A 55,115-nucleotide genomic window follows, 5' to 3' on the forward strand; every position below is an offset into this window, starting at 1 on the left:
TATCACGCGACTCAACGGAGAGGGACGATGTCGGTGCATCGCGAGGTCGAGAAATTCCTGCGCCGGACGGCGATGCCGCCGACGCGCTTCGGACGGCTGGCGGCGGGCGATCCGCGACTGGTCGCCGACCTGCGCAACGGACGCGAGCTGCGCGCGCGGACCGCGGCGCGGCTGCGCGCCTTCATGGCCGAGCAGGAGGCGGCGCGATGAGCCGCGGCCCCGATGCGGCGACGCAGCTCGCGCGGGCGCTGTGCGCGGGTGCCGCGGCGGCAGGCGCCGCGGTGCGCGTGACGGCGACGACGAGCCGCGCCTGGGCGAGCGCGACGTTCGAGGGCGCGCGGCACCGATTCGTGCTGGAGGGCACGGCGGCGGCGGCGCTCGACGACTGGCTGGCGGGGCTGCCCGAGGCCGAGTTCAGGCTGTGGCGGACGCTGGTCGCCGACGTGGCGGTGACGGCGCGGGCACAGGCGGGCGACGTCGCGACCGCGACGGTGGAGGTGCTGACCGTCGACGAGGCGTAAGGCTCAGGCGCTGCGCGCGAGGTGGCGGAGGACCGAGAGCGTCTGTTCGAGCCCCTGGGCGGCGGGCGTCGCCGCGGCGGCAGGGGCCGCCGGGGCCGGACGCGCGGCGCGGCGGCGGGCGCCCTGTTCGAGCCGGTCGAGCAGCGCGTGGATCGGAACCGGCGCGGTGGGTGCCGGCGCGGGTTGCGGCGCCTCGACCACCGGCGCGGCGATGGGTGCGGGCGCGGCGGGCGGGAGCGGATCGGCGCGGGCGTCGCGCGGGGGATGGCCCGGACCGGGGATCGGGCGGACCGGCCGCACGGGACGGACCGGCCGCACCGGCCGCACCGGCGGCAGCACCGGGCCGATCGGCGGCAGCGGCTCGATTGCGCGGAGGGGTTCGGGCGCCGGTTCGGCAGCGGCCGGACGATCGGGTTCAGGCGCGGGCGCCGGATCGGGCGCGCGATGATGGAGCGCCGGCAGCGGCGCGGGCGCGGCACGCGGGTGTTCGGGAATCGCGGCAGGATCGAACGCCGAAAGCGGCTGATCGAGATCGTCGGGAAGCGCCAGCTCGACCGGCGGCGCAAGCGGGAGCGGATCGGCGGCACGCGCCGACAGGCCGCGCGGCGCGAGCGGCAACGGCGCATCCTCCCCCGCCGCATCGTCGTCGAGCATGGGCATGCGCAGCGAGATCGGCATCGGCGCGGGATCGGCGGGCGCGGCGAAAGGCCGTGCTGCGGCGAAGGATTCGGGAATCGGCGATGGGGCGATCGGCGACGCGGGGACGAGCGGTTCGGGGACGAGCGGTTCGGGCGCAGGCCGGTCGAGGGCGGCGGGCGCCGCGTCGAGCGCGTCGAACAACGGTTCGGGCAGCACTTCCGCCAGCGCTTCGGGGCGCGTTTCGGCGGCGGCAAGCGGCGCGGGCTGCGGTTCGGCATGGCCGATTTCGAGCACGGGCGCAGGATGCCAGTCGAACGCGTCGGCGCCGGGCGCGACGACCGGATCGGGATCGACGCGGAACCGGTCGAGCGGCAACGGATCGGCATCGGCCGCGCGTTCGGAGTCGGGGTCGGATTGCGGATCGGGCGTGATCGCGGCGTCGATGATCGGCGGAATCGGCCAGCGGCGGCGCAGCGGGGCGCGCGTTTCGCCATCCCCTTCGCCAAAGGGCATGCCGAGATCGCGCGTCGCGAGCAGCGGCGGGCGCGGCGGCGCGTCGGGATGCGCATCGGCGCGGCGCACCGAAGGCGGCGCCACGCCGTCGGGAAGGATGATCGCCGCCGAAACGCGGCGGATCGCGGGACGCGACGGGCCGAGCACGACGCGCACGAGCGCCCAGACGAGCACGAAGGCGAACGCCCCCCCTGCCCCCGCGACCAGGGCGCGCGCGGTGAGCCCGAGCGGCGGTTCGGCCTGGGGCAGCACGGCGGGAAGCCCGCTGGCCATCACCAGCGATTCGAAAAGGCCGCCCGGCAGGGCAAAGGCGGCAAGTGCCGCCACCAGCCCGGCCGTTCCGGCCGCCATGGGTGCGATCGGCAGTTTCATACGCTCACCGTCGGCGTCGCGACTCCAGATTCCATCGACGCGGGCGATTGTGCGAGATTTTGGTAAACAGATTGATAGCGCGCGACGTTGACCGCCCAGTTGCGTTCGCGCTCGACAAAGGCGCGCGCCGCCTCGCGCCGGGCGGGCCAGTCGGCACGGGCGGCGAACAGCGCCGCGACCGCATCGGCGAGCGCGGCGGGATCGTCGGGCGCGAACAGCGTGCCGGTGACGCCGTCTTCGACCAGCTCGCGATGACCGCCGACGTCGGAGGCGGCGACGAGCCGCTGTTGCGCCATCGCCTCGAGCGGCTTGAGCGGCGTGACGAGATCGGTGAGCCGCATCCGCTTGCGCGGGTAAACGAGCACGTCGACGAGGCTGTAATAATGCTCGACCGCGTCGTGCGGCACGCGGCCGGCGAAATGGATGCGCGCGGCCGCGGGCGATGCCGCCGCCAGCGCGCGCAACGCCGGCTCGGCCGGGCCGCCGCCGACGAGGAGCAGGTGCATCGCCGGGCGCGCGGCGAGCAGCCGCGGCATCGCCGCGATCAGCACGTCGAGCCCCTCATAATCATAGAAGCTGCCGATGAAGCCGATCACCTCGGCCGCGTCGAGGCCCAGCCGCGCGGCGAGCGCGGCGTCGCGCGGCGCGGGCGTGCCGAACAGGTTGAGATCGACGCCGTTGGGCGAGACGAACAGCTTGCCGGGCGCGATGCCGCGCGCGACCAGATCGCCGCGCAGCCCCTCGCAGATCACCGCGACGGCATCGGCACGGCGCACCGCACGCGTTTCGAGCGCGCGCGTCAGCCGGTATTTGAAGCTGCCCTCGCGCCCCGTGCCGTTGCCGACCGCCGCATCCTCCCAGAAGGCGCGGATTTCGTAAACGAGCGGCAACCCCATGCGGCGCGCGACGCGCCCGGCGGCGATCGCGTCGAGCACGGGCGAATGGGCGTGGAGAATGTCGGGCCGGAACGCCTCGACCACCTGCGCGATGCGACCTTCGAAGCGGCGCACCTCGCGCCATTCGCGCAGCAGCGGCAGCCCGCCGGGCGCAAGCGGCGGCGTGCGGAAGAAGTCGAGCCCGTCGACCTGTTCGAACGGCGCCGGCGCAGTCCCGTGGCGCGGCCCGGTAACGGCGGCGACCGTCCAGCCGCGCGCGATCTGCGCCTTGAGGATCGCGCGGGTGCGGAAGGTATAGCCGCTGTGGAGCGGCAGGCCATGATCCAGGACGTGCAGGATGCGCATGACGCGCTGCCCTGCCACGCCAGCCCTTAACGCGCCGTCAACTGCGCCGCGCCTAGAGCCCCGGACGGCAGCAAGGAGGCGCCGCGCGGGCCATGATCGACAATCTATCGCTGGGGCTGACGCACCTTTTGATGCTGCTCGCCGCGCTGATCCTGCTGCGCCGCCCCGAACTGGATGTCGAGCCGCGCGCGGGCAGCACGCCCGACCCGCGCGACGGCGACGGCGACGGCGCGACCACCGCCGACCGTGCCGGGGACGGCGCCGCGCCGCGACCCGCGCGCTGGGGCCGCAGCCGCCGCCGGTGAGCAGCCCCGAGCCCCCCGCCGCGCCGTCCCGCCCCGCCGCGCCGCCGCCCGAGACGCGCCGCGCGGTGCCTGAGTTGCGCGCGCTCACCGGCGCGCGGGGGATCGCGGCCTGGCTGGTGGTGCTGTTCCACCTGCGCCTGTCGATCGCCGGGCTGCCCGGCTGGGCGGGCGCAGTGCTGGCCAAGGGGTATCTGGCGGTCGACTTCTTTTTCCTGCTTTCGGGCTTCGTGCTGTGGCTCAACTATGCGCCGCGGCTGCGCGCGGGCGGGGTCGCGGCGGTGCCGGACTTCCTGCGCCGCCGGATCGCGCGGATCTGGCCGCTGCACCTGTTCATCCTGGCGGGCGCGCTGGCGCTGGCGCTGATGCTGCGCGCGACCGGACGCGCGACCCCGCAATTCCCGCTGGCCGAGCTGCCGCTGCACATCCTGCTGGTGCAGAACTGGGGCTTCACGCGCGCGCTGGCGTGGAACGACCCGGCCTGGTCGATCTCGTGCGAGTTCGCGGCCTATCTGCTGTTCCCGGCGATCGCGATGGCGGTCGACTGGCGACGCCTGCCGATCGCGGCGCGGCTGGCGGTGCTGGCGGCGATGTTCGCCGCGCTCGACGCGATCCTGACCCGCGCGGGGGCGGCGACGCTGGGCGACGACATTCCGCGGTTGGGGCTGGTACGATGCCTGATCGAGTTCGCGGCGGGCGGCGTGGTCGCGACGATATGGGCCGAGCGGCGCGGACGGCGCGGCACCGCGATCGCGGCGGCGGCGCTGGCGCTGGCGCTGGCCGGCGCGTGGATCGGCGGCGCAGTGCGCGAGACGCTGGCGGTGCCCGCCGCGTTCGCCGCGCTGCTGCTCGCGCTGGCGATCGACGCCGAACGGCCGGGCAACGCGCTGGGAAGCCGGGTGCCGCACGCGCTGGGCGAGGCGAGCTATGCCACCTATCTGGCGCATTACCTGTTGTGGTTCGCGTTCAAGCTGGTGCTGGTCGACGCCAGCCATCAGGTCGGCCCGGCGAAGCTGGCGCTGTATCTGGCGCTGGTGCTGGCGAGTTCGTTCCTGCTCTATCGGCTGGTCGAGCGGCCCGCCCAGGCGTGGATCAACGCGCGCGGGAGGCACGGGCGGCGATAGCCGGGACGCGGGCGGCCGCCCCCGCCCCGGCGGCCGCGCCGGTCAGGCCGTGGCGGTCAGGCCGTGGCGGGGACGAGCGCGTCGATCACCGCGCGGTTGAAATCGGGAATGTCGTCGGGCTTGCGGCTGGTGATGAGGTTGCCGTCGACCACGACAGGTTCGTCGACGACGCTGGCGCCGGCATTGGCGAGATCGGTGCGGACCGACGGCCAGCCGGTGACGCGGCGGCCGTCGACGACATCGGCCTCGACCAGCAGCCAGGGCGCGTGACAGATCGCGGCGACGAGCTTGTCGTCCTCCATGAACTCGGCGACGATTTCGACCGCGCGGTCGTTCATGCGCAGCTTGTCGGGATTGGCGACGCCGCCGGGAAGCACGAGTGCGTCGAAATCGGCGGTGTCGACGGTGTCGACGGTGGTATCCGGGGTGATGCTGTCGCCCTTTTCGCCCTGGCGCTCTCCGGTGATCGGATCGGTGCCCAGCGACGCGAGCGTCACCTGGGCGCCCGCGTCGAGCAGCGCGCGGCGGGGTTCGAACAGTTCGGACTGTTCGAAGCCGTCGGTCGCCAGCATCAGTACGCGAACGGATTGAAGCTCGGCCATCATCGTCTCCTGTGAAACCGGGAAATGCGGGGCATCAAGGGCCGGCGCGGGCGCGGGTTCCGGAACGAAGCGACGGCCCGCGCATTCCCCACGCCACGACGAAGGAGCCCCATGCCCGCCCCCGTGCCCGCCGCCGCCGCGGCCCATCCCGATTGTCCGCAGCTCGTCTATGCCGACGACCATGAACCCGGCATCACGCGCCGGCGCGTGCGGCACGGCTGGGGCTATTGGGATGCCGAGGGGCGGCGGATCACCGACCGCGACGCGATCGAGCGGCTGAACCGCATCGGCCTGCCCCCCGCCTATCACGATGCCTGGTTCTGTCCCGATCCCAACGGCCATATCCAGGCGACGGGTTTCGACGAGAAAGGGCGCAAGCAATATCGTTACCACCCCGATTTCCGCGCGGCGCAGGAAGCGGCCAAATATGACCGTTGCGGCGCGTTCGGCGCGGCGCTGCCCGGCTTGCGGCGGCAGGTCGAGGCCGATCTGGCGCGGCGCGGGCTGACGCGCGAACGCGCGGTGGCGGCGGTGGTGCGGCTGCTCGACCTGGGGCGCATCCGCGTCGGCAACGAGGCCTATGCCCAGGCCAATCGCAGTTTCGGCGCGACGACGCTGCGCACGCGCCATGCCGAGGTGAAGGGGCAGAAGCTGCGGCTCGCCTTTCGCGCCAAGTCGGGCAAGACGCGCATGATGACGATCACCGACGCGACGCTGAGCCGGTTCGTGCGACGGTGCCAGGACCTGCCCGGGCAGCACCTGTTCCAGTGGCTCGATGCCGAGGGCGTCGCGCATCCGGTGAGCTCGACCGACGTCAACGCCTATATCCGCGCGGCGATGGGCGACGATTTCACCGCCAAGCATTTCCGCACCTGGGGCGCGAGCGTGATCGCGTTCGAGACGATCGCGTGCGCCGCGGCGCCGGTGGGGCTGAAGGCGGTGCTGGCGCCGGTGACCGACGCGCTGGGCAACACGCCCGCGATCGCGCGCAAATCCTATGTCCACCCGCGGCTGATCGAACTGGCGCGCGACCCGGCCGCGCAGACGGCGTTCCGCGAACGGTTGCGCCTGCCGCGCACGACCCGCTACCTCAACCGTTACGAGCGCGGGCTGATCGCCTTTCTGGCCGAAGGCGACGGCACCGCGATGATGCAGGCAGCCTGAACGCGAGACGCATGAGCAACAATACCGCCACCCCCATCCTGCCCCCGCCCCAGGTGCTGAAGGCCCAGACGACGACGCTGGCCGAGGACGCCATGACGTGGATCGGCACCAACTGGCTGAACATCCTGATCGCCGCCGGAGTCGCCGCGGCGATCATCGTCGCGCTGCACGCGCTGCGCGCCTGGGCGCTGAAGCTGTGCCGGCGCGGCGACGGCATCGCGAGCTGGTACACGATCCTGGGCCGGACGGCGGCGCGGACGGGCAATTTCTTCATCGTCATGGTCGCGCTGCAACTGGTGTCGGGCTATGCCGGGCCGCCGCTGGTAGTGGCGACGACGATCCGGTTCCTGTTCACGATCGCGGCGGTGTTCCAGGCCGCGATCTGGATCCGCGAGGTCATTTTCGGGCTGATCGAGAACCGCGCCAGCTCGCAATCGGCCGCCTATGAGGGGCTGGCGAGCGCGCTGGGGATCGTCCGCCTGCTGATCAGCATCGCGCTGTTCTCGATCGCGGTGGTCGTGGTGCTGAGCAACCTGGGCGTCAACGTGACCGGGCTGGTCGCCGGTCTGGGCGTCGGCGGCATCGCGATCGGTCTGGCCGCGCAGGGCATTTTCGGCGACCTGCTGGCGGCGCTGGCGATCATCTTCGACCGGCCGTTCCGCGTGGGGCAGAACATCGCCTATGACCAGACGACGGGCACGGTCGAGGCGATCGGACTGAAATCGACGCGCGTGCGATCGTTCAACGGCGAGCTGCGCGTGATCTCGAACCGCCAGCTGCTCGACAAGGAACTCCAGAACATCACCGACCGGACGCACATCCGGTTCAGCTTCATGCTGGGCGTCGCGTATGAGACGCCGCCCGACACGCTCGACCGGATCCCGGCGATGCTGCGCGAGATCGTCGAGGCGAACGGCGCGACGGCGCCGCGCGCGGGGTTCAGCGCGTTCGGCGCGAGCACGCTCGATTACGAGCTGATCGTCGAGGTGCCGGGCAGCGACTGGGGCGTCGCGCATCCGACGCGCGACCGCATCGCGACGGCGATCCTGCGCCGCTTTGCCGAGGCGGGCATCAGCTTCGCCTATCCCACCCAGACGAGCTATACCGCCGCGCCCGACGGCAAGCTGGTGCTGCCCTATCCCGAGGTGCAGCCGGTGATGCGCGTCGACCGCGAGCCGGGCGAACGGTGACAGGGCGCTGATTCGAGCCGGGGGCGGATGCGGCGCCGCCGCCCCCGGCCCCGGCGCACGGCCCGTTTCGAACATCGGGTTCGCGGCGGAGCGCGCGAAACGCACATTTTTTCGGGCGCGGACGCTACGTCGCGCAACATCTTCCAATCCACGGTCTCTCGGGGGGCTTGCAGCGCACCCCCGCCCGCCCCTACACAGGGGCAAAGGCCCGGAACGGGCCGTGGGGATGAGGGCCGGCGTGGAAGCGATCAGCGTGCAGCAATGGGCCGATCAGGTCGGTTCGGAGCGCGTATCCGACTGGGTGGAAGTGACCCAGACGATGATCGACCGCTTTGCCGAGGCGACCGGCGACCACCAGTTCATCCATGTCGACCCCGCGCGCGCCGCGGCGACGCCGTTCGGCGGGACGATCGCGCACGGTTTCCTGTCGCTGTCGCTGATGCCGATGCTGGGCGCACGCAGCGGGATGCCGCCGATCGCGGGCGCGCGGATGGGCGTCAATTATGGCGGCAACCGCGTCCGTTTCGTCACGCCGGTGCGTTCGGGCAGCCGCGTGCGCGGCCGCTTTCGCCTGTTGTCGTTCACCGAGCGCCAGCCCGGCGTGTGGGAACAGGTGCAGGAATATGTGCTCGAGATCGAGGGCGAGGCGAAGCCCGCCGTGATCGCCGAGTGGATTTCGCTGATCTACGTCTGAGGAATGTCGGCGCGCGGCGGTGCCGCGGCCAAGCAAGGAAGAGGAACCAACATGCGATCCGCAGTCATCGTTTCCACCGCCCGCACCCCGATCGGCCGCGCCTATCGCGGCGCGTTCAACGCGGTGCCGGGGCCGACGCTGGGCGCGCACGCGATCAAGGCGGCGGTCGAGCGCGCCGGGCTGGACCCCGCCGAGATCGACGACGTCGTGTTCGGATCGGCGCTCCAGCAGGGCACGCAGGCGCCCAACATCGCACGGCTGGCGCTGCTGCGCGCCGGGCTGCCCGTCGGCGTGGCCGGCATGTCGATCGACCGCCAGTGCGCGTCGGGCCTGATGGCGATCGCGACCGCCGCCAAGCAGATCATCACCGACAACATGGACATCACGATCGGCGGCGGGCTTGAATCGATCAGCACCGTCCAGACCCCGGCGATGCGCGTCGAGCCCGACCGCGAGCTGATCGCGATGCACAACGACACCTATATGCCGATGCTGCAGACCGCCGAGGTCGTCGCCGCACGCTATGGCATCGGCCGCGACCGCACCGATGCCTATGCGCTCCAGTCGCAGCAGCGCACCGCCGCCGCGCAGGCCGCGGGCGCATTCGACGACGAGATCGTGCCGGTGACGGCGGTGATGAACGTCGTCAACAAGGAAACCAAGGAAGTTTCCCAGAAGGAAGTCACGCTGACCAAGGACGAGGGCAACCGGCCCGAGACCACGCTGGAAGGCCTGCAGTCGCTGCAGCCGGTGGTGCCGAACGGCACGATCACCGCGGGCAACGCCAGCCAGCTTTCGGACGGGTCGGCGGCGTGCGTGCTGATGGAGGAAAGCGTCGCGGCGAAGCGCGGGCTGACCCCGCTCGGCCGTTATGTCGGCATGGCGGTGGCGGGCACCAAGCCCGACGAGATGGGCATCGGCCCCGTCTATGCCATCCCCAAGCTGCTCGAGCGCTTCAACCTGAAGATGGACGATATCGGCCTGTGGGAGCTGAATGAGGCGTTCGCGGTGCAGGTGCTGTACTGCCAGGACAAGCTGGGCATCCCCAACGAGCTGCTCAACGTGAGCGGCGGCGCGATCTCGATCGGCCACCCCTATGGCATGTCGGGCGCGCGCATGACCGGCCACGCGCTGATCGAAGGCAAGCGTCGCGGCGCCAAATATGTCGTCGTGACGATGTGCATCGGCGGCGGCATGGGCGCGGCGGGGCTGTTCGAAGTCCTGTAAGCCGACACCCGACACCGGCCCGTCCCGCCCCCCCTTCCGGCGGGGCGGGCGGGCCGGATGTCCCGATTGCCATACCCGCGGGCGTCACCCGCCCCGGATATTGTTCGGCCACGCTTCGTTGTTTGCGGCGATACCGCGAAACGAGAGGAGCAACCGATGGCCGATATCGCCGAACTCAAGCAGCATCTGTGGAAGAAGCTGGCCGACAGCCCGTTCGTGATGGCGGGGCTGAACGACGGCAAGCACAGCATCCCGCTGACCGCGCAGCTCGACGACGACCAGGTCGACACGCTGTTTTTCTTTATCGGCAAGGACAATCGCATGGCCCGCGGCGGCGATGCGATGATCCAGTTCGTGTCGAAGGGGCACGACTATTTCGCCTGCCTGGCGGGCCGGGCGCAGGTCGACAACGACTTCGCGATGATCGACAAGCTGTGGAACAAGCAGGTTGAGGCCTGGTTTCCGGGCGGCAAGGACGATCCCAACCTGGCGCTGCTGCGCTTCGACATCGACAGCGCCGAGCTGTGGGAGACCGACATGTCGGTTTCGGGCGCGATCAAGATGCTGTTCGGCGGCCGCATCCGCGCCGACGAGGAGGGCAGCCACGCACGCGTCGACACCACCGCCGAGGCGCGCTCGCACTGACGCCCCGCCCCCGTTCCGACGACCGTCCCCGGCCGCGCGCCGGGGCGGACGCGGATTGACTTTGCGAGGCGCGGCGGGCGATGCCGGGCCATGGGTCCATCGCTCGCACACCGTATCCGCATCGAGGCGCACGCCGTCTGGCTGGCAGTGCGCGACCCGCGCACGCCGCTGGCCGCACGGCTGCTGGGACTTGCCGTCGCCGCCTATGCGCTGTCGCCGATCGACCTGATCCCCGATTTCATCCCCGTGCTGGGGCTGCTCGACGACGCGCTGATCGTGCCGCTGGGCGTATGGCTGTTCCGGCGAATGGTGCCGGCGGCGCTGTATGACCAGTATCGCGCCGAGGCCGAGACCGCCGCCGAGCGCCCGACGAGCTGGGCGGGCGCGGTGATCGTGCTGGCGCTATGGGCGCTCGCCGCCTGGGCGATCTGGGACGTGGCGCGATGGGCCTATGACTGAGCGCCGATGACTGGGCGCCGATGACTGGGCGCCGGTGACTGGGCGCCGATGACTGGGCGCCGATGACTGATTGCCCATGACGGGCCGATCGCGGCGCGGGACGGCGACGAGGCGCCGCCCCTGCCCCGGGTCCGGGATCGCCGGTCAGCCGTGCGTGGCGATCCACTGTTCGAGCACCGGCGCGATGCGCGTGCGCCATTTCGAACCGTTGAAGATGCCGTAATGGCCGACGCCCGCGGCCATGTGATATTGCTTGTGCGTTTCCGGCAGCCGCGTGGCGAGCGTCAGCGCGGCGCGCGTCTGGCCCAGCCCCGAAATGTCGTCGCGTTCGCCCTCGACCGCGAGCAGCGCCACGTCGGTGATCGCCGACGGATCGACGCGGCGGCCGCGATGGAACATCTCGCCGCGCGGCAGCGAATGGTTCTGGAACACGGTGTCGATCGTCTGGAGGTAGAATTCGGCGGTCATGTCGCACACCGCGCGATATTCGTCGTAGAAGCGCATCGTCGCCTCGGCGCTTTCATCATCGCCCTGGACGAGATGCTTGAACATCTCCCAGTGGCTGATCATGTGGTTGCCGAGGTTCATCGTCATGAAGCCCGCGAGCTGGAGGAAGCCCGGATAGACGCGGCGCCCGGCACCCGGATAGAGCGCGGGGACGCTGGTGATGACATTCTGTTCGAACCAGGCGTGCGGGCGTTCGGTCGCCAGCGTGTTGACCGCGGTGGGCGCCTCGCGCGTGTCGATCGGGCCGCCCATCATCGTCAGCGTGTGCGGCCGGTTGGGGTGCGCATCGGCGCTCATCAACGCGACCGCGGCATAGCAGGGCACCGACGGCTGGCAGACGGCGAGCACATGCGCGCGCGGATCGCCCTCGGCCCCGATCGCGGCGAGGAAGTCGACGAGATAGTCGACATAATCGTCCAGGTCGAAGCGCCCGTCGGCGAGCGGCACGCATTTCGCGTCGCGCCAGTCGGTGATGTAGACATCGGCGACCGGCAGCATGCGTTCGACGGTGCCGCGCAGCAGCGTGGCATAGTGGCCCGACATCGGCGCCACGACGAGCAGCTTCGGCCCGCCCTCGACGCCGTCGCGGACGAAACGCTTGAGCTGGCCGAACGGCTTGCGCAGCACGATCTCCTCGCGCACCGCCACGGTGCGGCCGTCGATCACGGTCTGATCGAGCCCGAAGGCCGGCTTGCCGCGCGGCGCGGCGGCATGGGCGAACACCTCGAGCGCCGACGCCAGCACCGGCCCGCCGCCGAAATAGGCGAAGGGATTGGCCGGGTTGTTGAGCAGCCCCGCGCCGAAATTGGCGAGCGCGCTTGCCCCCGCCAGCATCGAACGCTGAATCTCATAGGCGTTGTAAAGCATGTGATTCCTTCCACCACCGCGCCCGCGCGGGGCGGCGTCGACCATAGATCTTTATAGACCGGGGCACCGGCCCCCGGCGGGGGCAGAACCGATCCTTTACACGCGCGCATCCTCATGACGCAACGTTAACACCCTGTTGGCGTTCCCATCCGGGCCGACCGCAGCCGGAGGGTGCCGCAACGGAAAACCCCCGCGATGCCAGCTTTGCCAGCACGCCCAAGGGCCTGCGCGCCGTCCTTGTGACAACGCCCGCCAACGCGGCCGCCCGATCGGCGACGCGCGATGGACGGGCGGGACGCGCCGCGACTCGCCGCACACATGCACTCGGCAGTTTCCCCGGCGTCGCATTCGCGCTAGGCCGCAGCCATGGCCGAACCCGACACGACCACGCCGCAGCCCAAGCGCAAGCTCAGCAACCTGCTCGTCGTGTGGAGCTTCACACGCCGCTATCCGGTGCAGATCGCGGTCGCGCTCGTCGCGCTGACCGCATCGTCGCTTGCGACGCTGTGGATCCCGCGCACGTTCAAGCAGATCGTCGACAACGGCTTTCGCGCCGGCGCCGACACGAGCGAGATCAGCGTCTATTTCGAAGGGCTGCTGGGCGTCGTGCTGGCGCTGGCGATCGCGACCGCGGTGCGGTTCTTCTTCGTGTCGTGGCTGGGCGAGCGGACCGTCGCCGACATCCGCATCGCCGTCCACCGCAACCTGTTGCGGCTGCCGCCCAAATGGTTCGAGGAGAACCGCCCGTCCGAGATCGCGTCGCGGCTGACGTCGGACACGGCGATCGTCGAGCAGGTGGTCGGGTCGACCGTGTCGATGGCGCTGCGCAACCTGCTGACCGGCGTGGGCGGGATCATCTATCTGTTCACGCTGGCGCCGGCGATCGCGGCCTATCTGATCGTCGGCATCCCGGTGGTGGTGCTGCCGATCGTGTGGCTGGGCGGGCGCGTGCGCGCATTGTCGCGATCGAGCCAGGACCGCATCGCCGACATCGGCGCGATCGCGTCGGAAACGCTGGGGGCGATGCGGATCGTCCAGGCGTTCGGCCAGGAAAAGCGCGAGGCGGCGCGGTTCGAGGGCGCGGTCGGGCGCAGCTTTCAGGCGGCGCAGCGCCGGTTCGGGCTGCGCGCGGTGATGACCGCACTGGTGATCGGGCTGTTGTTCACGGCGATCACGCTGATCATGTGGGACGCGGTTTCGGGCGTCGCGGCGGGGCGGATCAGCGGCGGCGCGATCACCGCCTTCGTCATCACCGCGGGCCTTGTCACGGGGTCGTTCGGCGCGCTGACCGAGGTTTATGGCGACCTGTTGCGCGCGTCGGGCGCGGCGAGCCGGCTGGCCGAGCTGTTGCAGCAGGAGCCCGACATCGCGCCGCCCGCGAACCCGGTGCCGTTGCCGGTCCCGGCCGAAGGCGCGATCGCGTTCGACCAGGTGACGTTCCGTTACCCGACGCGCCCCGAGGTTTCGGCGCTCAAGGACTTCTCGCTCTATGTCGCGCCGGGCGAGACGGTGGCCGTGGTCGGCCCGTCGGGCGCGGGCAAGTCGACGCTGTTCCAGCTTCTCCAGCGCTTTTACGATCCCGAGGCGGGCGAACTGCGCATCGACGGCGTGCCGATCCGCGACGCCGACCCCGCCGATGTGCGCGCCCGCATGGCGATGGTGCCGCAGGAAACGGTGATCTTCGGCGCATCGGCGCGCGACAACCTGCGTTACGGCGCGTGGGACGCGAGCGACGACGCGATCTGGCAGGCCGCCGAGGCGGCCAATGCCGCCGATTTCCTGCGCGAGCTGCCGCAGGGGCTCGATACCTTTCTGGGCGAAGGCGGCGCGCGGCTTTCGGGCGGGCAGCGCCAGCGGATCGCGATCGCGCGCGCGCTGCTGCGCGATGCGCCGATCCTGTTGCTCGACGAGGCGACGAGCGCGCTCGACGCCGAGAGCGAGCGGCTGGTGCAGGACGCGCTCGAGCGGCTGATGCAGGGGCGCACCACGCTGGTGATCGCACACCGGCTGGCGACGGTGCGCGCGGCGGGGCGGATCATCGTGATGGACGAGGGCCGCATCGTCGAGACGGGCACGCACGCCGAGCTGGTCGCGAGCGGCGGCCTCTATGCCCGGCTGGCGGCGTTGCAGTTCAACGACATCGGCTGAACGCGCCCGCCCCTTCGCCCGTGCTGGCGGCGGCGCGAAACGCCCGCTAGGCTGCACCGCGACGGCCAGGAGGCCGCATGCGATGGAGGGGATGAACGATGGCCGATTTCGATGTGATCGTTTACGGCGCGACCGGATTCACCGGCAAGCTGGTCGCCGAATATCTGGTGGCGCACGCCAGGGAGACGCCGATCCGCTGGGCGATGGCGGGACGGTCGCGCACCAAGCTGGAGGCGGTGCGCGACGAGATCGGCGCGCCGGCCGACACGCCGCTGTTCACCGCCAATGCCGACGACCCCGCCGCGCTGCGCGAGCTGGCGGCGCGGACCGCGGTGGTGCTGACGACGGTGGGGCCGTACCAGCTTTACGGCGAGCCGCTGCTGGCGGCATGCGTCGAGACGGGCACCGGCTATGTCGACCTGTGCGGCGAACCCGCCTGGATGCGCCAGATGATCGACCGATACGAGGCGCGCGCGAAGGAGACGGGCGCGCGGATCGTGTTTTCGTGCGGGTTCGATTCGATCCCGTTCGACCTGGGCGTGTGGAGCGTCGAGCAGGAGGCGATCCGCCGGTTCGGCCGCCCCGCGCCGCGCGTCAAGGGCCGCATCCGTTCGATGAAGGGTACCTTTTCGGGCGGCACCTTTGCCAGCGCGCGGGCGACGATGGCGGCGGCGGCACGCGAGCCGGGCATCGCCAAGCTGATGATCGACCCGTTCGCGCTGACCCCCGGCTTTCACGGTCCCGCCCAGCCCAACGGCATGATCCCGCACCATGACGCGGCGATCGACGCCTGGGTCGCGCCGTTCGTGATGGCGGTCATCAACACCAAGAATGTCCACCGCACCAACTTCCTGTCGGGGCACGGCTGGGGCACCGACTTCACCTATGACGAGATGATGGTCGCCCCGGGGATCGGCGAGCTGGGCAAGGCGGCGGCCGAGGCGCTTGCCAAGCTCAACCCGATGGGCGGCGACAAGGGCCCGGCGCCGGGCGAAGGACCGAGCAAGGAAGAGCGCGAGAACGGCCATTACGAAGTGGCGTTCATCGCCGAGATGCCCGACGGCGCGCACGTCACCGCATCGGTGCACGGCGACAAGGATCCGGGCTATGGCTCGACCAGCCGGATGATCGCGCAGGCGGCGCTGTGCCTGGCCCATGACGTCGGGCCGGGCGGCGGCATCTGGACGCCCGGCGCGCTGATGGCCGAGCCGCTGCGCCGCCGGCTGGAAGCGCATGCCGGGCTGCGCTTCACGATCGAGGACTGATCGCGCCCGACGCGGACGAACCGGCGGGGGCGGTGCGCGTCAGCGCCGCCCCTGATGCCGGATATTGCCGGGCCGGCCGCGCCGCTTGAGCACGCGCGGCGGCCCGCCCTTGCGCCGCCCCGCCCCGCTGTTGCTGCCGGGGCCGCCCGCCGAGCCCTTGCCGTCGGGCAGTTCGAAGCGCAGCGCGCCCGAGACCGGATTGGCCTCGGCCAGCCGCAGCGCGAGCCGCTGGCCGAGCGTGAACGCCTCGCCGCTATGTTCGCCGACGAGCCGCTGGCCCGCCTCGTCATAATGGAAATATTCGGCGCCGAGATCGCGCGCGGGCACCAGCCCGTCGCCGCCGATCCCCTCGATCGTGGCGAAGAAGCCGAAGCTCTGGACCCCGGTGATCCGCGCCTCCATCACCTCGCCGACATGCTGGGCGAGATAGGCGGCAACATAACGGTCGACCGTCTCGCGTTCGGCCTCCATCGCGCGGCGTTCGAGGTCGCTGATGTGCTGGCCGACGCGATCCATGTTCGCCGCATCCTCGTCCGACAGGCCGCCCGGGCCGAGCCGGTAGGCGCTGACGAGCGCGCGATGGACGATCAGATCGGCATAGCGGCGGATCGGCGAGGTGAAATGGGCATAGGAGCCGAGCGCCAGCCCGAAATGGCCGGCATTCTGCGGCCCATAATAGGCCTGGGTCTGGGTGCGCAGCGTCTGTTCCATCACCTGCGGCCGGAAATCGGCCTCCCCCACCCGCTCGAGGATGCGGTTGAAGGTGGCGGGACGGATCACCTGGCCGAGCGCGAAGTCGATGCCGAAGGTCTTGAGATAGTCCTTGAGCGCGACGAGCTTCTCGCGCGCGGGCGGCTCGTGAATGCGGTACATGACGGGCGCCTTCTTCGCCTCGAGCGCCTTGGCGGCGGCGACGTTGGCGGCGATCATGTAATCCTCGATCAGCTTGTGCGCGTCGAGCCGTTCGCGCGGGGCGACCGAAAGGATGCGGCCCATCTCGTCGAGGACGATGCGGCGCTCGGGCAGGTCGAGATCGAGCGGTTCGCGCCGCTCGCGATCGGCATAGAGCGCCCGCCAGCAGTCCCAGAGCGGTACCAGCGCCGATTCGACCAGCGCCGGATCCCAGCCGCTTTCCGGCAGCGCGGCGCGCGCGGCATGCGCGTCGATCGCGGCCTGTGCCTCCTCATAGGCGATGTTGGCGGCAAGCCGGACGACCGCGCGCGTGAAGCGCCAGCCCTTGAGCGCCCCGTTCTTGCCCACCTGAAGATGGCAGACGAGCGCGGCGCGATCGACGCCGTGCTTGAGCGAGCACATTTCGGCCGACAGCACCTCGGGCAGCATCGGCACGACGCGATCGGGGAAATAGACCGAATTGCCGCGCCGCCGCGCCTCGCGGTCGAGCAGCGAGCCCGGACGGACATAGAAGCTGACATCGGCGATCGCGACGATCGCCTTCCACCCGCCGGCGTTGGCGGGATCGTCGTCGGGCGCGGCCCAGACGGCGTCGTCATGGTCGCGCGCGTCGGCGGGGTCGATCGCGACGATCGGCAGGTGGCGCAGATCCTCGCGATCGCCGAGCGGCTGATCGGCGATGCGCGTCGCCTCTTCGAGCAATTCCTCGGAAAAGACGTTGGGGATACCGTGGCGGTGGATCGCGATCAGCGAGAAGCTGCGCGGGGCGAAGGGATCGCCGAGCCGTTCGACGACCTTTGCCGTGACGCGCGGCGGGCGGCCGGTCTTTTCGGCAAGGACGAGGTCGCCCGGTTCGGCGCCGCCGGCATCGGAGACCGGGAAGTCGCGCCGTTCCTTCTTTTCGACGCCCTGGAGCCACAGCCGCCCGGCCTCTTCGCGCAGTACGCCGAGCATCAGCGCCTCGCCGCGCTGAAGCTTCTTCATCGGATGCGCGATCCAGCCATTGCCCGCCTCTTCGGTGCGGGCAAGGATGCGGTCGCCGGGGCCGAGCGCACTGCGCTTGCCGCGTTCGCGCACGCGGATGCGCGGCACGGGCACGCCCTCTGCCTCCCAGCGTTCGGGAACCGCCCAGACGGTGTCGCCGTCGGCATCGGTGACGCGCAGCACCGTCACCTTGGGCAGCCCGCCCATGCGGTGGAACGCGCGGCCGGGGGCGATGTCGATCAGCCCCTCGTCGGTCATGTCCTTGAGCAGCGCCTTGAGCGCGATCTTTTCCTGCCCGCCGAGGCCGAAGGCACGCGCGATCTCGCGCTTGCCCGCCGGGGTATCCGAGGACGTGATGAAATCGAGGATCTGTTGCCGCGTGGGCATCCCCGGCTGGTGCTTTGGTCTTGCCATCTGGGTTCTTCACATAGGGATTGCGAGCGCCGGGGCCAAATGCTTCCGCATCGCCGCGCCGGCGCACGCCCTGCCGCCGCCTTTCCGCCCGGCGCACCGTCTTGCCGGTTGTGTTGCCCGACGCGCTCTGCAAGGTTCGCCGCCTCAGACACAAAAGGGGTTGTTTCGCAATGCGACACACGATCGCCCTGTGCCTGCTCCTCGCCGTTGCCGCCCCGGCGGCTGCGCAGGACAAGGGCAAGGACGCCGCCGCGGCCCGGGGGGGCCAGGATCACAAGGAGCAGATGAAGGCCGAGGCCGAAGCCGCGTGGGTGCGCCCGCCGGTGGAGGAAGCGCAGGCGGTGAGCCACGGCGCGGTGACGGTGAACGGCGAGCGCATCGCCTATACCGCGACCGCGGGCACGCTGACGATCCGCGACGACGACGCCAAGCCGACCGCATCCTATTTCTACACCGCCTATACGCGCGACGGCACGGCGCCCGGCGCGCGGCCGGTGACGTTCTTCTACAATGGCGGGCCGGGGTCGCCGACGATCTGGCTGCACATGGGCAGCTTTGCCCCGGTGCGCGTCACGACCGCCAATCCCGAATATATCCGCCCGGCCCCCTATGGCTTCGGTCCCAACCCCCATTCGCTGATCGACAAGAGCGACCTGGTGTTCATCGACGCGGTGGGCGCGGGCTGGTCGCGGCCGCTGGGCGAAAAGACGGGCAAGGATTTCTGGGGCGTCGACCAGGATGCCGACGGCTTTGCCCGCGCGATCATGCGCTATACGAGCAAGTTCGGGCGCTGGTCGTCGCCCAAGTTCCTGTTCGGCGAAAGCTATGGCACGCTGCGCAACCCGGTGGTGGCGGCCAAGCTGGAACAGGCGGGTTTCAGCCTGAACGGGATGGTGCAGTTTTCGACCATCCTCAACTATGGCGTGCGCCAGTCGGGCTATGACCAGAACTATCTGACGCTGTTCCCGACGATGGCGGCGACCGCATGGTATCACAACCGGCTGGCGAACCGCCCGGCCGACCTGCGCAGCTTCATCAACGAGGTCCGTGCCTTCACCACCGGCCCCTATGCCGCGGCGCTGGCCAAGGGATCGACCATCTCTGCAGAGGAAAAGCAGGCGATCGCGCGCAAGATGGCCGAATATACCGGCATCAGCGAAGCCTTCATCCTGCGCGCCGACCTGCGCCTGACGCTGTCGCATTTCCAGACCGAGCTGTTGCGCGACCGGCGGCTGGCGGTGGGACGGCTCGATTCGCGCTACCTGCTCAACATGACCGACGCCAATGCCGACAGCCCCAGCGACGACCCGGCATCGACCGCGGTTTCGGGCGCGTTCGTCGCGACGTTCCAGGACTATGCGACCAAGACGCTGGGGTTCAAGACCGACATGCCGTATCGCATGACCGCGCGCGGGCCGGGCTGGAGCTGGGACTGGAAGCACAATCCTCCCGGTGACGAGGGATCGCAGCTCGCGCCGAACAGCGCGGCCGACCTGGCCTATACGATGCGCACCAACCCGTACATGAAGGTGCTGTTCATCAACGGCTATTATGATTTCGCGACGCCGTTCTTCGGCACCGAATTCGACGTCAGCCACATGCTGCTCGACCCGCAGCTCCAGAAGAATGTCCGCTTCACCTATTACGAGGCGGGCCACATGGTCTACATGAACCCCGACGCGCTGGCGCAGATACACCGCGACCTCGACGGCTGGTATGACGAGGCGCTTGCCGCCGCGGCATCGAGCCGCCCACCCGCACGGCCGGGGACGCGCGGCACCGCCAACTGAGCCGATACGGCGTGACGAAAGGGGGCGGACCGGCGACCGGCCGGGCCGCCCCTTTTTCATGCCGTTGCGATCACCAGCGATAGTTGAAGCTGACGCTGATCCGCTTTTCCCTGCCCGCGCCGGGGGGCACCTCGTGCCGCAGCCAGCTTTCCCAGAGCAGGATCGTGCCGGGTTCGGGCAGCACCTCGATAAAGGGCTGAAGCGATTCGGGCGCGTCGGGGCGGCGCGTGGGCGCGGCCATCATCATCGCGAGCCGCGGATCCTCGAGCTTGAGCCCGCGCGACCCCGGCGGCAGCGCGACATAGACGGTGCCCGAGACGACGCTATGCGGATGGATGTGCGAGCCGTGCCCGCCCTTGCCGTCGAGCACGTTGACCCACAGGCTGTCGAGCTTGAGCTTGCGCCCGCCGAGATCGAAGCCGCACGCCTCGGCGAACCTGGCGACATGGCGGTCGAGCAGCCGCTTGAGGTCGGCAAAGGCCGGATCGCGGATCGGCAGATCGTCGAGCGAGGCATAGCTGGTATAGCCGCGATAATGGTTTTCGCGGCACCAGCGCCGGCCGGCGGTGTCGTCCTCGGCCAGTTGCAGGCACGACGCCTCGAGATCGGCGATCAGGGCGTCGTCGCCCAGCGGCTGCTGATAGAGCAGAGTCGAGAATAAGGTGCGCACGGCGGCGCTATCGCGATATTGCGGCGTCGGGGCAAGCCGGGGGCATCCCGCCTTTACAAGCCGAGCACGTCGAGAGCGCGCGCGACCCCGTCTTCGGCACGAATCGCTGCCCGCCCGCCGCGCCCCTTCCACGATCGCGGAATCGTGCAACAGCGCGCCGATCACCCCCGCAGCCCGTTCTGCCGTGTAGCGGCGCTGGCCTGACAGGATCCGCCCTCGGCATAGACCGCCACGCTTCCCAGCGTGAACACCAGCGGCGGCGGTCCGGCCTTCAGAAAGGCCTCCCGTTCGTCGGAAAGCCCCTGCCCCGCAACGCCGCCATCGTAGAAGAGGAAGCCGTCTGGACGAAGCCGGCAGGCACGATGCTGGACATCCGCCGCGTTCCGCGACGGCCCCTCCACCATGTGCTGGCGCACATGGTCCCCCTCCCCTGCTGTGCAGGGGAGGAAGTGGTTAGTAGGCGCGCGCGACCAGAATACGTTCGACCGCCGGCTTGCCGGTGAACAGGCAGGTGCCCTCGGCCGGCGCGGCGCCGGCGGGGACGTTGCGGAAGGTGAGCTTGAGCGCCTTGAGCCGTTCGACCACCGCGTCGAGCTCGGCACCGGTCGGCTTGGCCCAGTTCACCTCGGCCCAGCCGGGGAACTTCACCGAATCGGCGAACATCGCGGCGAGCGTGTCGAAATCGGTGACGTCGCGGCGAATATTGGCCTCGAGCCGGTCGCGCGCCTGGAGGTAGAGCGACTGCTGGACGCTTTCGAGCATCGCCGCCGCTTCGAGCACGAAATCGGCGCGCGGCATGACCTGGCTGTCGAGCTTGCCGTCCGCGCGGTAGAGCGAGTCGCGGCGGATCACCGAGACGTTGCCGCCAGCGACGTCGCGCCCGCCGACCTCGATCACGAGCGGCGCGCCCTTCTTGACCCAGCCCCAGCGCTTGGTCGCGGCCTTGGCGGGCTTGAGGTCGAGCAGCGCGCGCACCGGCTCGCCGAGCGCCGACAGCCGCGCCAGCTCGGCCTGGAGCGACTTGCAGTAATCGACGATCGCCGCGTCCTCGGGCTGGTCGCGCAGCATCGGCACGATCACGATCTGCCACGGCGCCACCATCGGCGGCACGCGCAGGCCGTCATCGTCGCCGTGGACCATGATGAGGCCGCCGATCATGCGGGTGGAGACGCCCCAGCTCGTCGTCTGCGCCAGCTCGAACTGGCCTTCGCTGTTCTGGAACTTGATGTCCTGCGCCGAGGAGAAAGTGGTGCCGAGGATGTGCGAGGTGCCGGCCTGCAGCGCCTTGCCGTCCTGCATCATCGCCTCGATCGAGAAGGTCGAGACGGCGCCCGGAAAGCGCTCATTCTCCGGCTTCTCGCCCGCGACCACCGGCATCGCCAGGCAATCCTCGGCGAAGCTGCGATAGACTTCGAGCATCTTGAGGGTTTCTTCGTGCGCCTCCTCGACCGTGGCGTGGGCGGTATGCCCTTCCTGCCACAGGAACTCGGCGGTGCGCAGGAACATGCGGGTGCGCATTTCCCAGCGGACGACGTTCGCCCACTGGTTGATCAGCACCGGCAGGTCGCGCCAGCTCTGCACCCAGCGCGACATCGCCGCGCCGATCACCGTCTCCGAGGTCGGGCGGACGACGAGCGGCTCTTCGAGCTTCGCCTCGGGATCGGGCACCAGCCGGCCGTCCTTCTGGACGAGGCGGTGATGCGTGACGACCGCCATTTCCTTGGCGAAGCCGTCGACATGCTCGGCTTCCTTCTCGAAATAGGAAAGCGGGATGAACAGCGGGAAATAGCAATTCTCGTGCCCCGTCGCCTTGATACGATCGTCGAGCAGGCGCTGGATGCGCTCCCAGATGCCATAGCCCCAGGGCCGGATGACCATGCAGCCGCGCACGCCCGAATCCTCGGCCATGTCGGCTTCGCTGATGACGGTCTGGTACCATTGCGCGAAATCGCCGTCGCGCGTGACGGAAAGGGCGTGCTTGATCATGCCGTCGCGATAGCGGCTGGCGCGACGTTCGCAAAGAGGTGGCGCAAAGAGGTGGCGCAAAGAGGCGGCGCAAAGGGAGCGAGGCAAAGAGGGCGCGCGGCGCGCACGGGGTTGTCGCACGGGCATGGCGCGCCTAACCGGGGAGCGTGTCCCCTTCCCGTTCCGATCCGGTGATGTTCGGCATCGCGCTGCGCCTGTTCGCGATGCTGTGCATGTCGACGATGTCGGCGCTGATCAAGCTGGCCGAGGCGCGCGGCGCGACGCTGATCGAGACGATGTTCCACCGCCAGCTATGGGCGGTGCCGCTGGTGCTGACCTTCGTGGTGCTGGGACCGGGACTCGATTCGCTGCGCACGCGGCGGTTCGGCGCGCATGTGTGGCGGACCGCGGTGGGGCTGATGGGGATGGTGTTCACCTTCGGATCGGTGCTGTTGCTGCCGCTGGCCGAAGCGACGACGTTCCAGTTCACGGTGCCGATCTTTGCGACGCTGCTGGGTGCGCTGGTGCTGCGCGAGCCGACGGGGTGGCACCGCTGGGGCGCGGTGATCGTCGGGTTCCTCGGCGTGCTGATCGTCGCGCAGCCGGGAAGCGGGCATTTCCCGCTGTACGGCGCGGCCGTGGGGCTGCTCGCAGCGCTGTTCGTCGCGATCGTCGCGATCCTGCTGCGCCAGATCGGGCGGACCGAAAGCACGGGGACGACGGTGTTCTGGTTCACGACGCTGAGTCTGGTGGTGCTCGGCCCGCTCTATGTCTTTCAGGCGCAGACGCACGACGCCGGCACCTGGGCGATCCTGATCGCGATCGGGCTGGCGGGCGGGCTGGGCCAGCTGGCGCTGACCGGGGCGGTGCGGTTCGCGCCGGTATCGGCGGTGGTGCCGATGGACTATTCGAGCCTGATCTGGGGCACGCTGTACGGCTGGCTGTTCTTCGGCGCGTGGCCGACGCCCTATACGTGGCTCGGCGCGCCGGTCATCATCGCGAGCGGGCTGTATATCGTCTGGCGCGAACGCGTCCGCCAGCAACGGCACACGATGGGCGCGCTCGACACGCCCGCCTAGCGGCGGAAGACGAGGACGAGGTTGTTGGCGGGCATCGGCACGATGCGGTCGAGCCGCAGCCCCTCTGCCTCCGCAGCGACGGTCACCGCCTCGACCGAGCGAAGCCCCCATTCGGGATTGCGACCGCGCAGCGACCGGTCGAACGCCTCGTTCGATTCGGCGGTGGGCACGCCCGCTTGCCGATAGGGGCCGTAGAGGATCAGCGGCGCACCGGGATCGAGCAGCCGCCCCGCCCCCGCCATCAGCCCCAGCGTCGCCGCCCATGGGCTGATGTGCACCATATTGATGCACAGGATGGCGTCGGCGGTGACGACCGGCCAGTCGCGCGCCGCCGCGTCGAGCGCGATCGGCGGGAGCACGTTGCGCAACCCGTCGCACCAGGCGGCGATCGACCGCCGCGCATCGGCATCGGGATCGCTCGGCTGCCAGGTGGTCGCGGGATAGCGTTCGGCGAACCAGGCGCAGTGCTCGCCGGTGCCGCTGGCGATTTCGAGCACCCAGCCGGCATCGGGAAGCTCGTCGTCGAGCACGGCCGCGATCGGCTCGCGGTTGCGCGCGGTGGCGGGAGCGTGAAGGCCGGTCATCATGCCGCGCGCGCCGTCTCGAGCAGACGCCGCGCGCGCAGGTACATTTCGAGCCGCTGGACCGAGAGCAGGCCCAGCCCGAAGGCGAGCAGCAGGTCGGTGAGCGTCATCACGTCGAGATGCGCGGCCCCGCCCTCGGCCCGCGCCGCCCAGCGGACGGCGATCAGCACGACGATGAACAGCAGCGCGGCCGGCGACGTCGCCTGCGAAATCGCATGGGTGGCGGGATCGACGATGATGCGCATCATCCGCCCGCGCTGCCAGCCGAGCGCCGCACCGGCCGCGAGCGCCGCCGCACAGCCGAGCCATGCCAGCCCGTGCGGCGGCATCCGCCCGAACGCCAGCGCGACGATCACCAGGTAAAGGGCGGGAACGATCCACAGCCGCTCGATTCGCAGCGGCCGGTGCCGGCCGAGCCGACGCAGGCGGATGGCGAGCACCAGCAGGATGATCGCGCCGGCGATCGCGGAACCGATCCAGTCAGGCGAAGGGGCAGCGTGCATGGCGCGAGTTTTTCCCGCCGCGCAACGCTTTGGCAAGACCGTACCGCGTCCTGCCTTTGTCAACGCGTCCAAGCGTACAGGGCCGGACGCCCGCCGGGCGCACCGCCGCGTCCGCCATGACGGGCGGCGCGGCGATGCGGACGGGTTTTATTCGGCGGCCTGCGCGGCAGGCGCCTCACGATAGACGAGCACCGGCTTGCGTGCGGCCTGCGTCTCGTCGAGCCGGCGCCGCGGCGCGAAGTGCGGCGCGGTCTTGACCGACGGGTCGCCCGCCTTGGCGCGCGCCGCCACGGCGCGGAAGGCACCGATGAACTGATCGAGCGCGGCCTTGCTCTCGGTCTCGGTCGGTTCGACGAGCATCGCGCCATGCACCACCAGCGGGAAGTACATGGTCATCGGGTGATAGCCCTCGTCGATCAGCGCCTTGGCGATGTCGATCGTCGAGACGCCATCGGGCAGCCCCGCGTCGGAGAAGATCGCCTCGTGCATGCACGGCCCCGAAGCGGCGAAGGGCGCTTCGAGCACATCCTCCATCGAGCGCAGCACATAATTGGCGTTGAGCACCGCATCCTCGGCGACCTGACGCAGCCCGTCGGCGCCATGGCTGAGGATGTAGGTCAGCGCCCGGCTGAACATGCCCATCTGGCCATGGAACGCCGTCATGCGGCCGAAGCTGGCGGCATGATGCTCACCCGCATTCTCTTCCTCGACGAGGACATAGCGATCGCCACGCTTGTCGACGAAGGGGAGCGGCGCATAGGGCGTCAGCGCCGCCGAAAAGACCACCGGGCCCGAACCGGGACCGCCGCCGCCATGCGGCGTCGAGAAGGTCTTGTGGAGGTTGATGTGCATCGCGTCGACGCCGAGATCGCCCGGGCGGACGCGCCCGACGATCGCGTTGAAATTGGCGCCGTCGCAATAGACATAGCCGCCCGCCGCATGGACCGCGTCCGAAATCGCCTTGAGATCGGGTTCGAACAGGCCGCAGGTATTGGGATTGGTGATCATCACCCCCGCCACGTCCGGCCCCAGCCGCGCCTTGAGCGCCGCCAGATCGACGCGGCCGGCGGCGGTCGCCGGGATATTTTCGACGCTGAACCCGGCAAAGGCGGCGGTCGCCGGGTTGGTGCCGTGCGCGCTTTCGGGGACGAGCATGACGCGGCGCCCGCTCTCGCCCTTGGCATCGAGCGCGGCGCGGATCGCGAGGACGCCGCACAGCTCGCCATGCGCGCCCGCCTTCGGGCTCATCGCAACCGAGTGCATGCCGGTGAGCGTCACCAGCCAGTGCGCCAGTTCGTGGATCAGCTGGAACGCGCCCTGCACGGTATCGACCGGCTGAAGCGGATGGATGTCGGCAAAGCCGGGGAGCCGCGCCATCCGCTCGTTGAGGCGCGGATTGTGCTTCATCGTGCACGAACCGAGCGGGAAGACGCCGAGGTCGATGCCGTAGTTCTGACGGCTGAGCCGCGTGTAGTGGCGCACCGCCTCGGGCTCGGACAGGCCGGGCAGGCCGATCGGCGCGGTGCGGACGAGGCCGTCGAGCCGCGACTTGCCCGCCGGCGCGTCGGCAAAGTCGACGCCGGTGGTGTCGGCCGAGCCGATTTCGAAAATCAGCGGCTCCTCGAGCATCAGCGCGCGATTGCCGGTGAAGGTCGCAACGTCGCCTTCGCCCGCCTGCGGCGCGGTGGGCCGCCAGCCCGACTGGTTGACCGTGCTCATGCCAGCACCTCCTCGAGCGCGGAGGCAAGCGTTTCGACGTCCTCCTCCGTGGTGGTTTCGGTAACGGCCACGACCAGGCCGTTCTGCAGATCGGTCGCACCCGGATAGAGGCGACCCAGCGACACGCCCGCCAGAATGTTGCGATCGGCAAGCTGGCGCACGACGGGGCGCGCCTCCTTCGACAGCCGGAGCGTGAATTCGTTGAAGAAGCGCGGCGTGACGAGTTCGACGCCCTTCACCTCGGCCAGCCGGTCGGCAGCGGCGCCGGCGCCGACATGGTTGAGCTCGGCGAGCTGGCGGAGCCCCTTTTCACCCAGCAGCGTCATGTGGATCGACATGGCGAGCGCGCACAGCACCGAGCTGGTGCAGATGTTCGACGTCGCCTTTTCGCGGCGGATATGCTGTTCGCGCGTCGACAGCGTCAGCACGAAGCCGCGCTTGCCGGTGGCGTCGACCGTCTCGCCGCACAGGCGGCCCGGCATCTGGCGCACCAGCTTTTCCGAGCAGGCGAACAGGCCGACATAGGGGCCGCCGAACTGAAGGCCGACGCCGAGCGACTGCCCCTCGCCGACGACGATGTCGGCGCCCATCTCGCCGGGCGACTTGAGCAGGCCCAGCGCGACCGGCTCGGTGACGACGGCGATCAGCAGCACCTTCTTGGCGTGGCAGGCATCGGCGAGCGCCGACAGATCCTCGACCCGGCCCAGAATGTCCGGATACTGGACGACGACGCACGAGGTTTCGTCGTCGATCGCGTTGATGAGATCGAGCGTATCGGGCTCGGGCGACAGGTCGGGCAGCCGGGTGTCGAGCACCTCGCCGGTGAACTTCGCCATCGTCCGGGCGACCGAGACATAATGCGGATGGAGCCCGCCCGACAGGATCGCCTTGCCGCGCCGGGTGACGCGGCGCGCCATCGAGATCGCCTCCCAGCACGCGGTCGAGCCGTCATACATCGACGCATTGGCGATGTCGCAGCCGAGCAGCCGCGCGATCTGCGTCTGGAACTCGAACATCACCTGGAGCGTGCCCTGGGCGATTTCGGGCTGATAGGGAGTGTAGGCGGTGAGGAACTCGCCGCGCTGGATCAGGTGATCGACGCTGGCGGGAACATGGTGGCGATAGGCGCCGGCGCCGAGGAAGAAGGGCAGCTCGCCGGCAACCAGGTTGCGGCGGGCCAGCGCGGTCATGTGACGTTCGACCGCGAGTTCGCTCGCATGCGGCGGCAGCCCGGCGATCGGGCCGGCGAGGCGGGCGCTTTCGGGAACGTCGACGAAGAGATCATCGACCGTGGCGGCACCGATCTTGGCGAGCATCGCCGCACGATCGGCCGGGGTCAGGGGGAGGTAGCGCATTCTCTACTCCAGCCCCTCCCTCTCGCGGGAGGGGTGCGGGTGGGGTGAGCGGCGGCGGGAGGACAGGCTCCCGACGTCGCCCGGCGGCGGGCCGTGGCGCCGGACGGCACCTTGCGGCCCACCCCGGCGCCCGTGCCCGTCGCGGGCGAGGCGCCGGGCAAGGATCAAAGCTTGTCGACGAACGCCTGGTACTTGGCCTCGTCCATCAGGCTGTCGAGTTCCGACGGATCGGACAGCGTCAGCTTGAAGAACCAGCCCTCGCCCTCGGGGTCTTCGTTGACCAGCGCGGGGTTGTCGGCGAGCGCGGCATTGCCCTCGATCACGGTGCCGGTGACGGGCGCATAGACGTCCGACGCGGCCTTGACCGATTCGACGACGGCGGCGTCGTCGCCCTTGGTGACCTCACGGCCTTCCTCGGGCACCTCGACGAACACGATGTCGCCGAGCTGGCTCTGCGCATAGTCGGTGATGCCGACGGTCGCGACATCGCCGTCGAGTTCGATCCATTCGTGGTCTTCAGTGAAATAACGGCTCATGGGTCAGCCTCCCTTTCTGACGTAACGGTGCGGGACGAAGGGCATCGCGACGACCTCCGCCTGGTGCTGCTTGCCGCGCTGGACAAGCGTGATCCGGGTGCCCGGCACCGCCAGCGCGGCGGGCACATAGGCCATGGCGATCGGCTTTTGCACGGTGGGGGCGAAGCCGCCGCTCGTCACCTTGCCGATCGTCGCGCCGGCGGCATCGACCACCGCCGCGCCCTCGCGCACGGGCTGGCGCCCGTCGACGACCAGCCCGACGCGCTTGGTCGCGGGGCCTTCGGCACGTTCGGCGAGAATGCGCTCGGCACCGGCAAAGCCGCCCTCCTCGCGCCGGCGCTTCGACAAGGCGAAGCCGAGATCGGCGGCGATCGGCGTGGTTTCGGGATCGAGGTCGTGGCCATAGAGCGGCAGCCCCGCCTCGAGCCGCAGCGAATCGCGCGCACCGAGCCCGATCGGCTTGACCTCGGGCTGGGCGCACAGCGCCTCGGCAAAGGCCTCGGCCACGTCGCCCGGGATCGAGATTTCGAAGCCGTCCTCGCCGGTATAGCCCGAACGGCTGACCCAGACCGGATTGCCCTGCCATTCGAAGGCCGCGGCCGTCATGAACACTAGCGACGCGACGCCGGGCAGCACGCGATCGAGCGCGGCCACGGCCTCGGGCCCCTGGAGCGCGAGCAGCGCCTGTTCGTCGAGATGGTTGATGACGACCTCGTCGGGCAGGTGTTCGCGGAACACGCCCAGATCGTCCCATTTGGTCGCCCCGTTGACGACCATGTAGAAGGCGCCGCCCTCGATCTCGAACGCATTGGCGTCGGGGAGCCGCGTGACCATCAGGTCGTCGAGGATGCCGCCATTGTCGGCGAGCAGCAGCGAATAGCGCATCCGTCCCGCGCCCAGCCCCTTGATGTCGCCGGGAAGCAGCGTTTCGAGCTGCGCATCGGCATCGGCGCCGGAAAAGAGGAGCTGGCCCATGTGGCTGACGTCGAACAGCCCGGCATGGTCGCGCGTCCACAGATGCTCGGCCATGATGCCCTCGTACTGCACGGGCATTTCATAGCCGGCGAAGGGCACCATGCGGCCGCCGCGCGCGCGGTGCCAGCCGTCGAGCGGCAGCAGCTCGAGCGGCTGCTCGGTTTCGGCCGGTTCGGGCGTGGGGGTTTCGGTTGCGCTCAAGCGACGGCACTCCGTAGGCAAGGGTTGGAATCGACGGCCACGGCCCTGACGAGCCCGAAATGCCGCCGCCCCCTCTGTCACGGAACCTGAGAGCTTTCCCCCGCCGCGTCGCCGCGCGGGGTTACCCCTTCGGTGGCGCCGCCCCTGACGGACGGCTGCGCTTTCCAGAGTGTCGTGGCCCGCGCGGTCCTCGGTGCCTGAGAGATTCCGGGGCGGTTGCTCCTTCGGCGGAGGCGGTCGCCCGCCTCGCTCTCCCGCGCTTGCCCATGGCGGTCGCCCGCCATCGACGCCGAACAGCCTTGGCGGTCGCGGCCGCCGGAGTCAATCGGGGTTGCGCGCAGCCAGCCCCGCCCGCCGGGCTTCAGCGCGTGAGGTTGTACTTGAGCTGATCCTCGGTCAGCTGGAAGCCGACCAGCGCCTCAAACGTCGCCGAGAGCACCGCCTGGCGCACGCTCGGCTCGTTGAGCGGATCGACCGCGGCCGCCTCGTCGCCCGCCTTGCGCTTTTCGGTCAGGCGGCGGCGGACTTCGGCCGGAAGCGTCGCCGCCGCATGATCGACGGTCGCGACGCCTTCGGCCCTGGCCTGGGCGCGCAACGCACCCTCGGCAAAGTGCAGCGTCACCTGCGCCACGCGCTTTGCCGTCACCTGCGACCCGCCGCGCACCACGCTGACGAAATAGGGGAGCGTCACGTCGCGCGCCGGCCCCGGCTGCGATCGGCGGCCGAGCACGTCGAAGCCGATCGTCGTCGCGACCTGCGGCCCTTCCGCGTTGCAGGTCGATTCGACGTTGCTGATCGATGCGACGACGTCGATCGCATCGGCGGTGCGGCTGGTCGCGGGGTTGAACAGCGTCACGTCGCCCGTGCCGACCGGCACCGCCACGCGCGGGCACGGGGTCCGAACCGCGGTGATCCCGCCTTCGGTGATGTCACCGGCCTTGGTGCAGCCGCCGGCGGCCAGCAGGAGAATCGCGGGGATGGCGAGCTTGGCAAGCGACACGGGGCGGGCACCTTTCAGCGAAACACGGGGTATTCGGAACAATTCGGCGAAGCAAACGGGCCACCCATTTGCATGGCGGCCCGTTGCGGCGCGCACCATAGGAACCGGCTTTCGCCCGCGCAAGCAATCGCGTAGAGCCCGGACCATGGACGAAGCCCGCAAACCCGCCCTCGAGCTGCTCATCGCCGCCCCGCGCGGCTTCTGCGCCGGTGTCGATCGCGCGATCCGCATCGTCGAACTGGCGATCGAGAAATATGGCGCCCCGGTCTATGTGCGCCACGAGATCGTCCACAACAAATATGTCGTCGACACGCTGCGCGAGAAGGGCGCGGTGTTCGTCGACGAACTCGACCAGGTGCCCGACGGCGTGCCGGTGGTGTTTTCGGCGCACGGCGTCCCCAAGGTGGTGCCCGCGCGCGCCGAGGAGCGCGGCCTGTCGTATCTCGACGCGACCTGCCCGCTGGTGTCGAAGGTGCATCGCCAGGCCGAACGCCATGTCGCGGCGGGCCGGCACATCCTGTTCGTCGGCCATGCCGGCCATCCCGAGGTGATCGGCACGTTCGGCCAGGTGCCCGACGGCGCGATCACGCTGGTCGAGACGGTCGAGGACGCCGAACGCGTGACGGTGCCCGACGCCGACCAGCTCGCCTTTCTGACGCAGACGACGCTGTCGGTCGACGATACGGCCGCGGTGCTTGAAGTGCTCAAGCGACGCTTTCCGCAGATCGTGGCGCCGGGTGCGGACGACATCTGTTATGCGACGTCGAACCGCCAGGCGGCGGTGAAGGCGATCGCCGACCGCGCCCAGCTGGTGCTCGTGATCGGTGCGCCCAATTCGTCCAATTCGAAGCGGCTGGTCGAGGTCGCGAGCCGTTCGGGCGCCTGCGCGACGCTGATCCAGCGCGCCGACGACATCGACTTCGCCTGGTTCGACGGCGTGACGAGCGTGGGGATCACCGCCGGCGCTTCGGCCCCCGAACTGCTGGTGCGCGAGGTCGTCGACCGGCTGGCGACGCGCTTCGACGTGCGCGAGGAAGCGGTGGCGACGATCGAGGAAAACGTGACCTTCAAGCTGCCGCGCGGCCTGGAAGCCGCCTGAGCGCATGGCGGTTTACACGCAGGTTTCGGCCGAGGCGCTCTCGGCCTTTCTCGCACGCTTCGACGTCGGCGAACTCGTTTCGGCCAAGGGGATCGCCGAGGGGGTCGAGAACAGCAACTATCTGGTCGACACGACCAGGAGCCGCTTCATCCTGACGCTGTATGAAAAGCGCGTGGCGGCGGACGACCTGCCCTATTTCATGGCGCTGCTCGACCACCTGGCGTCGCACGGGCTGCCGGTGCCCCCCGCGGTGCCCGATCGCGACGGTCGGCTGATCCACGAGCTGGAGGGGCGCCCGGCGTGCCTGATCCAGTTCCTGTCGGGCGTTTCGGTGTCGCACCCCACCCCGCCGCAGGCGCAGGCCGCAGGCGCCGCGCTGGGGCGGATGCACCGCGCGGTCGCCGATTTCCCGCTCGACCGGCCGAATTCGATGGGTTTCGACACCTGGCAGCCGCTGTTCGAGCGGTGCGGCACGAGCCTGAACGAGATCGCCCCCGGCCTCTATGACGATATCGGCACGGCGCTCGACCGGCTGGCCGCGCGCTGGGACCGCGACGGGCTCGACCGCTGCGCGATCCATGCCGACCTGTTCCCCGACAACGTCCTGATGCTGGGCGAGCGGGTGACGGGGCTGATCGACTTCTATTTCGCGTGCACCGACATCCGCCTCTATGACCTGGCGGTGGCGCACACCGCCTGGGCGTTCGACCCGACCGGCCGCCGGTTCGACGCGGCGGTGGGCGATGCGCTGATCGAAGGCTATTCCCGGCACTATCCGTTGCGCGAGGCCGAGCGGGCGGCATTCGGCGGCCTGGCGGCGGGATCGTGCATCCGCTTCACGCTGTCGCGCGCCTGGGACTGGCTGAACACCCCCGCCGACGCGCTGGTGACGCGCAAGGATCCGCTGGCCTTCTGGCGGCGGCTGAAGGTGTATGACGCCGATCTGGCCGCGCGGCTGGGGACGCTGACATGAGCGAATTGCCGCATGTCGAGATCGCGACCGACGGCGCGTGCAAGGGCAATCCCGGGCGCGGCGGCTGGGGCGTCGTGCTGCGCATGGGCACGACCGAAAAGGAGCTTTCGGGCGGCGAGGCGCACACGACCAACAACCGCATGGAACTGATGGCGGCGATCGAGGGGCTGCGGGCGCTCAAGCGGCCGTGCCGCGTGACGCTGTCCACCGACAGCCGCTACGTCATGGACGGGCTGACCAAGTGGATCCATGGCTGGCTGAAAAACGGCTGGAAAACCGCCGACAAGAAGCCGGTGAAGAATGCCGAGCTGTGGCAGGAACTGCTTGCCGCCGCCAAGCCGCATCGCGTCGAATGGCAATGGGTGAAGGGCCATGCCGGCCATCCCGACAACGAGCGGGCGGACCGGCTGGCGAGCGACGCGGCGCTGCGGTTCTAGAGCGTTTCACGCTGGGCGAAGACGCTCCGGATTCGGGATTGCCGCATTTTCCAGGTCGCCGGCCGTAACGGCCGACGCGAAAATGCCCTAGTCGCCGACGCGCGCGGGGGCGGCGGCGAGCGCGGTGAGGAATTCCTCGACCGTCGAGCCGATCACGACCTCATGATCCTTGTCGAAAGCGATCACGCCGACATGGTCGCCGGCGAATTCGATCGTCGAAACGGTGCGTACCGCGGCAAGATTGACCACGATCGGCTCCCCGTTGATAGCCTTCAACACGACGAACCGGGGCTTTTCATTCATGACGCTTCTTGCTCCACAACGACACCGGCGGCACGCAGCCACCATTCGAGTCATTTAGGAGATTGGCGGCCGCGGGCGCGGATCGGCGGGCAAGATTTTGAAGGAAACCCGCCCCAATGGCAGGACAGATCGCGCATTTTCGCGCAAAAAACCGCCATTGGCGCGATTTTGCCGCCTATTCGGCGTCGTTGCGGACGAAAAACCGGTCGATCACGCTCTGCGCGAGACGTGCCGGTCGACGGGTCGCCGCATCGAGGCAGCACCAGCTCGACTTGACCTCGGCCAGCACTTCGGAGCCGCGCTTGATGACCGTTTCGTAGAAGGCGCGCGCGCCCTGCACCTTTTCGAGCAGCACCGTCGCGACGACATCGTCCTCGAGAAAGGCGGGGCGGCGATAGGTGATCTCGTGCTTGAGCGCGACCCAGAGATGCTCGGTCACCGCATCGGCGGGCGCGAGCCGCTGCCAGTGGCTGATGACCGCCGCCTGCACCCATTTCAGATAGCTGGCGTTGTTCACATGACCCATGAAGTCGATATCCTCACGGGCAACATTCACGGGAAAATCGAACGGAACCGCCTGACGTGCCATAACGCAAGGATAGCACCGCGCCGGCGCGAAAGCGATGCTGCACCTGCAAAAAATCGACGGGGCGCCCCGCGCCCGCGCCTTCAGAAGCGCGACGGCGCGTAACGCGCGGGATCGACACCGTGCGGCACCGCGACGCGGGCGTCGCCGAGGATCATCGCCGCCGCCAGCCGCGCCGCCGCCGGCGCGGTCTGGATGCCGAAGCCGCCCTGCCCCGCGCACCAGAAGAAGCCCGGCCGCGCCGAGTCGAAGCCATAGACGGGCAGCCGGTCGGGCGCGAAGCTGCGCAGCCCCGCCCATTTGTGCTCGACCGCGGCGACACCCCAGTCGACGACATGCTCGAACCGGTCGATCGCGGTGGCGACGTCGATCAGTTCGGGCTGGGCGTCGCACGGATCGCTGGGGATCTCGTCATGCGGGCTGAGCCACAGCCGCCCGCCGCCCTCGCGCTTGAAATAGAAGGTGCCGCCGATATGCGCGACGTGCGGCAGCCCCGCCGGCGCGAGCGGATCGGGCCGGAGCTGGACCATCGTGCGGCGATAGGGCTGGATGCCGATCGGCGCGACGCCCGCGCGTTCGGCGACGACATCGGCCCACGCCCCCGCCGCATCGACGAGCAGCCCCGCGGCGAAATCGCCCGCGCGCGTCGCGATCCGCCAGCCGTCGGCGCCCCATTCGGCCGCGTGCAGCTCTGCCGAGACCTGGAGCACCGCCCCCGCCCGGCGCGCCGCGGCAAGGAAGGCGCCGTGGAGCGCGGCGACGTCGATATAGGCGCAGCTCGATTCGAGCACCGCAAGCGTCCAGTCGGGGCGCAGCCCCGGCACCATCGTCGCCGGGTCGACGGGCGCGAGCGGCACCCCCGTGCCTTCGAACTCGCGCAGGAACGCCTCGATCGCGGGCGCCTCGTCGGCGCGGCCGATATGGAGCGAGCCGAGCGGTTCGAGGAAGCCCCCGTCGCGCAGGAACGCGCCCGACGCGCTGGTGAGCGGCTGAACCCCCGGCCCGCCATAGGTTTCGGACCAATAGGCCGCCGACCGCCCGGTCGCGTGATAGCCGGGGCGATCCTCTGCCTCGAGCAGCAGCACGCGCGCGTGCGGCGCAAGCTCGGCCGCAAGCCCGGCGCCGGCGATCCCGGCGCCCACAATGGCAATGTCGTAACGATTCATCGGTCTTCTGCGCTGGCCTCGGCCGCAAGGAACTGGTCGATCGCACCAAGCGCCCGCAGGCGCACGGGGTCAACCTCCCGCAGGATTTCGTGCGCGCTTTCGCGGCCGAATGCCTCGACCCGCGCGTGCGGCAACCGCGCCGCGACGCGCCGCGCGACTCGCGGATCGACGAGCCCGTCGGCATCGGCGACGAGCATCAGCAGCGGCGTCGCCAGCGCCGCGAGCCGCGGATCGCGTTCGAGCCGGCGCATCGAGGCGAACGCCTCGGCCAGCCAGTGCCAGCTCGGCGGGCCGGTGAGCGTTTCGGGCTGGGCCGCCTGCCACCACAGCTCGTCGGCATAGCGATCGGCATCGTGCGTGAGCAGGTCGGCGCGCGTTTCGGTGGTGTAGGGCTTTTCATTGCCGCGCCAGGCGGGCCGCGCGGGATCGCCGAGCGCCCCCATGAGCCGCGCGGCGCGTTCGGACAGCGCGCCCAGCGGGCTGCGCACCCCCAGCATCGGCGCGATCAGCACCGCGGCATCGGCGTCGATCGCGCCTTCGACCAGCGCGCGCAACACGAGATGCCCGCCCATCGAATGTCCCATCACCACGCGCGGCCCCGCCGAGTCGGCGCGCCATTCGGCATGGAAGGCGGCGAGATCGTCGATGAACGTCTCGAACCGGTCGATATGGCCGCATTGCGGATGCGGCGTGAGTCGCCCCGACCCGCCCTGGCCGCGCCAGTCGAACGCGCGGATCGACCAGCCCTGGCGGTGCCAGTGGCCGAACGCCTCAAGATATTTCTCGAACACGTCGCCGCGCCCGGTCTGGAACAGGATGCTGCCGCGCGGGGCGGCGCCCCCGGCCCCGCCTCCGGCCCCGGCCCCGTCTCCGGCGGCGGGCCAGTCGAAGCTGCGCAGCGCCCAGCCGTCGCGCGCGGGCCAGCGGGAGACGCGCGCACCCGCAGGGATGGCGCGGCGGTCGATCGAGGGAGCTGCCATAGGGCCATGGTTACGTTTTGCTAAGCCGCAGCGTCTAGGCGTTAACCGCAAATGGCGGGAACAATCGGCACCTTTTTGCTCATCGGGCTCGCGATCCTGCTGATTTCCGCAGGAATCGAGGACGTGCGCACGCGCGAGATCGCCAACTGGAAGAATGCCGCGATCGCGCTGGCCGCCCCGCTGTGGTGGTGGTCGCAGGGCATGGCCTGGTGGCCCGACGCGGCGATCCAGATCGGCATCGCCGGAATCGTGTTCGCGCTGTTCGTCGGCGCGTTCGCGCTGGGCCAGATGGGCGGCGGCGACGTCAAGCTGATCGGCGCGCTGGCGCTGTGGCTGCCGTTGCAGCCGCTGATCGCGATGCTGACCGCGATGGCGCTGCTGGGCGGCGTGCTGACGCTGGCGATGGTGGGGGCGCGGCTGGTGCGCCGCCGGCCGCTCGCCGGAATCGAAATCCCCTACGGCGTCGCCATCACGCTGGCGGCGCTGATCGTCCTCCACGAACCGATTCTTAACCGATTCCCGTGATGCTTAATGCCGAAGCAACCAGCCGGCATATCGCACATATAGAAGGCCCGTAGCGCAATGGATGCACGCAAGCTCATTCTGCTGGTCGGCGCGTTGATCGTCGCGGCGATCACCGCGTTCATGGCCCGCAGCCTGGTGGTCGGCACGCCGACCCCGGTCGCGGGTGCCGTACCGGCAGGCGTGGCCCAGCCGCAGAACACCACCGAAGTCCTGGTCGCGACTCGCGCGCTGCCGGTGGGGACGATCCTCGACGCACAGGCGGTGAAGTTCGTCGCCTGGCCGCGCGAGCTGGTCGAGGGCGCCTATTACGTCAAGGGCCAGAGCGATCCCGCCAAGCTGCAGGGCACGGTGGTGCGTTACGCCATCCCGGCCGGCCAGCCGATCACGCAGGGCGCGCTCGTCAAGCCGGGCGACCGCGGTTTCCTGGCGGCGGCGCTGGGACCGGGGATGCGCGCGGTGACGGTGCCGGTTTCGGCGCAGAGCGCGGTGGCCGGTTTCGTGTTTCCGGGCGACCGCGTCGACCTGATCCTGACGCAGAGCGTCACGGGCGGCGGCGACGGCCCGCCGTTGAAGGCATCGGAGACGATCCTGCGCAACCTGCGCGTGCTGGCGACCGACCAGCGCACCGACAAGCAGACCGACGACAAGGGCAACACCGTCGTCAACACCTATTCGACCGTGACCGTCGAGGCGACGCCCAAGATCGCCGAGAAGATCGCGGTGGCGCAGACCGTGGGCCAGATCTCGCTCTCGCTGCGCTCGATCGCCGACAATGCCGGCGACCTGGAGGACGCGATCGCGAGCGGCCAGGTGCAGGTGCCCGCCGACCCCAGGAAGGAAAAGGCGATGCTGACGCGCATGGGCTCGCGCCCGCAGGACGGCGGATCGACCTTTGCCACCGGCGCCGACGTGTCGCGTTTCCAGCGCAGCACGGTGCCGGCCAAGACCGCCGCCGCGCCCGCCGCGCCGGGCGCACCCGCCGCGGGACCGGCCTTTCCGGGTGCCGCGCCCGTCCATCGCGGCCCGACGGTGATCGTCGCGCGCGGCAACAGCGTGACCGAAGTCGCGCTTGGGGGGAAGAACTGAGATGCGTTCGAGCAAGTCGATGAACCGCGCCGGCATCGCCGCGCTGGCAGCAACCGCGCTGCTTGCGGTGCCCGCCGCCGCGCTCGCCGGCGCCCCCGGCGGCAAGCCCGCCAAGCCGCAGGCGCGCCAGGCCGGATCGAACCCCGGCGTCCGCGCCCGCGTGGGCAACCTGCCCGTCGGCACGCAGCGGCCGACGAGCGAGGTCAAGCTGTCGGTCGGCCAGGGCGAGCTGATCACGCTGCCCACCGGCATCGCGAGCGTGTGGACGTCGAACCCCGAGGTGGCCGACGTGTACGTCGCCAATCCGCGCCAGATCCACCTGTTCGGCAAGACCGGCGGCGAGGCGACGGTGTTCGCGACGACGACGAGCGGCGCGGTCGTCTATTCGACCAATGTCCGCGTCGGCCAGAACCTCAATTCGATCGACGCGATGCTGAAGACCGCGATGCCCGATTCGGACATCAAGGTGACGACGGTGGGCCAGCTTGCCGTGCTGACCGGCACGGTCGCGTCGCCCGACGATGTCGAGCAGGCGCAGCGGCTGGTGACGGCGCTGCTCAACCCCGGCGTCAACACGAGCGACGCCAACACCCCGCTGAAGATCGGCGTGTTCAATCGGCTGAAAACCGCGACGCCGTTGCAGGTCAACCTGCAGGTGCGGATCGCCGAGGTGAACCGCAACTTCACCAAGAATATCGGCGTCAACTTCACCAGCAGCGATGCGGGCAGCGGTTTCCTGTACGGCATCGGCCAGGGGCGGCAGGGCTCGATCGTCCGCAACGGCAATTCGATCACCTATACCCCGCCCGCCCCGATCACCGGCGGCACCACGCTGTCGCGCATGGGACGGATGCTGGGCATGGACCTGCTCGCCTCGCTCGACCTGGGCGAGCAGACGGGCCAGGTGGTGACGCTGGCGACGCCCAACATCACCGCGCTTTCGGGCGAGACGGGCACGTTCCTGGCGGGCGGCGAGATCCCGATCCCGGTGAGCCAGGGCAACAATTCGATCTCGGTCGAATACAAGCAATATGGCGTCAGCCTGTCGTTCACGCCGACGGTGCTGGCCGACGGCCGCATTTCGATGCGCGTGCGCCCCGAAGTGTCGCAGCTGACCTCTTCGGGCGCGGTCACGCTGAACGGCATCAGCATCCCCGCGCTGACCACGCGGCGCAGCGAGACCACGGTCGAGCTGGGTTCGGGCGAGAGCTTCGTCATCGGCGGGCTGTTGCAGAACACGCACAACAACGGCCTGACCCGCGCGCCGGGGCTGGGCGACATCCCGATCCTGGGCGCGCTGTTCCGTTCGAACGCGTGGCAGCGCAACGAGACCGAGCTGATGATCGTCATCACGCCGTACCTGGTGAAGCCGGTCAACGCGAACCAGATCGCGCTGCCCACCGACGGCTATCGCGCGCCCAACGACGCCGAGCGCATCCTGTTCGGCCAGCTGGGCAGCGGCATGACCGGCGCCGACCGCCCCAAGCCGCGCATGGCGCCTTCGGGCGACGCGCGCCCGGCGATGGGCGCCGCCGCGCCCGCACCCGTCGATGCCGCCCCCGCCGCCCCCGTTCCGCAGCCCGTCCCCGCCGCGCGCCGACCGAAGAAGTCGGACGATGCGGCGCCGGGCTTCGGCTTCTGATCCGCTGAGGAAGATCGCCATGGCAATGCGTTTCACCCCCCTGCTCCTCGTTCCGGCGGCGCTCGTCGCGGGATGCAGCGGGACGTACAATGGCGGCGTCGATTCGGTGTACCAGCCGGTCGTCGAGCGTCACGACTATGCCTTTGACGTGCAGGCCGCGGGCAGCGCGCTGGCCCCCGGCGAGGGCGAGCGGCTGGCGGGCTGGCTCGCCGCGCTCCAGCCGCGCTATGGCGACCGCGTCGCGATCGACGACGGCGCCGAGGGGCGCACGGGCCGCACCGAGATCGCCGCGCAGGCGAGCCGGTACGGGCTGCTGCTGTCGGACCAGGCGCCGGTGACGGCGGGCCAGGTCGCCCCCGGCATGGTGCGCGTGGTGGTGACGCGGATGAGCGCGAGCGTGCCGGGATGCCCCGACTATACGCGCGTCTACCAGCCCGATTACAGCGCGAGCACCAGCTCGAACTTCGGCTGCGCGACCGCGCGCAACCTGGCGGCGATGGTCGCCGACCCCGCCGACCTGGTGCGCGGCGCAGCGGGCGCCGCCACCGCCGACCCCAACACCGCGGGCAAGGCGATCAAGGCGCTGCGCCAGGCCGCGCCGACCGGCGCCGGCGGCACCGCGGTGAAGAACGAATCGACCGGAGGCGGCAAGTGAACGCGCCCTTCAATCCGGCACGGCTGAGCCAGCGCGACCCGTTCATCGCCTTTGTCTGCGACAACATGACGGTCGACCTGCTCCGCCCGATCGCGGTCGAGCTCGGCTGGTCGCCCGAAAAGGTGAACAAGGGCGGGCTGCGCAACGCGGTGCAGACGCTGTCGGTATCGGCGAGCCCGGCGATCCTGTTCGTCGACCTGTCCGAATCGGGCGACCCACTGAACGACATCAATGCGCTGGCCGAGGTGTGCGAGCCCGGCACGATCGTGATCGCGACGGGGCAGGTCAACGACGTGCGGCTGTATCGCGACCTGGTGGCGAGCGGCATCCAGGACTATCTGCTCAAGCCGCTGAACCCCGACGCGCTGCGCGAGGCGTTCGTGCAGGCGCAGACGATGCTGAGCGCGCCCAAGGCGAGCGAGACGAGTTCGGAGCGGCCGCCCTGTTCGGTGGCGGTGATCGGCACGCGCGGCGGGTGCGGCGCGACGTCGGTGGCGACGTCGCTTGCCTGGCTGCTGAGCGAACGGCAGGCGCGCACGACCGCGCTGCTCGACCTCGACGTGCATTTCGGGACGGGCGCGCTCGCGCTCGACCTGGAGCCGGGGCGCGGGCTGACCGACGCGATCGAGAATCCGAGCCGCATCGACGGGCTGTTCATCGAGCGCGCGATGGTGCGCGCATCGGACCGGCTGGCGGTGCTGTCGGCCGAGGCGCCGATCAACGCCCCGCTCGTCACCGACGGCGCCGCATTCTACCAGTTGCAGGAAGAGATGCGCAGCGCGTTCGAATGCGTGGTGATCGACCTGCCGCGCGGGATGCTGGTCAACCACCCGCACCTGCTGACCGAGGTGCAGGTCGCGGTGCTCGTCACCGACATGACGCTGGCGGCGGCGCGCGACGCGATCCGCATCCTGAGCTGGTTCCGGTCGAACGCGCCGCAGACGCAGCTTTTCGTCGTCGCGAACAAGGTGCAGCCGGCGCCGTTGCTCGAGATCGGGCGCAAGGATTTCGAGGCGTCGATCGAGCGCAAGCTCGACGCGGTGATCGCGTTCGACGCCAAGCTGGCGGCGCAGGCGGCCAAGCTGGGCAAGCCGATGGCCGAGGTGGGCCGCAACACGCGCGCCTTTGCCCCGCTCGCCGACCTGGCGCGCACGATCCTGACGATCACCGACGCGGCGAACGAGGCGAGCGGCGAACGCGACACCGGGCAGGCGGCGGCGGCCGCGGCCAAGGGCGCGTCGCTGATCGGCCGGCTGCGCGAGAAGCTGACGAACAAGGTCAAGGCATGAGCCGTCGCGCGGCGCGGCCGCGCGGCGAAGCGGGTTGGGAGGCGTGGACGGCATGAACCTGTTGCCGGTGGTGATGTTCGCAGGCGGCGCGATGCTGGTCGTCGTGCTGCTCGCCCTGGCCTTTGCCGGCCCCAATGCGCAGCGCGCGAGCGCCCGGCGGCTGGCCGATGTGCGCGACCGCTTCACGATCAGCGCGAGCGGATCGGCGGCGATGGAGGCGCAGATCCGCCGGATCACCGCGACGCGCAACACGCGCATGGACATGGCGGCGGGACGGCTGCTGCCCAACCCCGCGCTGCTCCAGCAGCGGCTGGCGATGACCGGCAAGGACTGGACGATCGGCCAATATGGCTTTGCGACGCTGGCCATCCTGGCGGTGACGGCGGGGCTGGTCGCGTTCGAGGGCGCGCCGTTGCTGTTCGCGCTGGTGTTCGGGCTGTTCCTGGCGTTCGGCATCCCGCATTTCGTCGTCGGATTCCTGATCAACCGCCGCGTCGCGCGCTTTACCGCGCGCTTTCCCGACGCGATCGAGCTGCTGGTGCGCGGGCTGCGTTCGGGCCTGCCGATCACCGAGACGATGGGCGTCGTCGGTCAGGAGATCGACGGGCCGGTGGGCGAGGAATTCCGCGCGATCACCGACAAGATGAAGATCGGCCGCACGCTCGACGCCGCGTTGCAGGAAACCGCCGACCGGCTGGGCACGCCCGAGTTCCAGTTCTTCACGATCACGATCGCGATCCAGCGCGAGACCGGCGGCAACCTGGCCGAGACGCTCGCCAACCTGGCCGACGTGCTGCGCAAGCGCAGCCAGATGAAGCTGAAGATCAAGGCGATGTCGTCGGAAAGCAAGGCGTCGGCGCTGATCGTCGGCGCGCTGCCCTTCATCGTGTTCGGCATGGTCTGGTTCATCAACAACGGCTACATGGCCAACTTCTTCAAGGACCCGCGACTGATGATCGCCGGGGTCGGCGGGCTGGTGTGGATGGGCATCGGCGCGTTCATCATGGCCAAGATGGTCAATTTCGAGATCTGATGCGATGAACACCCCTCCCCCCGGCGGCCCGACGATCATGGGAATCGACGTCTATTGGGCGGCGACGTTGCTGTCGGGCGTGGCGGCGGCGGCCGTGCTGTACGCGCTGTACCTGGCGACGACGGTGCGCAACCCGATGTCGCGCCGCGTCAAGGCGCTCAACGAACGCCGCGAGCAGCTCAAGGCCGGGATCACCGCATCGACGTCGAAGCGGCGCGCCAAGCTGGTCCAGAAGAGCGAGACCACCGACCGGATGCGCGCGATGCTGAGCGCGCTGAAGGTCCTGCAGGACGAGCAGTTGAAGGTTGCGCAGCGCAAGATGCTGCAGGCCGGCATCCGCCGCAAGGAATGGGCGGTCGCGGTGATCTTTGGCCGGCTGGTGCTGCCGATCCTGATCGGCGGGCCGATGCTATACCTGGTCTATGGCACCGAGATGTTCGCGACGTGGAGCCCGCTGAAGGCCTATGGCCTCGTCGCGGGCAGCTTCATCCTGAGCTACAAGGCGCCCGACCTCTATCTGAAGAACCGCATCCAGAAGCGCAGCGACGCGATCCGCAAGGGGCTTCCCGACGCGCTCGACCTGCTGGTGATCTGTGCCGAGGCGGGGCTGACCGTCGACGCCGCCTTTGCCCGCGTCGCACGCGAGCTGGGCAAGGCCTATCCCGAGCTGGGCGAGGAATTCTCGCTGACCGCGATCGAACTGGGCTTCCTGACCGACCGGCGCACCGCGTTCGAGAACCTGGCCGAGCGCGTCGACCTCGAATCGATCCGCGGCGTCGTGACGACGATGATCCAGACCGAGAAATACGGCACCCCGCTCGCCTCGGCGCTGCGCGTGCTGTCGGCCGAATTCCGCAACGAGCGGATGATGCGCGCCGAGGAAAAGGCCGCGCGGCTGCCCGCGATCATGACGGTGCCGCTGATCCTGTTCATCCTGCCGGTGCTGTTCATCGTGATCCTTGGCCCGGCGGCCTGTTCGATCAACGACGCGCTGATGAAGTGAGCGGCGCGGGCCGGCGCGCCGTCAGCGCGGCGGAAGCGCGAGCAGCGCGGCGGTATAGCCTTCGACCACCTCGGCGAGCGGGCGGCCCTGCGCATCGACGACGAGCGCCTGGACGCGCAGCACCTCGTCGGTCTCCGCGGCAGCGCTGTCGGCCGGGCGGCGCAGGATTTCGACGCCCAGCGTGCGCCGCCGCGGCGCGAGCGGGCGGATGACCGCGCCGAAAGGCGTGTCGCCCTGAAGCGCGGCGTTCATCGCGGGGGTGAGCCGCGCGGGCACGTACCAGTTCTGCGCCAGCGAGAGCACGCGCGTGCCGCACATCAGCCGGACGCTGCGATAGGCGACGGGTTCGTCCGCCGCCACCTGGAGCCGCGCGCGCCGGGCCGCGCCGGGCGCGACGGTGACGCCGCGCGCGACCTCTGCCCGGATCGGCGCGCCGCAACGGCGCGCCAGCAACGCGGTGGCGCTGTCGCTGGCGAGCAGCGCATCGCGCAACTGCTCGATCTCGCCCGCGGGAAGCGCGGCGGGAAGCATCAGCGCCACCGTTGCGATCACCGCTCCCTGAGCGCCGCCTGCGCCGCCGCCAGCCGCGCGATCGGCACGCGATAGGGCGAGGCGGAGACGTAATCGAGCCCGGTCTTTTCACAGAAAGCGATCGAGGCGGGATCGCCGCCATGTTCGCCGCAGATGCCGAGCTTGATATCGGGCCGCGTCTTGCGCCCGCGTTCGGCGGCGAGCGCGATCAGTTCGCCGACGCCCTCGACATCGAGGCTGACGAACGGATCCTTGGCGTAGATGCCCTTTTCGACATAGCTGGTGAGGAAGCGCGCGGCGTCGTCGCGGCTGACCCCCAGCGTCGTCTGGGTCAGGTCGTTGGTGCCGAACGAGAAGAAGGCGCCGACCTCGGCAATCTCGCCCGCCCGCAGCGCGGCGCGCGGCAGCTCGATCATCGTGCCGACGAGATAGTCGAGCGTGCGGCCCTTTTCGGCGAACACCGCCTGCGCCGCCTTGTCGACCACGGCCTTCATCAGTTCGAGCTCGCGCCGGGTGCCGACGAGCGGGATCATCACCTCCGGCACGGGCGCGGCGCCCGACTTTTCGGCGACGATCAGCGCGGCCTCGAAGATCGCGCGCGCCTGCATCTCGTAGATTTCGGGGAAGGTGACGCCCAGCCGGCAACCGCGATGGCCGAGCATCGGGTTGACCTCGTGCAGCTCGGCCGCGCGGCGCTTGAGCGTTTCGACGTCGAGCCCGGCGGCGGCCGCCACATCGGCGAATTCGGCCTCTTCGTGCGGCAGGAACTCGTGCAGCGGCGGATCGAGCAGGCGGATCGTCACCGGCAGCCCGGCCATCACCTGGAAGATCTCGACGAAATCGCTGCGCTGTTCGGGAAGCAGCCGGTCGAGCGCGGCACGGCGGCCGGCCTCGTCGGCGGCGAGGATCATCTGGCGCACCGCGGTGATGCGGCCCGAGTCGAAGAACATGTGCTCGGTGCGGCAGAGCCCGACGCCCTCGGCGCCGAAATCGCGCGCGGTGCGGCAGTCGAGCGGCGTTTCGGCATTGGCGCGGACCTTGAGCCGGCGCACGGCGTCGGCCCAGCCCATCAGCGTGCCGAAATCGCCCGCGAGCTCGGGCTGGACGGTGGGCACCTCGCCCATCATCACCTCGCCGGTCGCGCCGTCGATCGTGATGATGTCGCCCTCGCGCACCTCACGCCCGCCGACGCGGAACAACTTTTCGCGCGCGTTGATCGCGAGCGAGCCCGCGCCCGACACACAGGCGCGGCCCATGCCGCGCGCGACGACCGCGGCGTGGCTGGTCATGCCGCCGCGTGCGGTGAGGATGCCCTTCGCCGCGTGCATGCCGTGAATGTCCTCGGGGCTCGTCTCGACGCGGACCAGGATGACCGCGTCACCCGCCGCCGCGCGCTTTTCGGCGGTGTCGGCGTCGAACACGACCTTGCCCGAGGCGGCGCCCGGCGAGGCGGGCAGCCCCTTGGTCAGCACGTCGCGCGGCGCCTTGGGATCGAGCGTGGGGTGGAGCAACTGGTCGAGCGCCTGCGGATCGACGCGCAGGATCGCCTCGTCGCGGGTGATGAGCCCCTCACCCGCCATGTCGACCGCGATCTTGAGCGCCGCCTTGGCGGTGCGCTTGCCCGAGCGCGTCTGAAGCATCCACAGCTTGCCGCGTTCGACGGTGAACTCGATGTCCTGCATGTCGCGGTAGTGCGTTTCGAGCGTCTCGAACACCTGCGCCAGCTCGGCATAGGTTTCGGGCATCGCCTCTTCCATCGACGCAGGCTTGGCGCCGGCGGTCTCACGCGCGGCGCGGGTGAGATATTGCGGCGTGCGGATGCCCGCCACCACGTCCTCGCCCTGCGCGTTGATGAGGAACTCGCCATAATAGGCGCGCTCGCCCGTCGCCGGGTCGCGCGTGAAGGCGACGCCGGTGGCCGAGGTCTCGCCCATGTTGCCGAACACCATCGCCTGGACGTTGACGGCGGTGCCCCAGTCGCCCGGAATGTCGTTGAGCCGGCGATAGACCTTGGCGCGTTCGGACTGCCACGAGCCGAACACCGCGCCGATCGCGCCCCAGAGCTGATCGTGGACGTCCTGGGGGAACGGCTTGCCCCACAATTCCTCGACGAGCGCCTTGTACTGGCTGACCAGCGCCTGCCAGTCGGTCGCCGAAAGTTCGGTATCGAGCGTGAGCCCGCGATCTTCCTTGGCGATTTCGAGCGCTTCCTCGAAGCGGCCGTGATCGAGCCCGAGCACGACGTCCGAATACATCTGGATGAAGCGGCGATAGCTGTCCCAGGCGAAGCGTTCGTCGCCGCTGGTCGCGGCGAGGCCGATGACGGTCTGGTCGTTGAGGCCGAGGTTGAGCACCGTGTCCATCATGCCGGGCATCGACACGCGCGCGCCCGAGCGGACCGAGACGAGCAGCGGATCGGCGGCGTTGCCGAACCGCTTGCCGGTGATCCCCTCGATATGCGCGATGCCGTTCGCGACTTCGGCGCGGAGGCTGTCGGGGAAGGCTTCGCCCTCCTCGTAATAGCGCGTGCACATCTCGGTCGAGATCGTGAAGCCGGGGGGAACCGGCAGCCCGATCGAGGCCATTTCGGCAAGGTTGGCGCCCTTGCCGCCGAGCAGGTTCTTGTCGCCGGCACCGCCGTCCGAAACCCCGCCACCGAAACGGTACACGTACTGCGTCATTCTCACTCCTTCTCGTCGAAAGCGTCGCTTCCCGGAGAGACTCCGGCCGCTACCGCACCCGCGAAGAACGCGAAACCGCTGACCACGTTGTCGGGGTCCAAAATTGCTGCATTACCCCTGCCGCACCGCAGCGAGAACGCGACGAACCGCGCCCGCTGCGGTCCGGGCTCAGCCCTCGATCCGCGAAAAGTCCGCCACCTTGTGCACCGCATCACGCATCCGCGCCAGCAGCGACAGCCGGGCCGCGCGCTTGGCGGGATCGGCATCGTTGACAGTGACCTGGTCGAAAAAGGCGTCGATCGGCGCGCGCAGCGTGGCGAGCGCCGCCATCGCACCTTCGAAATCCTCGGCCCCGATCGCCGCCGCCGCCTTGGGCTCGGCCGCGTCGAGCGCGGCGATGAGCGCGGCCTCGGCGGGTTCGGGCGCGGGGTTGGCGGCAGCGTCCTGCCATTCCTCCTTCTTGAGGATGTTCGCCGCGCGCTTGTAGCCGGCGAGCAGGTTGGCGCCGTCCTCGGTCGTGACGAACGCCTGCAGCGCCTTCACGCGCGCGAGCAGGCGGACGAGATCATCCTCGCCGCCGAGCGCGAACACCGCGTCGATCAGATCGTGGCGGACACCCGCCTCGCGCTGCTGGACCTTGAGGCGGTCGGCGAAGAAGTCGAGGACGTCCTGGCTGACCGAACGGAGCAGCGGGAAGCGGAGCCCGTTGTCGAGCAGGATCGCCAGCACGCCCAGCGCCGAGCGCCGGAGCGCGAACGGATCCTTCGATCCGCTGGGCTTCAGGTCGACGCCGAAGAACTGGGTGATGCTGTCCAGCTTGTCCGCCAGCGCCACCGCGACCGTTACCGGATCGGTGGGGACGTCGTCGCCCTGCCCGACCGGCTTGTAGTGGTCGCGGATCGCCGCGGCGACCGCCGGGTCCTCGCCCTGCGCGGCAGCATAATAGCCGCCCATCAGGCCCTGCAGCTCCGGGAACTCGCCGACCATGCCGGTGACGAGGTCCGCCTTGGCGAGCTCGGCCGCGCGGCGCGCGAGCGCGGGATCGCAGTTCGGCACGACCTTTTCGGCCGCCAGCCACTCGGCCAGCCGGGCCACGCGCGCGACCTTGTCGGCGACGGTGCCCAGCTTTTCGTGGAAGACGATCTTTTCGAGCTTCTTCACCTGATCGGCGAGCGGCACCTTGCGATCGGTGTCGTAGAAGAAGCGCGCGTCGGAGAGGCGCGCCGCCAGCACCTTCTGGTTGCCCGCGACGATCTTTTCGCCGCCGTCGACCGCGTCGATGTTGGCGACGCAGACAAAGGCGTTGGCGAGCTTGCCCGCGCCGTCGCGGCACACGAAATATTTCTGGTTCACGCGCGCGGTGAGCTGAATCACCTCGGGCGGGACGGCGAGGAAGTCGGCGTCGAAGCGCCCGAGCAGCGGCACCGGCCATTCGGTGAGCCCGGCATTTTCGAACAGCAGCCCCTCGTCCTCGACGAGCGTGAGCCCCGCCTTTTGCGCGGCGAGCTTGGCGCCGAGCGCGATGATGTTGCGCCGTTCGGCCCCGTCGACGACGACATGCGCGGCGCGGAGCTGCTCGGCATAGTCGGCCGCGCCGGTGATGCGGACGGGCTGCGGATGGTGGAAGCGATGGCCGACGGTCTCGTCGCCGCTGACGACGCCGGCGACCTCGCACGGCACCACCGCGCCGCCGAACAGCGCGACGATGCCCTGGAGCGGCCGCACCCAGCGCTGGCTTTCGGTCGACAGCGAGGCGGCGCCCCAGCGCATCGACTTGGGCCAGGGGAAGGCGCGGATCACCGCGGGGATCGCCTCTGCCAGCACCTCGGCCGTCGCGCGGCCGGGCTTGTCGACCACGGCGAACAGCACGCCGTCACGCTCGACGAGCTGGTCGGCGGTGAGCCCGGTCTTGCGCAGGAAGCCTTCGAGCGCCTGGGGCGGCGCGCCGACGCGCGGGCCCTTGGTCTCCTCGGAGACGGCGGCGGTCTGATCGGGCAGCCCCTGAAGGATCAGCGCCAGCCGGCGCGGGGTCGCATAGCTGATCGTCGCGGCAGCCTTGAGCCCGGCCTTGTCGAGCTCGGCCGCGAACAGGCGCGCCAGATCCTCACGCGCCTTTTCCTGCATCCGCGCCGGGATTTCCTCCGAGCGGAGTTCGAGAAGAAAGTCCGTCACGCTGCCCACCCGTTCTTTTCCATCCACGCCGCACAGGCGCCCTTCGCCAGATCGCGCACCCGGCCGATATAGGCCTGGCGTTCGGCGACCGAGATCACGCCGCGCGCGTTGAGCAGGTTGAAGATGTGGCTCGCCTCGATCGCCTGCTCATAGGCCGCGATCGGCAGCCTGGCGGCAAGGCAGTTCTCGCTTTCGGCCGCGGCCTTGCGGAACAGGTCGAACAGCGCGTCGGTGTCGGCGACCTCGAAGTTCCATTTCGACATCTCGCGCTCGTTTTCGAGGAAGACGTCGCCATAGGTGAAGTGCGGCTGGCCCGGGCGCGCGTCGTTGAACGCCAGGTCGTACACGCTGTCCTTGTTCTGGATATACGTCGCCAGCCGTTCGAGCCCGTAGGTGAGCTCGCCCGCGACGGGCTTGCAGTCGAAGCCGCCCATCTGCTGGAAATAGGTGAACTGCGTCACCTCCATCCCGTCGCACCAGACTTCCCAGCCGAGCCCCCAGGCGCCGAGCGTCGGGCTTTCCCAGTCGTCCTCGACGAAGCGGACGTCGTGCTGCTCGAAATCGATGCCGATCGCCTTGAGGCTGCCCAGATAGAGCTCCTGAAGGTTCGGCGGGCTGGGCTTCAGGATCACCTGATACTGGTAGTAATGCTGGAGCCGGTTGGGGTTTTCGCCATAGCGCCCGTCGGTGGGGCGACGGCAGGGCTGGACGAAGGCGGCATTCCACGGATCGGGGCCGAGCGCCTTGAGCGTCGTCGCCGGGTGGAAGGTGCCGGCGCCCATGCGCATGTCGTAGGGCTGAAGGATCAGGCAGCCATGCGCGCTCCAATAGTCGTGGAGCGTCAGGATCATGCGCTGGAAGCTCAGGGGATCGGACAAGTTCGTGGTTCCCGGTGGGATAGAAAATCGTGCCCTCGCTTTGGCGCAGCGCCCCCCGAGGGTCAATGCCGCTGCGCAACGGCCGCGGGACAGCCCCGCGCCCCGCCCCCTGCCCCGCGCGGCACGGGCGGCGGCGATTGACAGCGCGCGGCGGCTGGGCTTCCTGCCTCGCCATGACCTTTCGCCGCTGGATCGCCCGCCTTGCGCTGGGCCTGTCGCTCGCTGCACTGCCCGCCTGCAAGCCGCAGCCGCAGCCGGCGGCGCCGACGCCGCAGCCCGGCGCGACCGCCGCAGCGACGCGCGATGCCGATCCGGCGCTGTGGGTGGTGCGCGATCCCGACACGACGATCTATCTGTTCGGCACGGTCCACATGCTGCGCCCGGGCCTGTCGTGGTTCGACGAGGCGGTGCGCAAGGCGTTCGACGCGAGCGACATGCTGGTGCTCGAACTGGTGATGCCGCCGCCCGCCGAGATGCAGCAGATCGTCGCCGAGGTGGGGATGCGCCATGCCGAGGGCAGCCTGCCCGACGAGATCGGGCCGACCGAGACCGGGCGGCTGCGCGCCGCGCTGACGCGTTACGGGCTGGCACCCGACGCGCTCGACCAGACGCGGCCATGGCTCGCCGCGACGATGCTGGGCGCGGCCCCGCTCCGCCAGCTCGGCTATGACGACAAGGACGGCGCCGAGGCGGTGCTGGCCGACGCCGCACGGGCGAAGCACAAGCCGGTGATCGGGCTGGAGACCGCGCGCCAGCAATTCGGCTATTTCGACTCGCTGCCCCGCCCCGCACAGCGGGCGCTGCTGTCGCGCACGATCGACGAGCTGCCGACGACGGGCGCGACGATCGACCGGATGGTCGCAGCCTGGTCGGCGGGCGATGCCGACACGATCGCGCGGCTGATGAACGACGACATCGCCGGATCGCCCGAGCTGGCCGAGGCGCTGCTCGTCCGGCGCAACCGCAACTGGGCGCGCTGGATCGCGGCGCGGCTGCACGCGCCGGGGACGGTGTTCGTCGCGGTGGGCGCAGGCCACCTGGCCGGACCGCAGAGCGTCCAGGCCGAGCTGGCGCGGCAAGGGATCAAGGCCGAGCGCGTCGCCTATTGACCCGCCCGCCGGGCGCAGCCGCGCGCCGGCACGCGCCGCGCCTTGCCTTTTCGCGCCATTGCGACTAAGGGGCCGTGCTTCCGCGCCAGGGTCATCCCTGGAGGCCTGGCCGGATGAGTTTCTACTCTAGCGCATTGGAACGACATATGAGCGACACGCTTAAGCTGTCGGCCGAAACGCGCGACCGGGTTGGCAAGGGAGCCTCCCGTGCGCTGCGTCGTGAAGGCCGCGTCCCCGCCGTGATCTACGGCAACAACGAAGAGCCCACCGCGATCCATCTGGAAGAGCGGGCGCTCGCCAAGCTGCTGAACACCGGCGCCTTCTTCGAGTCGACGATCGAACTCGAAATCGGCGGCAAGACGGTGCGCACGCAGCCCAAGGACGTCGCATTCGATGTCGTGACCGATCGCCCGGTCCACGCCGACTTCCTCCGCCTCGCCTGAGGCGCGGCAGGAACCGTCGCTGGACCGCATGACGGTTCGGATCGTCGCCTCCGCACCCCGGTGCGGGGGCGATGCTGTTTTGGGGGTTTCGAGATGCAGCTGTGGGTCGGCCTGGGCAATCCGGGCCCGCAATATGCGATGCACCGCCACAATATCGGTTTCATGGCGCTCGATGCCATCGCCGAGGTGCACGGCTTTTCCGCGCCGAAGAAGCAGTTCCAGGGCTGGACCCAGGAAGGGCGGATCGGCACCGACAAGATCATCCTGCTGAAGCCCGGCACCTTCATGAACGAAAGCGGCCGATCGGTGCGCGCGGCGATGGACTTCTACAAGCTCGCCCCCGCCGACGTGACCGTGTTCCACGACGAGCTCGACCTGGCGCCGTTCCGCGTCAAGGTGAAGACCGGCGGCGGCACCGCCGGGCACAACGGGCTGCGTTCGACCGACGCGCATATCGGCCCCGATTTCCGCCGCGTGCGGCTGGGCATCGGCCATCCCGGCCATCGCGACCGCGTGACCGGCTATGTCCTCGGCAATTTCGCCAAGGCCGAAATCGAGCCGCTGACCGACATGCTGGGCGCGGTGGCGAGCGAGGCGCCGTGGCTGGCCGCGCATGACGATCCGCGCTTCATGAGCGAGGTCGCGCTGCGCCTGCAGCACTGAACCGACTCCCGCACCGAACCGGAAGCACCGAGGCGCGACGCGGCGGGCACCGCGACCGCCGGTTCGCCGCCCGACGAAAAAAGGGCCCCGGCAGCGCCGGAGCCCCCCTTTTCCGTTCGAAAACGCCGTGCGGTTTAGAGCGCGGTCGCCTTCTTGCCGACGACGACGCCGACGATGCGCTGATCGGCGCCGTTGTTGTTGCCCGACAGCGCGAAGGTCATGCCGACTTCCTTGCCGGCCGAGCCGAAGAAGCTGCCGACGATCGTGCCCGAAAGCGGGCTGCCCGCATTGAAGCTGCCGATATACTGGGTCGCACCGACGGGGATCGCGCCCTGGGCCGCGAAGGTGCCGATCGCCGTGCCCGTGCCGCTGGCCGGGGCGGTCGACAGCGACGCCGACAGCGTCACCACGCCGGTCGCGAAATTGACCTGGACGGTCGCGGTGCCGGTGACGGGGACGATGGTGGTGGCGCCGTTGGCGACGCTGACCATCCGTCCGCGGATGACCGAGGTATAGGCCTGGCTCGTGCTGGTCGGCAGGTCGCTGAATACCGTCGGGAAACCCCACAGGCCGGTGGTGATCCGCTTGGCCCCGGTGGTCGAATCGCCGCGCCACCAGTTGAAATAGCTGACCGAGGTGAGCTGGAGCGCGGTGTTGCTCGTCACCTGCGACGGGATGGCGTTGTTGAGGAAATTGACCTGCGAGAACTTGCCCGCGGTCGCGGTGTCGGTGGTGCGGAACGCGAACTCCTCGACCGCAGGCGTCGGCGCGGTGAGGATGTTGGTGTTGGTGAAGCGCGATTCCTCGACATTCTCGCGAACGACATAGGTGCCGGTGGTGATCGCCGGATCGGTCGCCAGGCGCACGCGGCTGGACCCCGCGTCGGTATTCGCCGCACCCAGCGTCACCGCGCCCGCGGTGTCGTCACCGGTATAGCTGGTCGCCGCGCTGATCGTGCTGAACTCGAGCGCCTTGCTGAGCGGGAAGGCGTCATAGGTCGGCGACGCGCTGGGCGTCGGCGTCGGCGTGCCCGTGGGCGTCGGGGTCGGCGTGGGCGAATTGTTGTTGCTGCCGCTGCAGCTTGCGACCGCCAGCCCCACTGCGGCTGCGCCCATGATCATGTGCCGGCGAATCATGCATTCACTCCCTGTCGATCCCAAATCAATACGTGCAAAGGCGAGCGCACGTGTATGGCAGATGAACGATCCCCCGCAACCGTTGTCGGACAACGCGTTGCGACGATCGCCGTCGGTCGTCGCCGCGGTGCGCGCGGCCGCTGGAAATAACGGTCCAAAGCCTATATCGGCGCACCATTCCTCGCATCTTTCAGAACAGGCATCATCACCCATGGGATTCCGCTGCGGCATCGTCGGCCTGCCCAATGTCGGCAAGTCCACGCTTTTCAATGCGCTGACCGAAACCGCCGCGGCGCAGGCGGCCAACTATCCCTTCTGCACGATCGAGCCCAATGTCGGGAACGTCGCGGTTCCCGATCCGCGGCTGACGACGCTGGCCGAGATCGCCGGATCGGCGAAGATCATCGAGACGCAGCTCGGCTTTGTCGACATCGCCGGGCTGGTGCGCGGCGCGAGCAAGGGCGAGGGGCTGGGCAACCAGTTCCTGGGCAACATCCGCGAGGTGGACGCGATCGTCCACGTCCTGCGCTGTTTCGAGAATGACGACATCCAGCACGTCGACAACCGCGTCGACCCGATCGCCGATGCGGAGACGGTCGAGACCGAACTGATGCTCGCCGACCTGGAGAGCCTGGAAAAGCGCGTCCCCAATTACCAGAAGAAGGCCGCGCAGGGCGACAAGGAGGCCAAGGCCGCAGCGAGCGTGCTCGGCCAGGCGCTCGACCTGCTGCGCGACGGCAAGCCCGCACGGCTGGCGCAGCCCAAGGACGTCGACGAGGAGCGCATCTTTCGCCAGGCGCAGCTGCTGACGAGCAAGCCGGTCCTGTATGTGTGCAATGTCAACGAGGAGGATGCGGCGAACGGCAACGAACTGTCGGCGCGCGTCTTTGCCAAGGCCGAGGCCGAGGGCGCGCAGGCGGTGGTGGTGTCCGCCGCGATCGAGGCCGAGATCGCGACGATGCCCGCCGAGGACCGCGGCGAGTTCCTGTCCGAGCTGGGGCTCGAGGAAACGGGGCTCGCACGCGTGATCCGCGCCGGGTACAAGCTGTTGCACCTCATCACCTTCTTCACCGTGGGCCCCAAGGAAGCGCGCGCCTGGACGGTGCCGGTGGGCGCCAAGGCACCGCAGGCGGCGGGCGTGATCCACACCGATTTCGAGCGCGGCTTCATCCGCGCCGAGACGATCGCCTTTGCCGATTATGTCGCGTGCAAGGGCGAGGCGGGCGCACGCGACGCGGGCAAGCTGCGCGCCGAGGGCAAGGAATATGTCGTCCAGGACGGCGACGTGATGCTGTTCCGCTTCAACGTCTGATCGCGGGGGCGGCGGCGCGTCGGCAGGACGCCCGCCCGCCGCCCCGGCCGCACAAGCGACTTCACCCCGAAACAAAATGGTGGCAGGGCGCGGCCATGCGCCTGTCCCCGTTGCTCGTCGCCGCAGCGCTTGCGGCCTTCGCCCCTGCCCCCGCCAGCCTGGCGCAGGGCAGCGTCCCCAGCCCCACCCCGCCGGCGACCGCCGCCGCCGCCCCGGCCGAAGCCCGCGCGCCGGTGACGATCCTGATTTCGATCGACGGCTTTCGCGCCGACTATCTCGACCGCGGCGTGACGCCGGTGCTGTCGCGGCTGGCGGCAGGCGGGGTGCGCGCGGCGATGCGGCCGAGCTTTCCGTCAAAGACCTTTCCCAACCACTGGACGCTCGTGACCGGGCTGCGCCCCGACCGCAACGGCATCGTCGCCAACCGGATGGAAGACGCCGCACGCCCGGGCGAGGTGTTCACCATGGCGGTCGACGATCCGTTCTGGTGGAACGAGGCGACGCCGATCTGGGTCGATGCCGAGCGCGCGGGCATTCGTTCGGCGACGATGTTCTGGCCGGGATCGAACGTCGCGATCGGCGGCACGCTGACCAAGGGCGGCCATGGCGGCGTCGAGGGCGGCACGCGGCCGAGCGACTGGATGCAGTTCAACCAGGCGATCACCGGGCCGCAGCGCGTCAACGGCATCCTCGACTGGCTGCGCCGCCCGGCAGCGATCCGCCCGCGGCTGCTGACGCTGTATTTCGACACGGTCGACAGCGCCGGGCACAGCTATGGCCCCGACGATGCCCGCACGACGCGCGCGGTGGCCGAGATCGACGGCCAGATCGGGATGCTGGTCGACGGGCTCGCCGCGCTGGGCCAGCCGGCCAATCTGGTGATCGTCGCCGATCACGGCATGGCCGCGACCAGCAGCCAGCGCGTCGTGCCGCTCGACTCGCTGGTGTCGCTCGACGCGATCCATCTGGTCGAGACCGGCCCCTATGCCGCGCTCACGCCGCTGCCGGGGCAGGAAGCGGCGGTGGAAAAGGCGCTGGTCGGACGGCATCCGCACATGGAATGCTGGCGCCGCCAATCGGTGCCGGTGCGCTTTCATTACGGCCAGAACCCGCGCATCCCCGCGATCCTGTGCCTCGCCGAGACCGGCTGGCTGATCAACGAGCACGCGCCCACCAAGCCGTTCAGCGGCGGCAACCATGGCTATGACCATATGTCGCCCGAAATGGCCGCGGTGTTCATCGCCAA

Annotated in this window: 52 protein-coding genes, 1 pseudogene and 1 riboswitch (1 of these 54 cut by a window edge); of the genes and pseudogenes, 29 read left to right on the forward strand and 24 right to left on the reverse strand. The window is 69.8% G+C overall.

Annotation, left to right across the window (positions count from 1 at the left end):
* Positions 1-27 precede the first annotated feature (27 nt).
* Both ACT3CF_RS14465 and ACT3CF_RS14470 read left to right on the forward strand, forming a co-directional pair.
* Positions 28-210, forward strand: coding sequence for a hypothetical protein (locus ACT3CF_RS14465; RefSeq protein ID WP_478423914.1), 183 nt, complete (start codon positions 28-30; stop codon positions 208-210).
* Positions 207-521, forward strand: coding sequence for a hypothetical protein (locus ACT3CF_RS14470; protein ID WP_478423916.1), 315 nt, complete (start codon positions 207-209; stop codon positions 519-521). Before ACT3CF_RS14465 ends, ACT3CF_RS14470 begins: the two co-directional genes overlap by 4 nt.
* A gap of 3 nt (positions 522-524) precedes the next feature.
* On the opposite strand, the gene ACT3CF_RS14475 is transcribed toward ACT3CF_RS14470, so the two are convergent.
* Both ACT3CF_RS14475 and ACT3CF_RS14480 read right to left on the reverse strand, forming a co-directional pair.
* Positions 525-2,045 (reverse strand): hypothetical protein, encoded by a 1,521-nt coding sequence (locus ACT3CF_RS14475; RefSeq protein WP_478423918.1) that lies wholly within the window; start codon positions 2,043-2,045, stop codon positions 525-527.
* Positions 2,042-3,286: a TIGR04063 family PEP-CTERM/XrtA system glycosyltransferase gene (locus ACT3CF_RS14480; protein WP_478423920.1), complete on the reverse strand. Its 1,245-nt coding sequence runs from the start codon at positions 3,284-3,286 to the stop codon at positions 2,042-2,044. Before ACT3CF_RS14480 ends, ACT3CF_RS14475 begins: the two co-directional genes overlap by 4 nt.
* Before the next feature lie 92 nt (positions 3,287-3,378).
* On the opposite strand from ACT3CF_RS14480, the gene ACT3CF_RS14485 reads away from it, so the two are divergent.
* Both ACT3CF_RS14485 and ACT3CF_RS14490 read left to right on the forward strand, forming a co-directional pair.
* Entirely contained in the window at positions 3,379-3,591 is a 213-nt protein-coding gene (locus tag ACT3CF_RS14485; protein ID WP_478423922.1) for a hypothetical protein, read from the forward strand.
* Positions 3,588-4,712 carry an acyltransferase family protein gene (locus ACT3CF_RS14490; protein ID WP_478423924.1) on the forward strand — a complete coding sequence of 375 codons (1,125 nt, stop codon included), beginning with the start codon at positions 3,588-3,590 and terminating at the stop codon, positions 4,710-4,712. The genes ACT3CF_RS14485 and ACT3CF_RS14490 overlap by 4 nt, the downstream gene beginning before the upstream one ends.
* 56 nt (positions 4,713-4,768) lie before the next feature.
* On the opposite strand, the gene ACT3CF_RS14495 is transcribed toward ACT3CF_RS14490, so the two are convergent.
* Positions 4,769-5,314, reverse strand: a complete 546-nt coding sequence (locus ACT3CF_RS14495; protein ID WP_478423926.1) for a type 1 glutamine amidotransferase domain-containing protein — start codon at positions 5,312-5,314, stop codon at positions 4,769-4,771.
* 111 nt (positions 5,315-5,425) lie between these two features.
* Between ACT3CF_RS14495 and ACT3CF_RS14500 the strand changes: the two genes are divergently transcribed.
* The 6 genes from ACT3CF_RS14500 (at position 5,426) to ACT3CF_RS14525 (ending at position 10,693) form a co-directional block, all read left to right on the forward strand.
* Positions 5,426-6,478: a DNA topoisomerase IB gene (locus ACT3CF_RS14500; protein WP_478423928.1), complete on the forward strand. Its 1,053-nt coding sequence runs from the start codon at positions 5,426-5,428 to the stop codon at positions 6,476-6,478.
* A gap of 11 nt (positions 6,479-6,489) precedes the next feature.
* Entirely contained in the window at positions 6,490-7,668 is a 1,179-nt protein-coding gene (locus ACT3CF_RS14505) for a mechanosensitive ion channel family protein (protein ID WP_478423930.1), read from the forward strand.
* A 238-nt stretch (positions 7,669-7,906) separates the two neighbouring features.
* Positions 7,907-8,362 (forward strand): MaoC family dehydratase, encoded by a 456-nt coding sequence (locus ACT3CF_RS14510; RefSeq protein ID WP_478423931.1) that lies wholly within the window; start codon positions 7,907-7,909, stop codon positions 8,360-8,362.
* A gap of 51 nt (positions 8,363-8,413) precedes the next feature.
* Positions 8,414-9,589: an acetyl-CoA C-acyltransferase gene (locus tag ACT3CF_RS14515; RefSeq protein WP_478423933.1), complete on the forward strand. Its 1,176-nt coding sequence runs from the start codon at positions 8,414-8,416 to the stop codon at positions 9,587-9,589.
* Between the two features lie 156 nt (positions 9,590-9,745).
* Complete coding sequence (locus ACT3CF_RS14520) at positions 9,746-10,234, forward strand: pyridoxamine 5'-phosphate oxidase family protein (protein ID WP_478423935.1); 489 nt, start codon at positions 9,746-9,748, stop codon at positions 10,232-10,234.
* Between the two features lie 90 nt (positions 10,235-10,324).
* Positions 10,325-10,693, forward strand: coding sequence for a YkvA family protein (locus tag ACT3CF_RS14525; RefSeq protein ID WP_478423937.1), 369 nt, complete (start codon positions 10,325-10,327; stop codon positions 10,691-10,693).
* Positions 10,694-10,837: 144 nt separating this feature from the next.
* Here ACT3CF_RS14525 and ACT3CF_RS14530 read toward each other — a convergent pair whose 3' ends face one another.
* Positions 10,838-12,067: a polyhydroxyalkanoate depolymerase gene (locus ACT3CF_RS14530; protein WP_478423939.1), complete on the reverse strand. Its 1,230-nt coding sequence runs from the start codon at positions 12,065-12,067 to the stop codon at positions 10,838-10,840.
* 366 nt (positions 12,068-12,433) lie between these two features.
* On the opposite strand from ACT3CF_RS14530, the gene ACT3CF_RS14535 reads away from it, so the two are divergent.
* On the forward strand, positions 12,434-14,215 hold the full coding sequence (locus ACT3CF_RS14535; protein WP_478423940.1) for an ABC transporter transmembrane domain-containing protein: 1,782 nt from the start codon (positions 12,434-12,436) through the stop codon (positions 14,213-14,215).
* Positions 14,216-14,313: 98 nt separating this feature from the next.
* The gene (locus ACT3CF_RS14540; RefSeq protein ID WP_478423942.1) at positions 14,314-15,480 is read left to right on the forward strand and encodes a saccharopine dehydrogenase family protein; all 1,167 of its coding nucleotides are present in this window, start codon (positions 14,314-14,316) and stop codon (positions 15,478-15,480) included.
* 39 nt (positions 15,481-15,519) lie between these two features.
* Here ACT3CF_RS14540 and rnr read toward each other — a convergent pair whose 3' ends face one another.
* A complete protein-coding gene (gene rnr, locus ACT3CF_RS14545) occupies positions 15,520-17,790 on the reverse strand; it encodes a ribonuclease R (protein WP_478423944.1) in 2,271 nt (756 codons plus the stop codon).
* Between the two features lie 170 nt (positions 17,791-17,960).
* On the opposite strand from rnr, the gene ACT3CF_RS14550 reads away from it, so the two are divergent.
* Positions 17,961-19,580: a S10 family peptidase gene (locus ACT3CF_RS14550; protein ID WP_478423946.1), complete on the forward strand. Its 1,620-nt coding sequence runs from the start codon at positions 17,961-17,963 to the stop codon at positions 19,578-19,580.
* Positions 19,581-19,650: 70 nt separating this feature from the next.
* Here ACT3CF_RS14550 and ACT3CF_RS14555 read toward each other — a convergent pair whose 3' ends face one another.
* The 3 genes from ACT3CF_RS14555 to ACT3CF_RS14565 all read right to left on the reverse strand — a co-directional run bounded on the left by ACT3CF_RS14555 (position 19,651) and on the right by ACT3CF_RS14565 (position 22,236).
* Positions 19,651-20,250 (reverse strand): TIGR02466 family protein, encoded by a 600-nt coding sequence (locus ACT3CF_RS14555; protein ID WP_478423948.1) that lies wholly within the window; start codon positions 20,248-20,250, stop codon positions 19,651-19,653.
* 161 nt (positions 20,251-20,411) lie between these two features.
* Entirely contained in the window at positions 20,412-20,666 is a 255-nt protein-coding gene (locus tag ACT3CF_RS14560) for a hypothetical protein (RefSeq protein ID WP_478423950.1), read from the reverse strand.
* Positions 20,667-20,703: 37 nt separating this feature from the next.
* A complete protein-coding gene (locus tag ACT3CF_RS14565; RefSeq protein ID WP_478423951.1) occupies positions 20,704-22,236 on the reverse strand; it encodes an aminoacyl--tRNA ligase-related protein in 1,533 nt (510 codons plus the stop codon).
* Between the two features lie 146 nt (positions 22,237-22,382).
* Between ACT3CF_RS14565 and ACT3CF_RS14570 the strand changes: the two genes are divergently transcribed.
* A complete protein-coding gene (locus tag ACT3CF_RS14570) occupies positions 22,383-23,294 on the forward strand; it encodes a DMT family transporter (protein WP_478423952.1) in 912 nt (303 codons plus the stop codon).
* Here ACT3CF_RS14570 and ACT3CF_RS14575 read toward each other — a convergent pair.
* The 7 genes from ACT3CF_RS14575 to ACT3CF_RS14605 form a co-directional block, all read right to left on the reverse strand.
* The gene (locus ACT3CF_RS14575; protein ID WP_478423954.1) at positions 23,291-23,881 is read right to left on the reverse strand and encodes a DUF938 domain-containing protein; all 591 of its coding nucleotides are present in this window, start codon (positions 23,879-23,881) and stop codon (positions 23,291-23,293) included. The genes ACT3CF_RS14570 and ACT3CF_RS14575 overlap by 4 nt on opposite strands.
* Complete coding sequence (locus tag ACT3CF_RS14580; protein ID WP_478423955.1) at positions 23,878-24,381, reverse strand: CcdC protein domain-containing protein; 504 nt, start codon at positions 24,379-24,381, stop codon at positions 23,878-23,880. The genes ACT3CF_RS14575 and ACT3CF_RS14580 overlap by 4 nt, the downstream gene beginning before the upstream one ends.
* Before the next feature lie 147 nt (positions 24,382-24,528).
* Complete coding sequence (gene gcvPB, locus ACT3CF_RS14585) at positions 24,529-26,100, reverse strand: aminomethyl-transferring glycine dehydrogenase subunit GcvPB (protein WP_478423957.1); 1,572 nt, start codon at positions 26,098-26,100, stop codon at positions 24,529-24,531.
* Positions 26,097-27,455 (reverse strand): aminomethyl-transferring glycine dehydrogenase subunit GcvPA, encoded by a 1,359-nt coding sequence (gene gcvPA, locus ACT3CF_RS14590; protein ID WP_478423959.1) that lies wholly within the window; start codon positions 27,453-27,455, stop codon positions 26,097-26,099. The genes gcvPB and gcvPA overlap by 4 nt, the downstream gene beginning before the upstream one ends.
* Before the next feature lie 164 nt (positions 27,456-27,619).
* The gene (gene gcvH, locus ACT3CF_RS14595; protein ID WP_478423961.1) at positions 27,620-27,991 is read right to left on the reverse strand and encodes a glycine cleavage system protein GcvH; all 372 of its coding nucleotides are present in this window, start codon (positions 27,989-27,991) and stop codon (positions 27,620-27,622) included.
* 3 nt (positions 27,992-27,994) lie between these two features.
* On the reverse strand, positions 27,995-29,167 hold the full coding sequence (gene gcvT / locus ACT3CF_RS14600; protein WP_478423963.1) for a glycine cleavage system aminomethyltransferase GcvT: 1,173 nt from the start codon (positions 29,165-29,167) through the stop codon (positions 27,995-27,997).
* Between the two features lie 174 nt (positions 29,168-29,341).
* A riboswitch (glycine riboswitch) is annotated at positions 29,342-29,434 on the reverse strand.
* 94 nt (positions 29,435-29,528) lie between these two features.
* Positions 29,529-30,167 carry a hypothetical protein gene (locus ACT3CF_RS14605; RefSeq protein WP_478423964.1) on the reverse strand — a complete coding sequence of 213 codons (639 nt, stop codon included), beginning with the start codon at positions 30,165-30,167 and terminating at the stop codon, positions 29,529-29,531.
* Positions 30,168-30,312: 145 nt separating this feature from the next.
* Here ACT3CF_RS14605 and ispH point away from each other — a divergent pair, with 145 nt between their 5' ends.
* From ispH to rnhA, 3 genes are read left to right on the forward strand one after another with little or no spacing between them, the layout of a single operon-like run.
* On the forward strand, positions 30,313-31,266 hold the full coding sequence (ispH, locus tag ACT3CF_RS14610) for a 4-hydroxy-3-methylbut-2-enyl diphosphate reductase (protein ID WP_478423966.1): 954 nt from the start codon (positions 30,313-30,315) through the stop codon (positions 31,264-31,266).
* Positions 31,267-31,270: 4 nt separating this feature from the next.
* Positions 31,271-32,239: a homoserine kinase gene (gene thrB, locus ACT3CF_RS14615; RefSeq protein WP_478423967.1), complete on the forward strand. Its 969-nt coding sequence runs from the start codon at positions 31,271-31,273 to the stop codon at positions 32,237-32,239.
* On the forward strand, positions 32,236-32,676 hold the full coding sequence (rnhA, locus tag ACT3CF_RS14620) for a ribonuclease HI (protein WP_478423969.1): 441 nt from the start codon (positions 32,236-32,238) through the stop codon (positions 32,674-32,676). The genes thrB and rnhA overlap by 4 nt, the downstream gene beginning before the upstream one ends.
* 87 nt (positions 32,677-32,763) lie before the next feature.
* Here rnhA and ACT3CF_RS14625 read toward each other — a convergent pair whose 3' ends face one another.
* From ACT3CF_RS14625 to ACT3CF_RS14640, 4 genes are all read right to left on the reverse strand, one after another.
* Positions 32,764-32,979: a hypothetical protein gene (locus ACT3CF_RS14625; protein ID WP_478423971.1), complete on the reverse strand. Its 216-nt coding sequence runs from the start codon at positions 32,977-32,979 to the stop codon at positions 32,764-32,766.
* A gap of 175 nt (positions 32,980-33,154) precedes the next feature.
* Positions 33,155-33,568, reverse strand: coding sequence for an acyl-CoA thioesterase (locus tag ACT3CF_RS14630; protein ID WP_478423973.1), 414 nt, complete (start codon positions 33,566-33,568; stop codon positions 33,155-33,157).
* Positions 33,569-33,648: 80 nt separating this feature from the next.
* The gene (locus tag ACT3CF_RS14635) at positions 33,649-34,731 is read right to left on the reverse strand and encodes an NAD(P)/FAD-dependent oxidoreductase (RefSeq protein WP_478423975.1); all 1,083 of its coding nucleotides are present in this window, start codon (positions 34,729-34,731) and stop codon (positions 33,649-33,651) included.
* On the reverse strand, positions 34,728-35,711 hold the full coding sequence (locus ACT3CF_RS14640; RefSeq protein WP_478423977.1) for an alpha/beta fold hydrolase: 984 nt from the start codon (positions 35,709-35,711) through the stop codon (positions 34,728-34,730). Before ACT3CF_RS14640 ends, ACT3CF_RS14635 begins: the two co-directional genes overlap by 4 nt.
* A 51-nt stretch (positions 35,712-35,762) precedes the next feature.
* Here ACT3CF_RS14640 and ACT3CF_RS14645 point away from each other — a divergent pair, with 51 nt between their 5' ends.
* From ACT3CF_RS14645 to ACT3CF_RS14675, 7 genes are read left to right on the forward strand one after another with little or no spacing between them, the layout of a single operon-like run.
* A complete protein-coding gene (locus ACT3CF_RS14645) occupies positions 35,763-36,236 on the forward strand; it encodes an A24 family peptidase (RefSeq protein ID WP_478423979.1) in 474 nt (157 codons plus the stop codon).
* A 57-nt stretch (positions 36,237-36,293) separates the two neighbouring features.
* Entirely contained in the window at positions 36,294-37,322 is a 1,029-nt protein-coding gene (gene cpaB / locus ACT3CF_RS14650) for a Flp pilus assembly protein CpaB (protein ID WP_478423981.1), read from the forward strand.
* Between the two features lies 1 nt (position 37,323).
* Positions 37,324-38,964, forward strand: coding sequence for a type II and III secretion system protein family protein (locus ACT3CF_RS14655; protein ID WP_478423982.1), 1,641 nt, complete (start codon positions 37,324-37,326; stop codon positions 38,962-38,964).
* A gap of 19 nt (positions 38,965-38,983) precedes the next feature.
* On the forward strand, positions 38,984-39,619 hold the full coding sequence (locus ACT3CF_RS14660) for a CpaD family pilus assembly lipoprotein (RefSeq protein ID WP_478423984.1): 636 nt from the start codon (positions 38,984-38,986) through the stop codon (positions 39,617-39,619).
* Complete coding sequence (locus ACT3CF_RS14665) at positions 39,616-40,908, forward strand: CpaE/TadZ family protein (protein WP_478423985.1); 1,293 nt, start codon at positions 39,616-39,618, stop codon at positions 40,906-40,908. Before ACT3CF_RS14660 ends, ACT3CF_RS14665 begins: the two co-directional genes overlap by 4 nt.
* Before the next feature lie 52 nt (positions 40,909-40,960).
* Positions 40,961-41,941: a type II secretion system F family protein gene (locus ACT3CF_RS14670; RefSeq protein WP_478423987.1), complete on the forward strand. Its 981-nt coding sequence runs from the start codon at positions 40,961-40,963 to the stop codon at positions 41,939-41,941.
* A 4-nt stretch (positions 41,942-41,945) separates the two neighbouring features.
* Complete coding sequence (locus ACT3CF_RS14675) at positions 41,946-42,944, forward strand: type II secretion system F family protein (RefSeq protein ID WP_478423989.1); 999 nt, start codon at positions 41,946-41,948, stop codon at positions 42,942-42,944.
* Between the two features lie 21 nt (positions 42,945-42,965).
* On the opposite strand, the gene ACT3CF_RS14680 is transcribed toward ACT3CF_RS14675, so the two are convergent.
* The 4 genes from ACT3CF_RS14680 to ACT3CF_RS14695 form a co-directional block, all read right to left on the reverse strand.
* Complete coding sequence (locus ACT3CF_RS14680) at positions 42,966-43,496, reverse strand: chorismate--pyruvate lyase family protein (RefSeq protein WP_478423990.1); 531 nt, start codon at positions 43,494-43,496, stop codon at positions 42,966-42,968.
* A complete protein-coding gene (gene ppdK / locus ACT3CF_RS14685; RefSeq protein ID WP_478423992.1) occupies positions 43,493-46,156 on the reverse strand; it encodes a pyruvate, phosphate dikinase in 2,664 nt (887 codons plus the stop codon). Before ppdK ends, ACT3CF_RS14680 begins: the two co-directional genes overlap by 4 nt.
* 168 nt (positions 46,157-46,324) lie before the next feature.
* Positions 46,325-48,328, reverse strand: coding sequence for a glycine--tRNA ligase subunit beta (gene glyS / locus ACT3CF_RS14690; protein ID WP_478423994.1), 2,004 nt, complete (start codon positions 48,326-48,328; stop codon positions 46,325-46,327).
* Complete coding sequence (locus ACT3CF_RS14695; protein ID WP_478424136.1) at positions 48,325-49,179, reverse strand: glycine--tRNA ligase subunit alpha; 855 nt, start codon at positions 49,177-49,179, stop codon at positions 48,325-48,327. Before ACT3CF_RS14695 ends, glyS begins: the two co-directional genes overlap by 4 nt.
* Before the next feature lie 200 nt (positions 49,180-49,379).
* Here ACT3CF_RS14695 and ACT3CF_RS14700 point away from each other — a divergent pair, with 200 nt between their 5' ends.
* The 3 genes and pseudogenes from ACT3CF_RS14700 to pth all read left to right on the forward strand — a co-directional run bounded on the left by ACT3CF_RS14700 (position 49,380) and on the right by pth (position 51,421).
* Positions 49,380-50,315 (forward strand): TraB/GumN family protein, encoded by a 936-nt coding sequence (locus tag ACT3CF_RS14700; RefSeq protein ID WP_478423995.1) that lies wholly within the window; start codon positions 49,380-49,382, stop codon positions 50,313-50,315.
* A 146-nt stretch (positions 50,316-50,461) separates the two neighbouring features.
* Positions 50,462-50,755, forward strand: a pseudogene (gene rplY, locus ACT3CF_RS14705) (50S ribosomal protein L25); the annotation flags it as partial.
* Between the two features lie 96 nt (positions 50,756-50,851).
* Complete coding sequence (gene pth / locus ACT3CF_RS14710; RefSeq protein ID WP_478423997.1) at positions 50,852-51,421, forward strand: aminoacyl-tRNA hydrolase; 570 nt, start codon at positions 50,852-50,854, stop codon at positions 51,419-51,421.
* Between the two features lie 134 nt (positions 51,422-51,555).
* Here the strand turns inward: pth and ACT3CF_RS14715 are convergent, their stop codons facing one another.
* A complete protein-coding gene (locus tag ACT3CF_RS14715; protein ID WP_478423999.1) occupies positions 51,556-52,557 on the reverse strand; it encodes a transferrin-binding protein-like solute binding protein in 1,002 nt (333 codons plus the stop codon).
* A gap of 211 nt (positions 52,558-52,768) precedes the next feature.
* On the opposite strand from ACT3CF_RS14715, the gene ychF reads away from it, so the two are divergent.
* Together ychF and ACT3CF_RS14725 are read left to right on the forward strand one after the other, a co-directional pair.
* Positions 52,769-53,869, forward strand: coding sequence for a redox-regulated ATPase YchF (ychF, locus tag ACT3CF_RS14720; RefSeq protein WP_478424001.1), 1,101 nt, complete (start codon positions 52,769-52,771; stop codon positions 53,867-53,869).
* 95 nt (positions 53,870-53,964) lie between these two features.
* A protein-coding gene (locus tag ACT3CF_RS14725) for an alkaline phosphatase family protein (protein WP_478424003.1) crosses the window boundary here: on the forward strand, positions 53,965-55,115 show its 5' portion. It continues 145 nt past the right edge of the window; 1,151 of the gene's 1,296 nt are visible here — the first part of the coding sequence; the start codon lies at positions 53,965-53,967; its stop codon lies beyond the right edge, outside the window.

The organism is Sphingomonas chlorellae, from assembly GCF_056485145.1.

What these genes read in the sequence shown, in the direction of transcription:
- ACT3CF_RS14465 (WP_478423914.1), top strand. Translation starts at nt 28, where the DNA reads ATGTCGGTGCATCGCGAGGTCGAGAAATTCCTGCGCCGGACGGCGATG.
- ACT3CF_RS14470 (WP_478423916.1), top strand. Translation starts at nt 207, where the DNA reads ATGAGCCGCGGCCCCGATGCGGCGACGCAGCTCGCGCGGGCGCTGTGC.
- ACT3CF_RS14475 (WP_478423918.1), bottom strand. Translation starts at nt 2,045, where the DNA reads ATGAAACTGCCGATCGCACCCATGGCGGCCGGAACGGCCGGGCTGGTG.
- ACT3CF_RS14480 (WP_478423920.1), bottom strand. Translation starts at nt 3,286, where the DNA reads ATGCGCATCCTGCACGTCCTGGATCATGGCCTGCCGCTCCACAGCGGC.
- ACT3CF_RS14485 (WP_478423922.1), top strand. Translation starts at nt 3,379, where the DNA reads ATGATCGACAATCTATCGCTGGGGCTGACGCACCTTTTGATGCTGCTC.
- ACT3CF_RS14495 (WP_478423926.1), bottom strand. Translation starts at nt 5,314, where the DNA reads ATGGCCGAGCTTCAATCCGTTCGCGTACTGATGCTGGCGACCGACGGC.
- ACT3CF_RS14500 (WP_478423928.1), top strand. Translation starts at nt 5,426, where the DNA reads ATGCCCGCCCCCGTGCCCGCCGCCGCCGCGGCCCATCCCGATTGTCCG.
- ACT3CF_RS14505 (WP_478423930.1), top strand. Translation starts at nt 6,490, where the DNA reads ATGAGCAACAATACCGCCACCCCCATCCTGCCCCCGCCCCAGGTGCTG.
- ACT3CF_RS14515 (WP_478423933.1), top strand. Translation starts at nt 8,414, where the DNA reads ATGCGATCCGCAGTCATCGTTTCCACCGCCCGCACCCCGATCGGCCGC.
- ACT3CF_RS14520 (WP_478423935.1), top strand. Translation starts at nt 9,746, where the DNA reads ATGGCCGATATCGCCGAACTCAAGCAGCATCTGTGGAAGAAGCTGGCC.
- ACT3CF_RS14525 (WP_478423937.1), top strand. Translation starts at nt 10,325, where the DNA reads ATGGGTCCATCGCTCGCACACCGTATCCGCATCGAGGCGCACGCCGTC.
- ACT3CF_RS14530 (WP_478423939.1), bottom strand. Translation starts at nt 12,067, where the DNA reads ATGCTTTACAACGCCTATGAGATTCAGCGTTCGATGCTGGCGGGGGCA.
- ACT3CF_RS14535 (WP_478423940.1), top strand. Translation starts at nt 12,434, where the DNA reads ATGGCCGAACCCGACACGACCACGCCGCAGCCCAAGCGCAAGCTCAGC.
- ACT3CF_RS14540 (WP_478423942.1), top strand. Translation starts at nt 14,314, where the DNA reads ATGGCCGATTTCGATGTGATCGTTTACGGCGCGACCGGATTCACCGGC.
- rnr (WP_478423944.1), bottom strand. Translation starts at nt 17,790, where the DNA reads ATGGCAAGACCAAAGCACCAGCCGGGGATGCCCACGCGGCAACAGATC.
- ACT3CF_RS14550 (WP_478423946.1), top strand. Translation starts at nt 17,961, where the DNA reads ATGCGACACACGATCGCCCTGTGCCTGCTCCTCGCCGTTGCCGCCCCG.
- ACT3CF_RS14565 (WP_478423951.1), bottom strand. Translation starts at nt 22,236, where the DNA reads ATGATCAAGCACGCCCTTTCCGTCACGCGCGACGGCGATTTCGCGCAA.
- ACT3CF_RS14575 (WP_478423954.1), bottom strand. Translation starts at nt 23,881, where the DNA reads ATGATGACCGGCCTTCACGCTCCCGCCACCGCGCGCAACCGCGAGCCG.
- ACT3CF_RS14580 (WP_478423955.1), bottom strand. Translation starts at nt 24,381, where the DNA reads ATGCACGCTGCCCCTTCGCCTGACTGGATCGGTTCCGCGATCGCCGGC.
- gcvPB (WP_478423957.1), bottom strand. Translation starts at nt 26,100, where the DNA reads ATGAGCACGGTCAACCAGTCGGGCTGGCGGCCCACCGCGCCGCAGGCG.
- gcvPA (WP_478423959.1), bottom strand. Translation starts at nt 27,455, where the DNA reads ATGCGCTACCTCCCCCTGACCCCGGCCGATCGTGCGGCGATGCTCGCC.
- gcvH (WP_478423961.1), bottom strand. Translation starts at nt 27,991, where the DNA reads ATGAGCCGTTATTTCACTGAAGACCACGAATGGATCGAACTCGACGGC.
- ispH (WP_478423966.1), top strand. Translation starts at nt 30,313, where the DNA reads ATGGACGAAGCCCGCAAACCCGCCCTCGAGCTGCTCATCGCCGCCCCG.
- thrB (WP_478423967.1), top strand. Translation starts at nt 31,271, where the DNA reads ATGGCGGTTTACACGCAGGTTTCGGCCGAGGCGCTCTCGGCCTTTCTC.
- rnhA (WP_478423969.1), top strand. Translation starts at nt 32,236, where the DNA reads ATGAGCGAATTGCCGCATGTCGAGATCGCGACCGACGGCGCGTGCAAG.
- ACT3CF_RS14625 (WP_478423971.1), bottom strand. Translation starts at nt 32,979, where the DNA reads ATGAATGAAAAGCCCCGGTTCGTCGTGTTGAAGGCTATCAACGGGGAG.
- ACT3CF_RS14630 (WP_478423973.1), bottom strand. Translation starts at nt 33,568, where the DNA reads ATGGCACGTCAGGCGGTTCCGTTCGATTTTCCCGTGAATGTTGCCCGT.
- ACT3CF_RS14635 (WP_478423975.1), bottom strand. Translation starts at nt 34,731, where the DNA reads ATGAATCGTTACGACATTGCCATTGTGGGCGCCGGGATCGCCGGCGCC.
- ACT3CF_RS14640 (WP_478423977.1), bottom strand. Translation starts at nt 35,711, where the DNA reads ATGGCAGCTCCCTCGATCGACCGCCGCGCCATCCCTGCGGGTGCGCGC.
- ACT3CF_RS14645 (WP_478423979.1), top strand. Translation starts at nt 35,763, where the DNA reads ATGGCGGGAACAATCGGCACCTTTTTGCTCATCGGGCTCGCGATCCTG.
- cpaB (WP_478423981.1), top strand. Translation starts at nt 36,294, where the DNA reads ATGGATGCACGCAAGCTCATTCTGCTGGTCGGCGCGTTGATCGTCGCG.
- ACT3CF_RS14655 (WP_478423982.1), top strand. Translation starts at nt 37,324, where the DNA reads ATGCGTTCGAGCAAGTCGATGAACCGCGCCGGCATCGCCGCGCTGGCA.
- ACT3CF_RS14660 (WP_478423984.1), top strand. Translation starts at nt 38,984, where the DNA reads ATGGCAATGCGTTTCACCCCCCTGCTCCTCGTTCCGGCGGCGCTCGTC.
- ACT3CF_RS14670 (WP_478423987.1), top strand. Translation starts at nt 40,961, where the DNA reads ATGAACCTGTTGCCGGTGGTGATGTTCGCAGGCGGCGCGATGCTGGTC.
- ACT3CF_RS14675 (WP_478423989.1), top strand. Translation starts at nt 41,946, where the DNA reads ATGAACACCCCTCCCCCCGGCGGCCCGACGATCATGGGAATCGACGTC.
- ppdK (WP_478423992.1), bottom strand. Translation starts at nt 46,156, where the DNA reads ATGACGCAGTACGTGTACCGTTTCGGTGGCGGGGTTTCGGACGGCGGT.
- ACT3CF_RS14695 (WP_478424136.1), bottom strand. Translation starts at nt 49,179, where the DNA reads ATGATCCTGACGCTCCACGACTATTGGAGCGCGCATGGCTGCCTGATC.
- ACT3CF_RS14700 (WP_478423995.1), top strand. Translation starts at nt 49,380, where the DNA reads ATGACCTTTCGCCGCTGGATCGCCCGCCTTGCGCTGGGCCTGTCGCTC.
- pth (WP_478423997.1), top strand. Translation starts at nt 50,852, where the DNA reads ATGCAGCTGTGGGTCGGCCTGGGCAATCCGGGCCCGCAATATGCGATG.
- ACT3CF_RS14715 (WP_478423999.1), bottom strand. Translation starts at nt 52,557, where the DNA reads ATGATTCGCCGGCACATGATCATGGGCGCAGCCGCAGTGGGGCTGGCG.
- ychF (WP_478424001.1), top strand. Translation starts at nt 52,769, where the DNA reads ATGGGATTCCGCTGCGGCATCGTCGGCCTGCCCAATGTCGGCAAGTCC.